Source organism: Streptomyces corynorhini, assembly GCF_003346515.1.
Classification (GTDB): domain Bacteria; phylum Actinomycetota; class Actinomycetes; order Streptomycetales; family Streptomycetaceae; genus Streptomyces; species Streptomyces corynorhini.
The window spans coordinates 1-43,206 of record NZ_QQNA01000153.1 but is presented as its reverse complement, the minus strand read 5'-3'; the positions used below and the strand labels follow the sequence as shown (position 1 = coordinate 43,206).

The window sequence follows — 43,206 nt, the reverse complement described above, 5'->3', positions numbered from 1 at the left end:
ACGAGGTGGTGGAGGACGAGGACGGGGCCGAGGACGGGGGCGAGGAAGGCGGCGACGGCTCCCCCGCGTCCGCCGCCTCCGGCTGCGCCGCCGCCTCGATCCGTACGGCCGCCACCTCCCGTACGCCCGTGACCCGCCGCACCGCCTCCTCCGCACCGGCAGGCAGCGGCGCCGCCTCGCCCGGCCTGGCGATCCGCGCGTCCGCGCCGACCGCCAGCAGCGCCACCCGGTCCCGCGCGTCCGTGATGCCCGCCAGTACGGAACCGCCGAACGCCGCCGTCGTCAGCGCGATGAGCAGCGCCAGCAGCGGCGCCACCGTCGCCGTCGACGACGAGCGGCCCGCGCGTGCCAGGGCCAGGAAGCCGACCGCCCCGCGCAGCCGGGCCACCGGACGCGCCGCGTAGCGCAGGGGCAGCGGGTACAGCCGTACGAGGACGAGCGCGGCGATCAGCGCCACGAGGACGGGTGCCGCGCTCACCAGCAGGTCGCCCGCCCCGCCTGACGAGTCCGACGTCCCCCGGCGGCGCAGCGTGACGACCGAGGCGACGGCCAGGAGCAGCAGGGTCAGTTCGGCGACGGTACGGCGGCGGCTCGGCCGTGCCGTGGCGAAGTCGTCGCGGTCCCGGGGCGCGCGTGCGCCGCGCAGCGGCAGAACGGCCCGCACCGGCAGCGCCGCACAGGCGATCACCGCGACGGCGCACGCGCCGTACACGGCGGGCATCAGGCGCACCGCGTCGCCCCGCACCACGAGCACCGCCAGCAGCAGCCCCGCCCCCGCCGCGGGCAGCGCGACAACGGCGGTCTCCGCGAGCAGCCGACCGGCGATGCCGGGCAGGGAGCCGCCGCGCGAGCGCAGCAGGGCGAGTTCGGCGGCGCGGCCCGCGGCGATCAGCCCGCCGGCCATCGCCAGGACGACGGCGGCGACGCTGCCCGTCCCGAAGGCCGCGACGACGACCACGTGCGCGATGGTGTCGCGGGTCGCGAGGTGGGATGCCACGACGGCGCCGAGGCCGGTCTCCACGACCGCGTTGCCGCCCGCGATCTCCCGTATCCGCAGCAGGTCGGGACCGCCTTCAAGGGAGGCGACGCGCTGGACGAGCCGGGGAGCCTCCGCCGAGGTGAACGTTTCGGCGTCGGGCGCGTAGTGCCAGTACATCTCCGCGTCCGTGTGGGTGCCGAGGAACGCGGGGGCGGCTCCGGGGTCCAGCAGGAGCCCCGCCTTCCAGAACAGGCGCGGCGGCTTGCCGTCGGTGACGGTCAGGCTGGGGGTGCGCAGCAGCGGTTCCGCGGACCAGTAGCTGCCGTTCGGGGCGAGGGGTTCGACGATGCCGGTGATCCGTACGGAGAGGGCGTCGGGCGTGGTGAGGTCGCTCAGCGACAGTACGGTGCCGACGCGCAGCCGTAGTTCGCGGGCGGTGGCCTGGGTGACGGCGGCCTCCACCTCCTTCGTCCGCGCGTCCGTGCGGGCGTCGGCGGACGGCAGCCGTCCGCTGCGTACGGTGGTGTGGGCGGCCAGCTCCGACCGGGTGGCGAGGGTGAATCGGGGCTGGAGCCCGTCGGGGCTCGGCAGCCGGCGATTCGTACCGGTCATCGGCTCGCCGGTCCGTACCCCGTACGAGGACTGGGCGAGGTCCACCCGCAGCGGATCCGGCAGCGCCGCCCGTAGTTGCCGTTCGCCGGTGTCGAGTACCTCGGGGCGCATCGCGGCCACCCGGGCGGGTTCCGGCAGCTCCAGGCCCGCCTGCGGAGCGGTCAGCCGCAGCACGGTGTCGGCGGGGCGGGCATCGGCGGTCTCGCGCCGCAGCCCTTCGTTCTCGTACGCGTCGACGGCCCTCGGGAACGCGGCGGCGAGGAAGGCCGTGAGCAGGACGATCGCGCCGAAGGCGACGGCCGCGCCGGGGGCCGTGCGCAGCCGGGTCCGTACCCAGGGCGCGACGGCGCGACTGGTGCGGGAGCCGGTCTCGGCACGGGAGCCGGTCTCGGTCCGGGAGCCGGTCTCGGTCCGGGAGCCGGTCTCGGTCCGGGAGTCCGCATCGGTCCGAGAGCCGGTCTCGGCACGGGAGTCCGCATCGGTACGTGCCCCGGTCTCGCTGCCGGAGTCGGCCTCGCTGCGGGAGTCCGCATCGCTGCGTGCCCCGGCCTCGCTGCCGGAGTCGGCCCGTCGGCGGCTCGATGTCATGTCAGCGCTCCCCCTGGTGGCGGAGCGCGTCCGTGAGGCGGGCGCCGCGCCGGGCCGCGAGGGCCGCCGTGATGAGCAGGGGCACCGCCGCGACGCCCGCCAGGAGCAGGGCCGCCCGGTACAGCGGAAGTTCCACGATCAGCTGAGGTACGGGCCTGGCGGCCCACGAGGTCAGCACAGTCAGCGGTACGAGCGCGCGCGTCAGCAGGACGCCGAGCCCCGTGCCGACGGTCAGGCCGATGCCGATCAGGACGCCCTGTTCGGTCACGACCAGCCGGGCAAGGCTTCGGCGGGGGGCGCCGAGGGCGCGCAGGACGGCGAGTTCGGCGGTCCGCTCGCGCAGCGAGGCGGCGGCGCCGACCGCGAACCCCACGGCCGCGAGCGCGGCCGCCGCCAGCGCGACGGCGATCAGCGCCGAGCGCGCGCCGTCGCCGAGCGGGTCACCGAGCAGTCCGGCCGCCGTCTCGTCGCGTACGAACACCTGCTCGGGCTCGGCGCCGTCCGAGCGGTCGCGCAGCGCGGCCGCGACCTTCGCGGCGGCGCCGGGGCCGGTGCTCAGCCACCACTCGTTGGGCATGAGCGTACGGTCGGCGCGGTCGGCGACGACGGCGTTGACGGCCCGCAGATCGACGAGCAGCGCGCCCGCGTCCGGTGTGTCCGCGTCCCCGGCGGCCCCGGCGTCCGCCGCCTCGGCCGCCGCCGGGCCGGCCGTGGGCAGTTCGCGCACGGTCTCCACGATGGTCACCCGCACCTGTTCTCCCGCCAGTGTCAGATCGACGCTGTCCCCGCGTCCGGCCCCGGTGGCGCGCAGGAAGCCGTCGGTGGCGACCGCCGCGATCCGTTCCGGGACGGCGGCGCCCGCGAGGTCGAGCCGCACGGCGAAGTACCCGCCGTCCCACTGCGACGCCCGTCCGGTCGGGTACGAGACGGTCAGCGGCGCCGTCGCGGACACGGCGGGCGCCAGGTCGACCGGCGCGCTCTCCTCCGCGCCCCGGGTCACCGCGACGCTGCCGCGCCACCGCGTCTCGTCCGGGACACGCACGGGTACGGGCACGGGCACGGACGCGGGTACCCCCTCCTCGGCCCGGGTCACGAGCAACCGCTCGACGCTCAGCCGGTGCCGCTCGGACTTCTGGTCGGGGGCGTCCCCGGCGAGCCTCAGCCCGGTCACGCGGAGCGGCCCGGCCGGGGCGGCGCGGCTGCCCGACGCGGTCAGGTCGAGGTCGAGGGCGAGCCGGTGGAGCCGGCCGTCGACGGGCACCTGTCCGGCGCTGAGCCGGTAGCGGAGGCCGTAGCGGTCCTCGACGACCACCAGGAAGGCGGGCGAGAGCCCGGACGGCGACGCGCCCGCTCTCCCGTCCTCGGCCCCGATCCGTACGTCGAGGAGGAGCCGACGGGTGTCGTCGGGCAGCGGAATCCCGGTGCGGTCCGCGTCCTTCGGTCCCTGTACGGGGGCGTTCGTCGGTCCCTGTGCGGGGGCGTCCGTCAGCCCGTCCATCAGCCCCTGCGCCGATGCGTCGGCCAAGTCGTCGCGCAGCAGCATCCGTTCCTCGGCGTGTGCCGTGTCCAGGGCGAGTACGGTCGCCGTCACGCCGCCGGACAGATCGGCGTCCGCGCGGTGGGCGGGGGCGGCCTGCCGCACCCCAGGCAGCGCGGCGTAGAAACCGGCCTGGCCCGGATCGGCGGGCCTGCCGTCCACGACCCGTACCGAAGCGCCCGTGGCGAAGTCCGCCTGGTCGTGCTGGGACCGGTCCCACGACGCGCTCTGGCCGAGGGCCAGCAGCCCTGTCGCCACGGCGAGCACCAGCAGCAGTACGGGCCCGGCGCCGCGCAGCGAGCGGCGGCCGAGGCGGTGGGCGGCCAGCGCGCCGGGCAGGCCGCGGCTCTTCGCGGCGCCGCGCTCGGCGAGCCGCGCCAGGGGAGGCAGCAGCCGCAGCGTCAGCACCGTACCGGCGAGCAGTGCCAGCGCGGGCGCCAGGGCGAGCAGCGGATCGATGCCCAGCCGGCCTTCGCGGTCGCGGCCGAGGACCCCGGTGCCCGCCGCGCCCGCTCCCGTACCGGTACCCGTCTGGCGGTCCAACTGCCAGTAGGCCAGGACCGCGACGAGCAGCAGCCCGATGTCCGCGCCCGCGCGTACCGGCGTGGGCAGCGCCGCGAGGCGACCGCGCGCCCCTCCCGGAGCCGCCGTCGCACCGGCCGTCCCGGCCACGGCGGGCAGGACGACCAGCGCCGCGCAGCAGAGCGCGACCCCCGCGGAGACACCCCACACCGGCCAGGCCGGAATCCCGCCGAGGCCCGTACCCACATACGCGCCCGCACCCGAGCCCGCACCCGCAGCCGACCCCGACCCCGCACCGGCACCGTCGCCGCCGAGCGCGGACCGCCGCGCCAGCAGCCCGGCGAGCGGACCGGCGAGCAGCGGGGCGCAGAGGGCCGCCGGGAGCGCCAGCAGCAGCGCCTCCGTCGCGGCGAGCGCGGCGAGCCGGCCGCCCGAGGCGCCGCGCGCCCGCAACAGGCCGGTCTCGCCCGCCCGTTCCGCGCCGAGCGACCGGGCCACCAGCAGCAGTGTGTATCCGGCCAGGAGCAGCAGTTGCAGCGCGACGATCACCAGGGTGGACCGCGACACCAGCAGCGCCCGCTCGGTCCGGTCCAGCAGGGACGGCAGCGCGGTGCTCACCGTCGCGCCGCCGCCGAGCGCGGGATCCTCGCGCAGCCGCTCGGGAACCCGGGTGGCCGCGGTGCGCAGGGCGTCGATCCGGCCGGTGGTGACGGACCGGTAGTCGGCGGTGGCCAGCCAGCCGGTGGTGGAGCCGGGGACGCGCCCGCCGACGAGGACGGACGCGTCCGCGAGGAGCGGGCCGTACGTGGTGAAGTCGAGTTCGCGGACGCCGCGTCCGCCGAGTGCGTCCAGCCGCCAGTAGGGGTCGGTGGGGTCGGTGGCCCGGTAGACACCGGTGACGCGGATGGTCAGCCGGTCGTCGGTCAGCCGGTCGGTGAGCGTGATCCGCGCGCCGGGCGCCAACTCCAGCCGTCGGGCGGCCTCCTCGGGCAGGGCGACGGGTACGGGTACGGGCGCGGAAGCGGAAGCGGAAGCGGACGTGCCGTCGGCGTCGGCGTCGGACGCGCCGTCGGTGTCGCCCGCCCGTCCCGGGACCGGTCCCGGAACCCGTCCCGGCAACTCCCCCGCCACCAGAGTGATCCGGGAGCGGTCCAGAGCGGCGAAGTGGGTCAGATCCGGCTTCCGCGTGCCCTTCGACGAAGTGCCCTGCGACGAAGTGCCCTGCGACGAAGTGCCCTGCGACGAGCCGCCTTCCGACGCGGCACCTTGGGACGAGGCACCCTGGGACGAGGCGTCGCCCGTACGCCCCGCCCGGAGCGAGCCGGGCAGTGCGTACGGTCCCGAGCGCTCCAGCTTCCGGACGGTCACGGGCAGCCCGTCGAACGTCTCCCGCGCGCCCCGGGCGACCGCCTTCTCCGCCGCGTCCCGCCGTTCCGCCGGAACGTCCGCGCTCACCACGAGGACGGCGGAGGCGGTGTCCCGGCCGCGCAGCGTCTCACGCAGCGCGGTGTCGCCCACAGAGACCGAGAACGCGGTGAGGGAGGCGATGACGCAGGTGGTCAGGGCGACCGCGAGCAGTGCGGCGGCCAGCAGCAGCCGATGCCCCGCAGCGCGCAGAAAGACGAACCCGGTCACACGCGTCCCCCGACAACCCCACTCGCCGTTCGGCCGAAACGGCTCCTGACTTCTCCCTCGTAGGCCCCGCCCAGCCAAACACAAAACGATCCTTTTGCCTACCGTCGGGCCGCTCCCGCGATGGCTTCCCACCACACCGGACCCGCGCATACTGTGGCCGGGCAGACCACCACAGGGGACGACGCACGGGGAACGCGCCCATGACGGAACACACCAGCACATACCGAGCCGGCACGGACCGAGCCGGCCCACACCGAGCCGGCCCACACCGAGCGGGCACGGACCGAGCCACCACGGACCGAGCCACTACGCGCCCGGTCACCGCGGAACCGATGGTCCGTGCCGAGGACCTGCACCGTTCGTACGGCACCGGCCCCACCGCCGTCCACGCGCTGCGCGGCACCTCCCTCGACATCGCGCGCGGTGAACTGGTCGCGCTCAAAGGACGCTCGGGCGCCGGGAAGACCACCCTGCTCAATCTGGTCGGCGGCCTGGACGCGCCGGACCGGGGCCGGATCGTGGTCGACGGCGCCGACCTGTCGGAACTCGGCGAGAACGGTCTCCTGGAGCTGCGCCGCGACCGTGTCGGGTTCGTCTTCCAGTCCTTCGGCCTGATCCCCATCCTCACCGCGGCCGAGAACGTGGGGGTGCCGCTGCGGCTGCGCGGAGCGGATCCGCGCGAGCGCGACGAGCGCGTGGCGCTGCTGCTGGCCCTCGTCGGCCTCACCGAACACGCGGCGCAGCGCCCCGGCGAACTCTCCGGCGGCCAGCAGCAGCGTGTCGCCCTCGCCCGCGCCCTCGCCAACCGACCGGCCCTGCTGATCGCCGACGAGCCGACCGCGCAACTGGACGCGCGTACGGGCCTGATGGTGATGGAGCTGCTGCGTACGGTGGTACGGAGCGAGGGCGTGACCGCCCTCGTCGCCACGCACGATCCGCAGCTGCTCGATCTGGCGGACCGGGTGGTGGAGCTGAACGACGGCCGGATCGTCGCCGAGGACTGAGCGGCCTCCCGCCGTCCTTCGGCCCGCGGCGCGTGGCGGCGAAAATCGAGCCGCGGCGCGCGGGTGCCGGAAGTCGGGCCGCGAAAACCGTCCCGCGAAAATAAACTTCGCGGCCGTTGAACGCCCCCGGCACGCCCTCCGTATTCAAGAGCAACTCCCCCATGGTGGCTGGGCGCGTGAACGGACGACAGGGTCCGCGTCACGCGCCCAGCATCTTTCGCACGGCCGACGGCCTTCCGCGCGGCCGGATCCCTCAGCCGCCCAGCGCGTGCGAGACCGTATAGATCAGCAGCCCCGCCAGCGCGCCGACCACCGTGCCGTTGATCCGGATGAACTGCAGGTCACGGCCGATGTGTGCCTCGATCTTCTTCGAGGTGTCGTCCGCGTCCCAGCCCGCCACCGTGTCCGAGATCAGCGAGGTGATCTCACCCCGGTACGTGGAGACGACATACGCCGCCGCCTCCTCGATCCAGCCGTCCAGCTTCCCCTGCAGCCGCTCGTCCGTGGCCAGTCGCGACCCGAGCGACAGCAGCGAGGCGCGGGCCCGCAGCCGCAGTTCGCTGCGGTCGTCCTCGGCCGCCGACATGATCATGGCGCGTACCGAGGACCAGGCCGAGGCGATGATGTCCTGCACCTCGGGCCGGGCCAGCAGCTCCGACTTCAGCCGCTCCACCCGGGCGCGGGTGTCCGTGTCCGACTGGAGGTCGGCGGCGAAGTCGCGCAGGAAGCGGTCGATGGCGCCGCGCGCGGGGTGGGCGGGCATGTCGCGCATCTCGGTGATGAAGCGCAGCAGCTCCTTGTAGACGCGGTCGCCGATGCGCCGGTCGACGAAGCGCGGCGTCCAGCCGGGGGCGCCGCCCTGGACCGCGTCCATGACCGAGTCGCCGTGTTCCACCAGCCAGTCGTGCGCGCGGGCGCAGATCAGGTCGACGGCGCGGTGGTGGGCGCCGTCGGAGACGACCTTGTCGAGGGTCTTGCCGAGGCCGGGGGCGATCTCCACCGCGTCGGCGCGGCGGGTGATCGCCTCGCCGACCACCGCCTGGACGTCGGAGTCGCGCAGCACGGTCAGCGCGCCGCGCAGCGCGGTGGCGAGTTCGGCGGTGACGCGGTCGGCGTGGTCGGGCGCCGCGAGCCACGTACCGAGCCTGCGGCCGATAGCGAGGCCGCGCAGCCGGTCGCGTACGACGGCGGCCGAGAGGAAGTTCTCCCCGACGAACGTGCCCAGAGAGGCGCCGAGCTGGTCCTTCTTGTTCGCGATGATCGCGGTGTGCGGAATGGGCAGGCCCAGTGGGCGGCGGAACAGCGCCGTCACCGCGAACCAGTCGGCCAGCGCGCCGACCATCCCCGCCTCGGCCGCCGCCGCGACATAGCCGGCCCAGCCGCCCGCGCCGGAGTTCTTCGCCCAGGTGGCGAGGGTGTAGACCACGGCGACCAGGACGAGGAGCCCGGTGGCGGTGGTCTTCATCCGGCGGACGCCGCGGAACTTCTCCTCGTCGGCGGCCGTGTACGAGAAGGACCCCAGGCCGCGCGCGCCGGATTTCCCGGCGGCTCCGCCGACGGCGCCCCCGGCCGCCGCGCCCCCGGCCGCCGTGTCCGCGCTCGCCGTGCCCGCGCTCGCCGTGCCCGCGCTCGCCGTGCCCGCGCTCGCCGTGCCTGCGCTCGCGCCCCCGGCCGCTCTGTCCGGATCCGTACGTTCCATCCGCTTCACCGTTCGTTCCGCCTCGTTCCGCCCGTCCGCGTGCGCCCGCGTGCGTACGCGCCACACGCCGCATCCCATCCGTACCCATTGTCCCTGCCCGGTCTGTCCGACTGTCGTACTCCCGGGGCGCTCGTCGAGTTCCCGCGCCATGCCGGATGATGTCTTCTGTACAGAGGTGAGGGGGAACCGGTGCCCATGACCAGATATCGCGGATTCGGCCTGCTCGGAGCACTCATGGGGGTGGTGGTGCTGGTCTGCGGCGCCATCTTCGCCGGATTCGGCGCGTGGGCGGGCACCGACACGAGTGCGGGTACGGGTACGGGTGCGGGTACGGATACGGGAAGCGGCCGGGCCGACGGCGGCGGCGCGCAGGCCCGTACCCCCGTGGGCACCGCCGCGCCCGCGTCCGCCGACAACTGGACCGGCACCTGGGCCGCCGCCCCCGGCGGGGCCGAGCCGGGGGCGCCGAACGGCTTCCCGGGGCGCACCATACGTAACGTCGTGCACACCAGCATCGGCGGCACCAGCGTCCGGGTCACCCTCTCGAACCTCTACAGCCCCACTCCGCTGCTCATAGGACACGCCTCGGTCGCGGTGGGCCGGGGCGGCGGCGGGAGCGGCGGGAGCGGCGCCGAGGCGGCGCCCGGGAGCATGCGGCGGGTGCTGTTCGGGCAGCGCGGTTCCGTGACCGTCCCACCGGGCGGCCGGATCGTCAGCGACCCGGTGCCGCTGGCCGTGCCGTACGCCGGTGATCTGCTGGTGACGCTCTACACCCCGGCGCCCGGCGAGCCCGTCACGTACCACCGGCACGCCGTCCAGACGTCGTACCTCGCCCTCGGCGACCGTACGGAGGACCTCGGCGGCGCCGCGTACACCGAGCCCGCCAAGGTGTGGCGCTATCTCACCGCCGTCGACGTCCGCAACGTCCGCGCGCCCGGGGCGGTGGTGGCCTTCGGGGACTCGATCACCGACGGGGTCGGTTCGCGCGACGGCGCGAACGGGCGCTGGCCCGACGTGCTGGCCGGCCGGCTGCGCGAGCGGCACATCGGCGTGCTCAACGCGGGCATCGGCGGCAACCGCGTCCTGCTGGGCTCCCCGGAGATGGGCAGGGGCGCGAGCGGGGTCTCGCGCTTCCCGCGCGACGTCCTCGACCAGACCGACGTGCGGGCCGTCGTCGTCGACCTCGGCATCAACGACATCCTGCGCGGCGAGACCGACCCGGCCAGGATCACCGCCGGGCTCAGGAACCTGACGCGGCAGGCGCACGCGCGCGGGCTGCGGGTCGTGGGATCGACGCTGACGCCGTTCGGCGGATACCCGACGTACACCCCGGTCACCGAGTCCGTGCGGGAGCGGGTCAACGCGGAGATCCGCGCGGGGCGGGTCTTCGACGACGTGGTGGACTTCGACCGCGCGATCCGTGACCCGTACGCGCCGCACCGGCTCAGGCCGGCGTACGACTCGGGCGATCACCTGCACCCGAACGACGCGGGCTACCGGGCCATGGGGCGCCACCTCGGCCCGCGGTCGCTGTCCCTGGAGGAGAAGGCACCGGCACGGCTGTGAACCACCGGCCGCCGCTCCCGTCGGATCACGCCGCCGCCGGCGTGAGATCACGCGGACGCCGGCGTCAGATCACGTCGCCGCTCGCGTCAGATCACGCGGAAGAGGTCGGCGGCGGCGTGAACGTCGGTGAGGTCCTCGATGGAGCGGAGGTTGTCGCACAGGACGTCCAGGACCGAGTCGGCCTCGGCGGCGCGCGGCGCGTCGATGGCCACGCCGAAGACGCGGAAGCCCAGCAGGTGCTTGGCGTCGTTCCAGCCGCGCATCCATTCCTCGGTGACGCCGCACTCGTCGTCGGTGATCATCACGATGTCGCCGCGCGCGCGGGCGGCGTCGTCGAATTCTTCCTTCAGCAGTTCGCCGGCCGCTGACAGCGGCGTCTGGTAGCTGGTGCCGCCGCCGAGGAAGGTCTCCGCGAAGTCGAGCACCCGGGCGATGTCCGCGGGCCGGTCGGCCGGGAAGCGGAAGACCTGGATCTTGTCGGCGGCGGAGAACAGGATGCCGACGAAGTCACGCTCGGCGTGGCGGGCCTGGTCCAGCAGCGCCAGGGCGCACGCCTTGGCCCACGCCTCCCGGGTGACTCCGCCGGGCCCCGTCACGTACATGGAGTGCGAGGTGTCCACGCACGCGATGATGGCGCCCCGGCCGGTGGATTGCTCCCCCTGGCTGTCGTAGAGCATCAGCTCCCCGGCGGCGTAGCGCGCGGCGAACACCGCGCGCAGTTCGGGCAGGCCGAGGTTGGCCAGCTCGGAGGGGATGAGGCGGGAGAGGTCGTCGCCGAGTGTGACGCCGACCAGTTCCCCGGTGGCGTTCTCCACCTTGCGGGCGCGCTCGCCGCTGGCCATCTGCCGGAAACGGCCGATCAGTTCGGCCCACTGTGCGAGACGGCTGGTGCGCAGCCGTTCGGCGAGCCGGGCGCGCCGCTCGAACGGCATCCGCTCCAGCTCACCGGGAGCGACGCCCCAGGCCCGCATCAGCGCGGCCTCCTGTCGGGCGCCCTCGGCGGCCTTCGCCGCCGCGTTCCGCGCGTCGGCGCCGATACCGGGGGCCGACGCCACCGCGAGGGCCTGCGCGGCGGCCCGGGTGGCCTGCCGCGCGGCGGCCTCGGCGGCCTCGATGGCCTTGTGTACGGCGTCGGCGGCCGGGTCGGGCACGGTGCCGTTCTCGTCGGCCTCGTCGGCGGCCTGCTGGAGCGCCTCGCCCACGGCGGTCGCCGCGCCTTCGGCGTCCCGCTGGGCCTTCTTCGCCCGCTCGGCCTCTTCCCGGGCCTCCCCGGAGCGCTCCAGCATCCGGCGCAGCGCGGCGGCCTGGGCGAGTACGGCCATGGCGGCGGCGTAGGGGTCGCCGGCCGTCTCCCGGCGCAGCTCGGCAAAGTCCGCCGACTCCATCAGCGAGGTGACGATCTGGTGGTTGAGCAGCCGGGCGGGGTCCATCTCCGCGCGCTCACGCAATCGCGGGCCGACCTTGTAGGCGGCCAGGAACGCGTCGGTGAGGAGGTCGGTGGCGCAGTCGTAGCGCTCGTTCAGCTCCTCGGCCAGCTCGCGCAGGCCGGCCGACTGCTCGTAGGTGTCGCGCCAGGTGATCCGTTCGAACCGGTCGGCGACCACGGCCGCGGTGTGCCGCTCGGGGACGGTGGCGGGCAGGCCCAGCCATGTCCCGGCCCGGCCGGCCAGTTCGTTGAGCGTGCTCGGTGTCTCGCCCATGGCCTTGGTCTCCCGATGTGGTCTCCCGGTGCGGTCCCCCGGTGTTCAGAGCTGGGCCTGCACCATACTCGCGTCCATGCCGAGGGCCTCGGTGAGGACACGGGCGCGGACGGCGCGCTGGCGGCCGGTGACCCGGTCGATGGCGGCGGTGGAGCGGCCGGCGGCCGCCGCCTCCTCGCGCAGCTTCTCCAGCCGCTTGCCCGCCATGGCGAGCTTGTTGTGGGCCTTCTTGATGACCCACTCGCTCAGCGCCTCGCGGGACTGCCCGGCCATGGCGTCGAGCTGAGCCTCCAGCTCCTCGATGGCGTCGGCCAGGTCGAGCGCCTCCTTGGCGTCGGGGTTGACCAGTTGCAGCACCTCGCGCTCGACGGCCGGGCGCTCGGCGGGGGAGTTCCACAGCACATGCGTCAGCACCGACAGGTCGGTCTCGGCGACCGCCGGGCGGCCGTCGAGGTACGCGGATGCCTGGAGCAGGCCCACCGCCTGCCGCCAGCGGCGGTCGGAGGCGACGAGTTCCTTGCGGCGCAGGGCGGCCCGCAGCGTACACACCGCGTCCACGATGGCGTCGGGGACGTCCACGGCCGGGACGGCTTCGGTCACGGCGTGCCGCAACGCGGCCAGTTCGATGGTGGTGCGGGCCGGTGGAGCCAGGCGGCTGACGGCGGAGCGGACCAGCGCGGCGAAGTTCGAGGGGTCCGCCAGGTACCCGACCTCGATCCGTACCAGCAGCCGGTCGTAGATCGCGGCCGTGTCCTCGCCGCTGGGCAGTTCGTTGCTCGCCGTGATGGCGCCGATCAGGGGGCAGCGGATAGGCTCGCCGCCGCTCTCGGGGTGGTAGATCCGCTCGTTGAGGTAGCCCAGCGTCTCGTTGAGCGCCGCCGTGGAGCACTTGAATATCTCGTCGATGAACGCGACATGCGCGGTCGTGGCGCGGCCGTCGTAGACCTGACGGTACTCACCGCGGGCCAGCGCGGCGACGTCGATGGGGCCGAACATCCTGGTCGGCGCGGTGAACTTGGACAGGAGGATCTCCCAGTAGGCCGCCCCCTCGATCCTGCCCGTGAGTTCCCGGGCCAGCTCGGACTTCGCCGTTCCGGGCGGGCCGAGCACCAGCGAGTGCTGCCCGGCCAGCAGCGTCACCAACAGGGTCCGCACCACGTCGGCCCGCTCGTAGAAACGGTCCGACACCTCGTCGCTGATCGCCCGCAGCCTCTTGGCCGTGTCCTGCGCTTCCGGCGCTTCCGGCGTGCCGTGTGCGTCCCGCGCATCCTGTGCGCTGTGGGCGTCCTGCGCGCCGTGTGCGTCCTGCTTGGCGTGTGCCTCGTGTAAGTCCTGTGCGTCCACGTCGACCATCGTCTCAGCCCAGCTCCTTGCGGCGCTTCTTCTCCAGGCGCCGCCGCTCCCGCTCCGCCTTCGTCACCTTGCGCTCGACCCCGACCCCGCCCATCAACGCGAACCCGGTGATGACCACCCGGGGTGAGCCCGGGGCGACGACCGCCTCCTCGCGGCCCTCCTCCCCGAAGCCGCCCATCAGCCCGAAGCCCCTGACCTCGACGTCCATGTCCGGCGGTACGGTCACATGGACGCCGCCCATGATCGCGAAGCAGCGGATCACCACGTCGCGCTCCGCGAAGCGCGCCTCACGCAGGTCGATCTCGCCGCCCGCCTGGAAGACGGCCGCCGTGAAACTGCGGCCCACCGTCCACCTGCCCTTGCGCCCGAAGCCGCCCCAGAACGCGAACGCGCCCTTGGACGTGGCCGGGCCCCGGCCGATGCGGTCGTCCCAGACGCCGGGTGCGGCGCCCGGCCGCGCGGCGAGCGCCACATCCGTCGCGGTGCCCGGCGCGGGCAGGTCCCGTACGAGCGGCACCAACTCGCCGTGCGTACGGGCCTTGTACGCGGTGTCGAGGCGCTCCTCGAACTCCTCCATGTCGAGCCGGCCCTCGGCGACGGCCTCCCGCAGCCGTTCCGCGATCTGTTCCCGCTCGGCGTCGGAGGCGCGCGTGTCAGGGCGGGATTCGGGCGGCTCACTCGTCATGGCATCAGCGTAGTCACCCGTGCGGTCCACGTCACACAGCTGATCGATCGGCGTACATCTTGGCGATCACGGCCTCGATGTCCGGCTCCCGCACCGACAGGTCCACGAGCGGATACTCCGCCGCGATCCGGGCCACCAGCGGCGCCGCCGACTCCGTCGCCGGAAACGCCAGCCACTGCCTCGGGCCCTGCGTCCGTACCGTACGGGCGCGGGTGCCGGGCAGTTCGATCGGCGGAACCTCCCGCTCCAGATCGACGACGAGCGTCCGTTCGCTCTCCCCCACCTCGTGCAGCCCGGTCAGAGCGCCGTCGTAGAGCAGCCGTCCGTGATCGATGACCATGACCCGTCGGCAGAGCTGTTCGATGTCGGTGAGGTCGTGGGTCGTGAGCAGCACCGTCGTACCGCGCTCGGCGTTCAGGTCCCGCAGGAAGCCCCTGACCTTCGCCTTGGAGATCACGTCGAGCCCGATCGTCGGCTCGTCGAGGTACAGCACCTCGGGATCGTGCAGCAGCGCCGCCGCGATGTCGCCGCGCATCCGCTGGCCGAGCGAGAGCTGCCGCACCGGGACGTCCAACAGCTCGCCCAGGTCGAGGAGTTCGACGCAGCGGTCCAGGTTCTCCCGGAACCGCGCGTCCGGGACGCGGTACATCCGGTGCATCAGCCGGTACGAGTCGATCAGCGGCAGGTCCCACCAGAGCGTGGTGCGCTGGCCGAAGACCACCCCGATGCGCTGCGCGAGCCGCGTACGTTCCCTGGACGGGTCGACCCCCGCGACCCGCAGTCGGCCGGCGCTCGGGGTCAGGATGCCGGTGAGCATCTTGATGGTGGTGGACTTGCCCGCGCCGTTCGGGCCGATGTAGCCGACCATCTCGCCGCGCGGCACCCGGAAGGAGATGCTGTCGACGGCGCGCACCTGATGTCTCTCGCGGCGCAGGAAGCCCACTTTGCGGCGGACGTCGAAGACCTTCTCCACGCCGTCCAGCTCGATGAAGTCCTCGACACCCGTACCGCCTTCACCGGCCGCGCCGTCCGTGCCACTCGCGCTGTCCGTAACCGCCCTCACCCGTTCCTCCCGATCCTGACCGCGATACCTGTACCGACACCCGCACCCGCACCCACATCCACGCCGACTTCGACGTCGACTTCGACGTCGACGTCGGCCCACCGAAATCGATCCACCGCCACCGGCCCGTCAACTCCCCGTACTGCGGTACGCCCGCAGCCCCGTCCGCCACACCAGCCCCGCCAGCGCACAGCACACGGCCGCCACCACCGGAGGCAGGAACGCGACCTCCTGCGGCAGCCCGAGCGGGACCTCGCGGCCCATGATGTACAGCGCCGGGATCCAGTTGGCGAAGGCCAGCGGCACCACGAACGTCACCCCGCGCACCAGCTCCCGGCCGAAGACCGACGGCGGATACTGGAGCAGGGTGTTCCCGCCGTACGTGAAGGCGTTCTGCACCTCGGAGGCGTCCTGCGCCCAGAACTGGAACGCGCCGCCCACCACGAACACCGCGCAGAAGATCGCCGCGCCGCTGACGATCATCGTCGGCAGCAGCAGCACCCGCGCGACCGTCCAGTCGAGGTCCAGCGTCGCCAGCCCGTAGCCCAGCACCAGCAGCCCCTGCAGGACCCGGCCGAGCCTGCGCAGGGCGAACTTGTCGGCCGCGACCTGCGCCAGTACGGGCACGGGCCGCACCAGCAGCGTGTCCAGCGTGCCGTCGCGCACGCGCCCGCCCAGCCGGTTCATCGATCCGAGGACCAGCTCGGCGAGGCCGAAGGCGGTGCCCGCGGTGCCGTACAGGAACGCCACCTCGGACAGCGAGAAACCGCCGAGGGACTCGATGTGGGAGAACATCATCAGAATCGCCACGAAGTCGAAGGCGGTCGCCGCGAAATTACCGAACGCCATCATCGCGAAGGACGCCCGGTACGCCATCGTGGACCGCGTCCACATCGCGACGATCAGTCCGTACGCCCGCAGCCCGTTCCACAGGACCGCCCCGCGCGACAGCTCCGGGATCCACGGCTCCGCGCCGGACCGCCCCCCGGCCCCCGGCGCCGCCTCGGCAGGCGCGGCGACCGCCACGTCCTCAGCCACCCTGGACCACCACCCTCCTCGTCGCGACGGACTGCAGCGCGCGGCCCGCCATGAGCAGCGCCAGCGCCCAGGCCGCCTGGAACCCGAAGGCACCCACCAGATCCCACCCGGTGCGCCGCCCCAGGAAGATGTCCGCGGGGACCTGGAGCAGCGCGGACCAGGGCAGCGCCCGCGCCAGCTCCCCCAGCGCTCCGGGGAAGACGTTCAGCGGCAGCAGCATCCCGGAGAAGAACATCGCCGCCAGCATCCCCATCTGCGCCATCCCCGCGCCGTCCAGCAGCCAGAACGCGGACAGCGCGATCAGGAACCGGAGGGCGAAACTGACCACCAGCCCGAGCAGCACCGCGCACAGGAACGCCAGCCAGGTCAGCGCGTCACCCGGCAGCGCCAGATCGAAGGCGAACGCGCCGACCGCCATCGGTACGATCCCGCGCCCCAGCAGCTGGAACGCCGCCCGGCCCAGATCCCCCGCCAGCCACCACAGCTGCAGATCGGCGGGCCGGTAGAGGTCGACGGCGATGTCGCCCGTACGGATCCGTTCGATCAGCTCGTCCTCGAATCCGCCGCCCATGGTCGCGCAGGCGGCCAACAGCGCCTGGCCCAGCCACACGTACGTCACGGCCTGCGGGAGGTCGTACCCGCCGAGCCGCGGTCTCGCGTCCCAGAGCGCCGTATAGGCGTACGCCACGATGAAGCCGAAGACACAGTTGGTGAACACCCCCGCGACGGTCGCCACCCGGTAGGTCGCGTACCGTCGGAATCCGCCCGCGGCCACGACCGCGTACAGCCGTCCCACTTCCGCCCCCTGCCCACTGGTCGCCGATCGCCTGTCGCCCGGATATCAGCCGGACCAGGCACAAACGCCCGACCGTAGTCCACGGGGGCCGGTCACCGCGACCCGATATCCGGCCGACCGCGTGACGTGTCCCCGGCCGTGTTTCATGGGAGTGCGCAGCGTTTCTCGCGGCCGTGCCGCGAATCACCTGATACGACACCGTTATGCCGGACAGTGAACCGCCGGTGGCGGCCGAGGAGTCTTCACACACATGAGTGACGAGCCACAGCAGCAGGGCTGGGCCCCACGGGACCCCTCGGCCCAGGGCGCCCCGGGCGACCCGGCGCCCGCAGGCGACGGTGTGAGCGCCAGGAAGGCCAAGCGGCTGGCCCGCAAGCGCAGGCGCACCGGCTGGCGCAGGCTCTTCCCGACCTGGCGGATGCTGCTCGGCGCCTTCGTGCTCGGCGCGCTCGTCCTCGTCGGCGGCTTCGTCCTCGGGTACAAGATGGTGCCCATCCCGGCCGCCAACGCCGCCGCCACCGCCCAGTCCAACGTCTACCTGTACGCGGACGGCACCCAGATCGCCCGCGACGGCGAGGTCAACCGCGAGAACGTCTCGCTGTCCCAGGTGCCCGAGACCGTGCAGCGGGCCGTGCTCGCCGCCGAGGACCGCGGCTTCTACAGCGAGCCCGCCGTCGACCCGCAGGGCATGGCCCGCGCCGCCTGGAACACCGTCAGCGGCAAGGGCACCCAGGGCGGCTCGACGATCACCCAGCAGTACGTCAAGAACTACTACCTCGGCCAGGAGCAGACCGTCGTCCGCAAGGCCAAGGAGTTCTTCATCGCGATCAAGCTCAACCGCGAGGCGTCCAAGGAGCAGATCCTCCAGGGCTATCTGAACACCAGCTACTTCGGGCGCAACGCGTACGGCATCCAGGCGGCGGCCCAGGCGTACTACGGCAAGGACATCGAGGACATCAACACGGCGCAGGGCGCCTATCTGGCCTCCCTGCTCAACGCGCCCAGCGAATTCGACGTCGTCGTCCACCCCGAGAACAAGCCGGCCGCCCTCGCCCGCTGGAACTACGTGCTCGACGGCATGGTGAAGGAGAACTGGCTCAGCGCCTCCACCCGCGCCGCCACCACCTTCCCCCGGCCCGGCGAGGTGAGGACCTCCTCCACCGGACTGTCCGGCCAGCGCGGATACCTCGTCCAGGCCGTCAAGGACTACCTCACCAGCCACCGGATCATCGACGAGAACACCCTGGCCACGGGCGGCTACCGCATCACCACCACCCTCGAACGCAAGAAGCAGGACGCGTTCGTCAAGGCTGTCAAGGACAAGGTCACCTCCCAGCTCAGCGAGGAGCGCGCGGCCGACCGGAACGTACGGGTCGGCGGCGCCTCCATCGACCCCGAGTCGGGGAAGGTCGTCGCGATGTACGGCGGGATCGACTACACGAAGCAGTACGTCAACAACGCCACCCGCCGCGACTACCAGGTCGGCTCCACCTTCAAGCCGTTCGTCTTCGCCTCCGCCGTCCAGAACGGCTCCGAGACCCAGGACGGCCGGACGATCACCCCCAACACCCTCTACGACGGCGACAACCAGCACATGGTCGACGGCCCCGACGGACCCACCGGCTACGCCCCCTCCAACGAGGACGACGTCGACTACGGCCCCATCACCGTCAGGACCGCCACCGACAAGTCCGTCAACGCCGTCTACGCGCAGATGGCCGAGGACGTCGGCCCCTCCGCCGTCCGGAAGACCGCCGTCGCCCTGGGCCTGCCGCCCCACACCCCCGACCTCACCGCCTCCCCCTCCATCGCGCTCGGTCCGGCCACCGCGAGCGTCCTGGACATGGCGGAGGCGTACGCCACCCTCGCCAACCACGGCGCGCACGGCACCTACACCCTGGTCGGCAAGGTCACCAAGAACGGTACGAAGGTGGCGCTGCCCGCGCGCTCCGGCAAGCAGGTCATCAGCCGCGAGGCCGCCGACACCACCACCTCCATGCTGCGCAGCGTGGTGGACGGCGGCACCGGCACCGCCGCGCAGGCCGCGGGCCGCCCCGCCGCGGGCAAGACCGGCACGGCGGAGGACGACAAGGCGGCCTGGTTCGCCGGTTACACCCCCGACCTGGCCACGGTCGTCGCCGTGATGGGCGCCGATCCCAAGACCGCCGCGCAGAAGCCGCTGTACGGAGCCCTCGGCCAGCAGCGCGTGAACGGCGGCGGCGCCCCCGCGCAGATCTGGGGCGCGTACACGGCCGCCGCGCTGCGGGGCAGCGAGGCCCAGGACTTCGACCTCCAGTTGCAGGAGGGCGCGGACGTGGTGGCGTCCCCGGACACGGGAGAGTCCGGCAGGCCCGACCGGCCCGGCACGTCCACGAGCCCGTCGACCCCTCAGGGCCAGACGCAGGGCCAGAGCGACGGCCCCACCCAGGGCACGACCGGCACGGCCACCGGCGGCGGCCAGAGCGCCGACACGACTCAGGGCCAGACGGGCGGCACCGCCGCCGACGGCGGCCGGACGCAGGGCCAGACCGACGGCGGCACGGGCACGGACGGCGGCGCGGGCGCCGACGGCGGTACGGGAACGGCGACGGCGGGCGCCGACACGGCGGGCTCGGCCGCGGACGGCGGAGGCGGCGGTGGCGCGGCGTCCGGCGGCGCGGACACCGGCGCGACGGCCGGAGCCGGCGCCCCGCCGGACCTGGTGCTGCCCTAGGCCGGCGGGCTCGGTGACCGGCGGGCTCAGTGACCGGCGGGCTCAGTGACCGGCGGGCTCAGCAACCGATCGGCCCGACGACCGAACCGAACACAACGGCCGACCGGCCAGCCGGCCGCCCGGTTCAGTGGCCCGAGGTGATCTTCAGCCCCACCACCGCCACCAGCAGCAGCGAGACGAAGAAGATCCGGGCGGCGGTCGCCGGCTCCCCCAGCGCCACCATGCCGACCACCGCGGCACCGGCCGCGCCGATGCCGACCCACACGCCGTAGGCCGTACCGATCGGCAGGGTCTTCGCCGCCTGCGCCAGCAGCAGCATGCTCACCACGATCCCGGCGCCCGTGAACACGCTCGGCCACAGCCGGGTGAACCCCTCGGTGAACTTCATCCCGATCGACCAGCCGACCTCCAGCAGACCGGCGACAATCAGCAGAACCCATGCCATGACGGCACCTCCCGGCGAGAAAAACGCGGAAACAACAGGTGCGTCGTCTTTCCGTTGACCCGGTACGGCGCGTCTCGTCGGGGTCCCGCCACCGTAGCAAAAAGGACGCCCCGCACACGCGAGAGGGCCTGGTGAGCGTGGTCACCAGGCCCTCATGGAAGAAACGCGCTACGTCGCAGATTCAGAGATACAGCCCGGTCGAGTCCTCGGAGCCCTCGAACCGGTCCGCCGCCACGGCGTGCAGATCCCGCTCCCGCATCAGCACGTACGCCACCCCGCGCACCTCGACCTCGGCGCGGTCCTCCGGGTCGTACAGCACCCGGTCCCCGGGCGTGACCGTCCGTACGTTCTGCCCCACGGCCACCACCTCGGCCCAGGCCAGCCGCCTGCCGACCTCGGCCGTCGCCGGAATCAGAATGCCGCCGGAGGAACGCCGCTCGCCCTCCGGGATGTCCGTCCTGACCAGCACCCGGTCATGGAGCATCCGGATGGGCAGCTTGTCGTGCTGACTGTGGGGTTTCTCGCTCACGCCCCAGAACCTACCTGGCCGTCGTGGCGCGGTACGCCATAGGGGTCACGCCGGGCCCGGCCGACCCGGGCGGGACGCGGCGCGGCGGGCTCAGGCGCGGCGCCGACGGGTCGACACCACCAGCAGTCCGACGACGCCGACGGTGACCAGCGCCACCGGGACCAGCCGCTCCAGCCGGGGCCCGCCGTCGGCGCCGACGAACGAGGCGCGCACGCCCGCGATCGTCCTGTTCACCTTGACGAAGGCCCGCCCCGCCGTCTGGTCCACCGTGGAGACCACCTTGGCCTTCGCGTCGCCGACGATCGTCTTGGGGTGCACCCGCACGCCGATCTCGTCGAGCGTCTCGGCAAGCTGTCCGCGCCGGCGGACGATGTCCGCCTCGATCTGCGCCGGGGTCCTGGATTCCGACACCGCGCTGCCTCCGTGGTCTTGTCCGGTAGTCCTTCTTGAGTCTTCTTCGACAGTCTGTCAGCTCCACCGCCGCCGCACCCGGCGGCACCCCCGATTACGCTCGGCGGCGTACAGGCGGCTACCCCCGGGGAAGCCCGTCACGCACAGCGATCGCGCCCCGCCGGGACCAGTCCCCGCGCCGGGGCGCCGCCCCGACCGAGGAGAACCATGAGCGAGCGCCTCCAGCCCGGCGACACCGCCCCCGCCTTCACCCTGCCCGACGCGGACGGCAAGGACGTCTCGCTCGCGGACCACAAGGGCCGCAAGGTGATCGTGTACTTCTACCCCGCCGCCCTCACCCCCGGCTGCACCAAGCAGGCGTGCGACTTCACCGACAACCTGGAGCTGCTGGCCGGCGCGGGCTACGACGTCATCGGCGTGTCGCCGGACAAGCCGGAGAAGCTGGCGAAGTTCCGCGAGCAGGAGAACCTGGAGGTCACGCTGGTCGGTGACCCGTCCAAGGCCGTGCTGGAGGCGTACGGCGCCTTCGGCGAGAAGAAAATGTACGGCAAGATCGTGACCGGCGTCATCCGCTCCACGTTCGTCGTGGACGAGCAGGGCCGCATCGAGCAGGCCCTCTACAACGTGCGCGCGACCGGACACGTAGCGAAGATCATCAAGGATCTGGGTATCTGACGGGCCCGGGACACCCCGCGCTGTGACCGAGGTCCCACTTCCGTGGGGCCTCGGTTTGCATCCGCCACGATTGTGCAGAAGGTCTCCTTGGAGTTTCTCACCCCGAGGAAAGGACCGACCCATGGCCGGCCAGGAGCACGAAGAGGTGGCCGACCCCGCCGCGGTCAAGCGTCACCCCGCCCTCTTCCGGGCGATCAGGCAGCGGAAGAACCCCAAGCTACGGCGGTCGGACATCACCGTCACCGACGACGCGGCGGTCAAGCGCGCCGTCAAGGCGGCCTCTCTGGGTAACGCCATGGAGTGGTTCGACTTCGGGATCTACAGCTATCTGGCCGTCACCATCGGGCGGGTGTTCTTTCCGTCAGGGAACCCGACCTTCGAGCTGCTCAGCTCCTTCGCGACCTTCGCCGTGGCCTTCCTCGTACGGCCGCTCGGGGGAATGTTCTTCGGCCCGATGGGTGACAGGCTGGGCCGCAAGAAGGTCCTCGCGCTGACGATGATCCTGATGGCGATCGGCACCTTCGCGATCGGCCTGATCCCCTCGCACGCGACGATCGGCCTGTGGGCCCCGGTCCTGCTGGTCTTCTTCCGGCTGGTCCAGGGCTTCTCCACGGGCGGGGAGTACGGCGGCGCGTCGACGTTCATCGCCGAGTACGCCCCCGACAAGCGCCGGGGCTTCTTCGGCAGCTTCCTGGAGTTCGGCACCCTGGCGGGGTACGTGGGCGCGGCCGGTCTGGTCACCGCGCTGACGGCGCTGCTGGGCAGCGACACCATGGAGTCCTGGGGCTGGCGGATCCCCTTCCTGGTCGCGGGACCGCTCGGTCTGGTCGGCCTCTACCTGCGGCTGCGTCTCGACGAGACACCGGCCTTCCAGAAGCTGGAGGCGGGCAACGTACACGCCTCCGACGCGGCGGACGCGGTGGAGACCACCACGGCGGGCGACCTGGGCAAGATCTTCCGGCAGTACTGGCCGTCGCTGATCCTGTGCGTGGCGCTGGTCGGCGCGTACAACATCACCGACTACATGCTGCTGTCCTACATGCCGACGTACCTCACCAACGAGCTGCACTACGGCGAGACCCACGGCCTGCTGATCCTGCTGGGGGTGATGGCGGCGCTGATGCTGGTCATCAGCCAGGTGGGCAAGCTCAGCGACCGCTTCGGCCGGAAGCCGCTGCTGATGGCGGGGATGCTGGGCTTCTTCTTCCTCTCGCTGCCCGCGTTCCTGCTGATCAAGCAGGGCAGCGTGCCCGCGATCGTCATCGGCATGGCGATGCTGGGCCTGTCCCTGGTCTGCCTCCTCGGCACCATGTCGGCGGCCCTTCCCGCCCTCTTCCCGACCGAGGTGCGCTACGGCTCGCTGTCCGTCGGGTACAACTTCTCGGCCTCCCTCTTCGGCGGCACGACCCCGTTCGTCATCACCGGCCTCATCAGCCTCACGGGCAACAACCTGATGCCCGCGTACTACGCGATGGCGGCGGCGCTGGTGGGGGTGATCGCGGTGGCGTGCATGAAGGAGACGGCGCGAAAGCCGCTGGCGGGCTCGCCGCCGTCGGTGGAGACGGACGCGGAGGCGGCGGAACTGGTCCACGCCCAGACCCCGGACCCGAAGTTCTGACCCGCCCCCGCCCCGGAACGCCCCGCACCACTGACCGCCCCGCGCCAAGTCCCCAACCGGTGCGGGGCGTTCCGCTTTTCGGACGTGACGGTCCGGAATCCGGCTCGTTATCCAGTGCGACGCCACGAACGCGTGGCCGGGCCGAGGGGGAGAGCATGTCCGAGCCGTACGACGGGGACCGGCTGGCCGACGCGGTCGCGGCGGCGGAGAGCTGGGCCGATCTGATGCGGCGGCTCGGGCTGCGCGCGAGCGGTGGCCGCAGACGCGCGCTCCAGCGGAGAGCGGCCGAACTCGGCCTCGACACCTCCCATTTCAAGCGACCCGGCCCGTGGCGGAAGTATCCGGACGAGATCATCGCCGCCGCTGTCGCGACCTCCACGACCCTGCGCGAGGTCGCCGTGAGGCTGGGCGCCGCGCCCGCCACCGGCACGCTGTCGCACATCGCCCGCCGAATCGAGGCGGCCGCGATCGACGTCAGCCACTTTCCGGGGATGAACCGCGTACGGACCGGGCTGCCGTTCAGCACCGCCGAGCTGGCCGCGGCCGCCGCCCGCGCGCACAGCGTGCGCGGGGTGGCCCGGGTGCTCGGCGTACCCGACGACGGGCGCTCGCGCGCGGCGCTCGGTCGGATGCTCAGGGAGCGGGGTGTCGACACCGCCCATTTCCGCAACGCACGCGTGGCGATCCCGGAGACCGCCCTGCGCGGGGCGATACCCGCCGCCTCCGGTTACGCGGACGTCATACGGACCCTCGGACTCACCGTGAACGACACCAATCACCGCCGGGTGCGCCGCAAGGTGGCCGAACTCGGCCTCGACACCGGCCACTTCAAGCGGCGGACCTGGGGTTCCGTGCGGCCACGCACCCCGAAGCCGGTCGCCGGGGACACGCTCGTCGTCCTGCCTGAGGGCTCCCCGCGCACCAACCGGTCCCGGCTCCACCGTGCCCTCCAGGAGATCGGCGTCCCGTACCGCTGCGCGTCGTGCGGGAACACCGGCGAATGGCTGGGCCGGCCGATCACACTCCAGATCGACCACATCAGCGGCGACCGGCTCGACAACCGGGCCGAGAACCTGCGCTATCTCTGTCCGAACTGTCACGCCCTCACGGACACCTGGTGCCGCAACCGCGGGGAGAGGTCCAGGACCGGGGACAGTCCCGCTCCCCCGGGGGACGGCCCTCCCCGATAGCATGGGAGCAGCAGGCGGCCGTGGCGGAATGGCAGACGCGCGCCGGTTTAGGTCCGGGTGAGCTTCGCTCGTGTGGGTTCGAATCCCACCGGCCGCACCGCGAGTCGATGGCCCCGTCCGGGATCGGACGGGGCCATCGGCGTCTGCTCGGCCCGGCGTGTCAGCCCAGCAGTTCCGCCACCACCGGGGCCAGGGCCCGGAACGCCTTGCCGCGGTGGCTGATCGCGTTCTTCTCCGCCGCCGACAGCTCCGCGCAGGTGCGGGTCTCGCCGTCCGGCTGGAGGATCGGGTCGTAGCCGAAGCCGCCCGTGCCGGCGGGGGTGGTGCGCAGGGTGCCTTCGAGGCGGCCTTCGACGACGCGGTGGGTGCCGTCGGGGAGGGCCAGGGCCGCCGCGCAGGCGAAGTGGGCGGCGCGGTGGGGCGGGGCGATGTCGGCGAGCTGGGCCAACAGGAGGTCCAGGTTGGCGCGGTCGTCGCCGTGCGTGCCCGACCAGCGGGCGGAGAAGATGCCGGGGGCGCCGCCGAGGACGTCCACGCAGAGGCCGGAGTCGTCGGCGACGGCGGGCAGGCCGGTCGCCTCGGCCAGGGCGTGCGCCTTGAGCAGGGCGTTCTCGGCGAAGGTGACGCCCGTTTCCTTGACGTCGGGGATGTCGGGGTAGGAGTCCGCCCCGACGAGTTCGTGGGGCAGGCCGGCGTCCGCGAGGATGGCCTTGAGTTCGATGAGCTTCCCGGCGTTGCGGGTGGCGAGGATCAGGCGGGTCATGCCGTTCAGTATCGGACGCGCGCCCCGGCCGGTCCGACCCGGCCCGACCCGGCCCGCGTACGGGCGTACGGGCGTACGACCACGCCGTACGCCCGTACCCGGCTCAGAGGGTCTGTTCCAGCGCCGTGCGCTGGAGGGTCGCCAGGTCGACACAGCCCGCCGTGGCGAGGTCGAGCAGCGCGTTCAGTTCCTTGCGGTCGAAGGGCTCGGCCTCCGCCGTGCCCTGGACCTCGACGAAGCGGCCGTCACCGGTACAGACGACGTTCATGTCGGTGTCGGCGCGGACGTCCTCCTCGTAACAGAGGTCGAGGAGCGGCGCGCCGTCCACGATGCCGACGCTCACCGCGGCGACCGTGCCGGTCAGCGGGCGGCGGCCGGCCTTGACGATCTTTTTGCCCTGGGCCCAGGCGACGGCGTCGGCGAGGGCGACGTACGCGCCGGTGATGGCCGCCGTACGGGTGCCGCCGTCGGCCTGGAGGACGTCGCAGTCGAGGACGACGGTGTTCTCGCCGAGCGCCTTGTAGTCGATGACCGCGCGCAGGGAGCGGCCGATGAGGCGGCTGATCTCGTGGGTGCGGCCGCCGATCTTGCCGCGGACCGACTCACGGTCGCCGCGGGTGTTGGTCGAGCGGGGCAGCATCGAGTATTCGGCGGTGACCCAGCCTTCGCCGCTGCCCTTGCGCCAGCGCGGGACGCCCTCGGTGACCGAGGCGGTGCAGAAGACTCTGGTGTCACCGAAGGAGATGAGGACGGAGCCCTCGGCGTGCTTGCTCCATCCGCGTTCGATGGTGACGGGACGGAGCTGTTCGGGGGTGCGGCCGTCGATTCGTGACATGACCGTGAGCCTATCGGGACCTTGGAGAGGGGCCTGTTCCGGTAGGCGGGATCAGGCCCTTCCCCCGGCGGCCGGTCGCCCGGCCCCCGCTGTCGGCGCTATCGGCGGCCGGTCACATCATGTCTTCGATGTCGGCGGCGATCGGGTCCGCGTCGGTGCCGATGACGACCTGGATCGCGGTGCCCATCCTGACGACGCCATGGGCCCCTGCGGCCTTCAGCGCGGCCTCGTCGACGAGATCGGGGTTGACGACCTCGGTGCGGAGGCGGGTGATGCAGCCCTCGATCTCTTCGATGTTGTCGATCCCGCCGAGTCCGGCGACGATCTTCTCAGCCTTGCTGGCCATGTCTTTCTCCCTGGCTCTCTGACGCTCTGCGCTCTGCTCCGGCTGCCCGGCGCGACTCCGGTGCGACTCTGGCGCGACTCCGATGCGACTCCAGTCCGCTTCGTCACGGTAACGCACGGTTGGAGCATCTTCGCGGGCGGCCCGTCACCCCGTACCGAAGGATGGAGCGTATCGCAACTGGTCTACACCAGCGGGAGATCCACGATGAGCGCCGACAGCGCGGCAACTCCGCAGCCAGAACCGGCGGGACGCACGGGGCGGACGGGGCGGACCGGCCGGGCCGGACCCGGCAGGCGCTGGTGGAACGGGCTGTTCCAGGGGCTCCAGAAGATCGGCCGCAGCCTCCAGCTGCCGGTGGCGGTCCTGCCCGCCGCCGGGCTGCTGGTCAGCCTGGGGAACCTGTTCTCCGCCTATCTGCACGGCGCCTTCTGGGACAAGACGGCGAAGGTGTTCAGCCTGGGCGGTACGGCCGTCCTCGACGGCGCGTTCGGGCTGCCGCTGCTGTTCTGCATCGGGGTGGCGATCGGCTTCGCGAAGAAGGCGGACGGCTCCACCGCGCTCGCCGCGGTCGTTGGCTTCCTCGTCTACCACGGCGTGCTGGCCGCCTTCCCGATCGGCGGCTCGGTGACGAAGGAGCTGCCGGAGGGCACCCCGCAGAACCCGGGGGTGCTGGGCGGCATCCTGATCGGGCTGCTGACGGCGGTGGTCTGGCAGCGGTTCCACCGTACGAGGCTGGTCGACTGGCTGGGCTTCTTCAACGGCCGTCGGCTGGTGCCGATCCTGATGGCCTTCATCTGCGTGATCCTCGGGGTGCTGTTCGGGCTGCTGTGGCAGCCGGTGGGCGATGCGCTGACGGCGTTCGCGAAGCAGCTGATCGGTCTGGGCGCCTGGGGTGCGGGGATCTTCGGTGTCGCCAACCGGCTGCTGATCCCGATCGGGATGCACCAGTTCCTGAACACCTTCTTCTGGTTCCAGGCGGGTTCGTTCACCAAGCCGGACGGCACGGTCGTCCAGGGCGACCTGACCCGGTTCTTCGCCGGGGATCCGTCGGCGGGCCAGTTCATGTCCGGGTTCTTTCCGATCATGATGTTCGGACTGCCGGCCGCCGCGCTCGCCATCGCGCACTGCGCGCGCCCCGAGCACCGCAAGCGGGTGGCGGGACTGATGCTGTCGGTGGCGCTGACCTCGTTCGTCACCGGGGTGACCGAGCCGCTGGAGTTCTCCTTCATGTTCGCGGCGCCGCTGCTGTACGGGGCGCACGCGCTGCTGACCGGGGCGTCGATGGCGATCACCTGGGCGCTGGGGGTGCACGCGGGCTTCAGCTTCTCGGCGGGACTGATCGACTACGTGGTGAACTGGCACCTCGACACCAAGCCCTGGCTGATCATTCCGATCGGGCTCTGCTTCGCGGTGGTGTACTACGCGGTCTTCCGCTTCGCGATCACCGCGTTCGACATCCCGACCCCCGGGCGCGAGCCGGAGGAGCTGGAGGAGCAGGTCGAACAGCAGAACACCAAGGCGTAGCGGGGCAGTTGGCCGGTACGAGACGTTCCGCTCGTCTGCCTGGCACCGCCGGGACGATCGGTCGAGGGTCCTCGGAGTGTTGATCCGGGGGCCTTTCGACTGTTCCTTATCTCTTCCTCACCGTGCTACAACTGGTCTACACCACTGATGGTGTAGACCACACGGCCGCGCGCCCACAGCGTCGCATGCCGCGTTCCACTGGAGGAAGTTGATGTCCACCGCCGGCGCCGCCCCCGCGGCTGACAAGAAGCCCGCAGCGGAGCAGAAAAGCCTGGGCAGCCGCGCGATGGCCGTGCTGCAGCGTATCGGCCGCAGCCTGATGCTGCCCGTCGCGGTCCTGCCCGCGGGCGCGCTGCTGGTGCGGCTGGGCAACCCCGACATGCTGGGCCGTGACTCGTTCCCGGCGTTCATCACGAAGATCGCCGGCTTCATGGCCGCGGGTGGCAACGCCATCCTCGACAACATGCCGCTGCTGTTCGCCGTCGGCATCGCGATCGGTTTCGCCAAGAAGGCGGACGGCTCCACCGCGCTCGCCGCCGTCACCGGGTACCTGGTCTTCAAGAACGTGCTGGGCACCTTCACCGACTCCAACCTGCCGCAGGTCGCGCAGGTGGTGGACGGCAAGATAGTCATGGTCGACGCGGCCGTCGACGCGAAGGTCCTCGGCGGCGTCGTCATGGGCATCGTCGTCGCCCTGCTCTACCAGCGCTTCTACCGCACCAAGCTGCCCGACTGGGCGGGCTTCTTCGGTGGCCGCAGGCTCGTCCCGATCCTCGCCGCCTTCGCCGGCCTGGTCATCGGCGTCGTCTTCGGCTACATCTGGCCCGTACTCGGCTCGGGTCTGCACAACCTCGGCGAGTGGCTGGTCGGGTCGGGCGCCGTCGGCGCGGGCATCTTCGGCGTGGTCAACCGCGCGCTGATCCCCATCGGCATGCACCACCTGGTCAACTCGTTCCCCTGGTTCCAGGCCGGTACGTACGAGGGCAAGAGCGGCGACATCAACCGCTTCCTCGCGGGCGACCCGACGGCCGGACAGTTCATGACCGGTTTCTTCCCGATCATGATGTTCGCCCTGCCCGCGGCCTGCCTGGCGATTTACCACTGCGCCCGCCCGGAGCGCCGCAAGGTCGTCGGCGGCATGATGCTCTCGCTGGCCCTCACCGCGTTCGTCACCGGCGTGACCGAGCCGATCGAGTTCACCTTCATGTTCATCGCCCCGGTCCTGTACGCGATCCACGCCGTACTCACCGGTGTCTCCATGGCCCTGACCTGGGCACTCGGCATGAAGGACGGCTTCGGCTTCTCCGCGGGCGCCGTCGACTTCTTCCTCAACCTGGGGATCGCGACGAACCCCTGGGGCCTGGCGCTCGTCGGGCTGTGCTTCGCGGCGGTCTACTACGTGGTCTTCCGCTTCGCGATCGTCAGGTTCAATCTGCCGACGCCGGGCCGCGAGTCCGACGAGGAGCTGGCGGAGCTGCTCAAGGCGGAGGCGAAGTAGGGGTACGGGTGCGGGAGCCCGAGCGCTCCCGCGCCCCGCACGCTCCGTGGGCCCGGCCGTTGTCAGGAACGGTCGGGCCCACGGTCATGCGGCGGCGGTCGCGTCAGATCTCGTAGACCAGGCCGGGAGCGGCCAGCTCCGAGGGCCCGGCGTAGACCTCACGCGCGTCGGAGAGGTTCAGCTCGCCGTCCGTCCACGGCGGTACGTGCGTCAGCACCAGTCGGCGCGCCCGCGCCCGAGCGGCGTGCGCGCCGGCCTCCCGGCCGTTGAGGTGCAGGCCCTCGACGTTCTCCTTGCCGAAGGTGAAGGCCGCCTCGCAGAGAAAGAGGTCGGTGTCCTCGGCCAGCTCGACCAGTGCCTCGCTGGCCCCGGTGTCGCCGGAGTAGACGAGCGAGCGCCCGCCGTACTCGACCCGGATCCCGAACGTCTCGACCGGGTGTGCGACCTTCTCCGTGCGGACCGAGAAGGGGCCGATGTCGAAGGAGCCCGGCTTGAGCGTGTGGAAGTCGAAGACCTCGCTCATGGACTTCTCCGTGGGAGTGTCCGCGTAGGCCGTGGTGAGGCGCTGTTCGGTGCCCTCGGGCCCGTAGACGGGGATGGGGTCGCAGCGGCCGCCGTCGAAGCGGTAGTAGCGCGCCACGAAGTAGGCGCACATGTCGATGCAGTGGTCCGCGTGGAGATGGCTGAGGAAAATGGCGTCGAGGTCGTAGAGACCACAGTGGCGCTGCAGCTCGCCAAGGGCGCCATTACCCATGTCGAGGAGCAGCCGGAAGCCGTCGGCCTCTACGAGGTAGCTGGAGCAGGCGGAACCCACGGAGGGGAACGAGCCCGAACAGCCGACGACGGTGAGCTTCATGGAGCGTGAACCTCCGTGGCATGGAAGGGGGGCGACGGGGGTCGTGCGGTTTGACGAGCGTAAAGCGCGAAAGGGCTGGTCGCTCCTCCACGGTGGCCCTGTGTGGGGGAACTCACCCACGGTGTCACCGGTTCGGATGGCGCGAGGGCGTGGCACGCGCCGTACATCATGCCGCCCCGGATCCGCCCCCCCTGAGGCCCCCGGCGACCGCCACGCACGCCGCGGACCGGGCCGCGTCCGCGGCATCCCCGGAACGCGGCCCCCGGCCGGGATCCGGCACGGTCCGGACGAGAGGCTCTTACGCCCAGAGCTGGCCGTGCAGCGTCTCGATCGCCTCTTCCGTCGTCTCCGCCGTGTACACGCCGGTCGACAGGTACTTCCAGCCCCCGTCCGCGACGACGAACACGATGTCGGCGCTCTCCCCCGCCTTGACCGCCTTGCGGCCCACGCCGATCGCCGCGTGCAGCGCCGCGCCGGTCGAGACGCCGGCGAAGATGCCTTCCTGCCGCAGGAGTTCGCGGGTGCGGGTCACCGCGTCGGCCGAGCCGACGGAGAAGCGGGTGGTGAGGACGGAGGCGTCGTACAGCTCGGGGACGAAGCCCTCGTCGAGGTTGCGCAGCCCGTAGACCAGGTCGTCGTAGCGCGGCTCCGCGGCGACGATCTGGATGCCTTCGACGTGCTCGCGCAGATAGCGGCCGACGCCCATGAGGGTGCCCGTCGTGCCGAGGCCCGCCACGAAGTGGGTCACGGAGGGGAGGTCGGCGAGGATCTCGGGGCCGGTGGTGGCGTAGTGGGCGCCCGCGTTGTCGGGGTTGCCGTACTGGTAGAGCATCACCCAGGACGGGTTCTGCGCGGCCAGCTCCTTGGCGACCCGTACGGCGGTGTTGGAGCCGCCCGCCGCCGGGGACGGGACGATCTCGGCGCCCCACATGGCGAGCAGGTCGCGGCGTTCCTGGGAGGTGTTCTCCGGCATGACGCAGACGATGCGGTAGCCCTTGAGCTTGGCCGCCATGGCGAGCGAGATGCCGGTGTTCCCGCTGGTGGGCTCCAGGATGGTGCAGCCCGGGGTGAGGCGTCCGTCCTTCTCGGCCTGTTCCACCATGTGGAGCGCGGGCCGGTCCTTGATCGAGCCCGTCGGGTTGCGGTCCTCCAGCTTGGCCCAGATCCGTACGGTGTCCGAGGGGGACAGCCTGGGGAGCCGGACCAGGGGCGTGTTGCCGACCGCCGCCAGCGGGGAGTCGTACCGCATCAGGCCGTGTGCGCTTCGAGCGCGCCGCCGGCCACGGCCGGGAGGATGGTGACGGTGTCGCCGTCGGCGAGCTTGGTGGAGATGCCGTCGAGGAAGCGTACGTCCTCGTCGTTGAGGTAGACGTTGACGAAGCGGCGGAGCTGGTTGTCCTTGGCCGGGTCGACGAGGCGCTCCCGGATGCCCGCGTGCCGGGTTTCGAGGTCGGCGAAAAGCGCGGAGAGCGTGTCGCCGGTGCCGTTGACCGCCTTGGCGCCGTCGGTGTAGGTGCGGAGGATGGTCGGGATGCGGACCTCGATGGACATGGCGTGGGCTCCTGTCGGGAGGTGACGTGTCGGGCGCGCGGCTCGGCCCCCCGCGCGAGGGGTGTGGAGTGGTGCGGATCGCTGGTCGCGTGCGGCGGAGCGCGCCCGGGGCCGTGGCTCAGCCGGTGGCGCTGCCGGGACAGATGGCACTGGCGAGGCGGCACAGGTCGACGTGCAGCCGCGCGACGAGCAGCGGAGTGCTCGGCGTCTTGTCGCTCACGTCGTGGGGAACCATGCGGTCATCGTATCGATTCCCGGTCGGCGTCCGGGCAGGGGTGCTCGGATGGTGGACGGTGGACGTTCGGCTGGTGGACGCCGTCAGACGATCTCCACGTCCTCCTCGGAGACCTCGCCCTCGACGATGCGGTACGAGCGGAACTGGAAGGGGCCCGCGCCGTCGGTGTCGGCCGTGGAGACCAGGACGTAGTGGGCGCCGGGCTCGTTGGCGTAGGTGATGTCGGTGCGGGACGGGTACGCCTCGGTCGCGGTGTGCGAGTGGTAGATGATCACCGGTTCCTCGTCGCGGTCGTCCATGTCGCGGTAGAGCTTGAACAGATCCGCGGAGTCGAACTCGTAGAAGGTGGGCGAGCGCGCGGCGTTGAACATGGGGATGAACCGCTCGGCCCGTCCGCTCCCGGCGGGGCCCGCGACCACGCCGCACGCCTCGTCGGGGTGGTCGGCGCGGGCGTGCGCGACGATCTGGTCGTGCAGGGCCTGGGTGATGGTCAGCATGGGGAAAATATTAGACCGGGCGGTGCGAGGGGCCCGAGCGCGGCGACGGCCCGGGACCGGAGTCCTGGGCCGTCGCGGGTGCTGCGTGAACGGGTCGTACGTGGGCGGGTGCTGCGTGAACGGGTGGTGCGTGGGCGGGGGTGCTGCGTGGGCGGGGCTTGCGGGTCTACCGCTGCTCGGCCGTGGCCGCGTACTCCGTTTCGGGGCCGCCCGCGGTCGGGGACCCGGCGCGCTTGAGGTACTGCCAGCCCGCGCCCAGGACGACGGCCCAGACCGCGCCGACGTAGAGGGAGACCCGCGCGTCCTCGTCCAGGGCGATCAGGACGGTGACGAAGCCGAGGAAGCAGACCGCGACCCAGCTGAAGAGCGCGCCGCCGGGCGCCGGGAACGACGAGGGCGGCAGGACACCGGCCTCGGCCCCGCGGCGGTAGCGGATGTGGCTGATGAGGATCATCATCCAGGTCCAGATGCCCGCGGCGGTGGCCACGGAGGTCACATAGCCGAAAGCTTTCTCCGGAACGATGTAGTTGAGGATCACCCCGATGCCCATGAGGGCGACGGAGACGCTGATCCCGACCGCCGGGGTCCTGCGGGAGTTCAGCCTGCTGAAAGCTTTCGGCGCCTCGTTGTTGGCGGCGAGATTGCGCAGCATCCGGCCGGTGGAGTACATCCCGGAGTTGCAGGAGGAGAGCGCGGCCGTCAGGACGACGAAGTTGACGATGCCCGCCGCGAGCGGGATGCCCATCTTCTCGAAGGCGTGCACGAAGGGGCTCTCACCGGCCGAGAACTCGGTCCACTTGACGACCGCGAGGATCACGCTGAGCGCGCCGACGTAGAAGACGATGATGCGCCAGGGCAGCGTGTTGATGGCCTTGGGGAGGGTCTTCTCCGGGTTCTCCGACTCGCCCGCGGTGACGCCGACCAGTTCGACGGCGAGGTAGGCGAACATCACGCCCTGGAGCGTCATCAGGCTGGAGCCGATGCCGTTCGGGAAGACACCCTCGTGGGCCCAGAGGTTGGAGGCGGACGCGGTGTCACCGGCCTCCGAGAAGCCGAGCGTGAGGACGCCGAGGCCGATGACGATCATGCCGATGATGGCGGTGACCTTGATCATCGAGAACCAGAACTCGACCTCGCCGAAGATCTTCACCGAGATCAGGTTGACCCCGAAGAGCACCACGAGGAAGACCAGCGCGCTCACCCACTGCGGGATGCTCGGGAACCAGAAGTGGATGTAGATGGCGGCGGCGGTCAGCTCGGCCATGCCGGTGACCACCCACATCAGCCAGTACGTCCAGCCGGTGGCGAAGCCGAAGAAGGGCCCGAGGAACTCGCGGGCGTACTCCGCGAAGGAGCCCGAGACCGGCCGGTAGAGGAGCAGCTCGCCGAGCGCGCGCATGATGAAGAAGATCACGACGCCCGCGAGGGCGTACATGAGGATGATGCTGGGGCCGGCCTTGGCGATGTTCGCTCCGGCGCCCATGAAGAGACCGACGCCGATGGCGCCGCCGATGGCGATCATCTGGACCTGGCGGCTGCCGAGTCCGCGCTCGTACTCCTCTTCCGGCGCGTTCGCGCCGGTGGGGCCGCCTGCGGCGCCGTCGTCGGGATGGTCCCTGTCGACCTGCGCTGAGGTCATGGTCGTGTTGCCTTTCTCCACACCGCTCCGCGCCGCTCTCGTCGGCCGCGGACCAGTTCCTGATCCCCCCGGATATGGATGGAGTGCCACCGGCGGTCGGCCGGCGAAGGCACCCCCGGGGACAGGGGTGGCGTCCCCGGGGGGTCGTGAAGATTTATCACGGCGGCAACAGTCACCCGCGGAGACGACTGTGGCGCAGCCCACAGGAAAATACGGACAAATCAATCACGCCACCACAAGGGTCGATCATGTGGTGATGTGATCGTTATGTTGAATTGAGCCTTATCTGAGGATATGAATAGATTCTCTTGGGGTCGCGTTACGACGCGCTGCCTACGCCATCAGCGTTTCGACGAGCGTCTCCTGGAGCGCGCCGAGCCACAGGTACGCCATCACCATCGGCTTGCGCGGGTCGGAGTCGGGCAGCCGGTACAGCTCGCCGCCCTCGTCCTCGTCGGTGACCTCCAGCCGCGTGCCGATCGTCAGCCGCAGGTCGTTGAGCGCGCCGAGCCAGTGCCGGCAGTCCTCGGCGGTGAGCTTGAGCACCGCGCCGCCCTCGCCCGTCGGGGTGAGCGCGTCGAGCGTACGGACGAGGGCCATGCCGTCCTCGCGCTTGCGGTCGCGCAGGTCGTTCTCCGTGAAGCGCCTGAACTCGGAGGAGTACTCGCGCAGTTCGTCGTCGTCATCCCCGTACGCGTCCGGGAAGAGCCGGGCGAGCGCCGGGTCGGCGGGCGGCTCGCTGGGGCCCGGGGTGAAGAGGGAGGCCAGCGGGTCCTCGCCCCTGGCGGGCTCGTCACCGGGCCCGATCAGCTCCAGCAGCTGCACGGCCAGGGAGCGCAGAATCGAGATCTCGACCTCGTCGAGCGCGACGGCGGCGCCGCCGCCCGGGATCGCCTCGAAGGTCCCGGCCATCAGACGCGGTCCTGCGAGAGGGTCGCCCAGAGCCCGAATCCGTGCATCGCCTGCACATCGCGCTCCATCTCCTCGCGACTGCCGCTGGAGACGATCGCACGGCCCTTGTGGTGGACGTCGAGCATCAGCTTGTGCGCCTTGTCCTTCGAATAGCCGAAATAGGTCTGGAAGACATAGGACACGTAACTCATGAGGTTGACCGGATCGTTGTGGACGATCGTCACCCACGGCACATCGGGCTCGGGGACCGCGAAGGTCTCCTCGGCCGATTCGGGGCGTTCGATCTCAGTCGGAGCAACACTCACGGTTCGGGACGACCTTCTTCTCTGCCGGGACCTGCCGGGACCTACGGGGGCCGTGCCCCACGAGACCCATGCTGCCACTCTGAGTGGCCCCTCGCACAAACACCGGTCTCAGGACCGGACTCGAAATCGTCACTCTGACGAGTATTCGGGGGTAGCATCTTCGTATGAACACTGGGGATCTTGAGCTGCGCCGGGTGGGCGTGCCGTCCACCGCGCTCTTCACCGACCAGTACGAGCTGACGATGCTCCAGGCGGCCCTGCGTGCCGGGACGGCCGACCGCCGCTCGGTCTTCGAGGTCTTCACCCGGCGCCTGCCCGAGGGGCGCAGGTACGGGGTGGTGGCGGGCACCGGGCGGGTGCTGGAGGCCGTGCGGAACTTCCGCTTCGACGCCGATCTGCTGGCCTTCCTGCGGGACAAGGACATCGTCGACGGCCCGACGCTCGACTGGCTCGATTCGTACCGCTTCAGCGGCGACATCTGGGGCTACCCGGAGGGGGAGGTGTACTTCCCCGGCTCGCCGATCCTGCGGGTCGAGGGCACCTTCGCCGAGTGCGTGCTGCTGGAGACCATGATCCTGTCGATCCTCAACCACGACTCGGCGATCGCCGCCGCCGCCTCGCGGATGGCGTCGGCGGCCGGTGGGCGCCCGCTGATCGAGATGGGCGCGCGCCGTACGCACGAGCTGGCGGCCGTCGCGGCGTCCCGCGCGGCGTACGTGGGCGGCTTCGACACCACCTCCGACCTGGCGGCCGGTTTCCGCTACGACATCCCGACGGTGGGCACCAGCGCGCACGCCTTCACCCTGCTGCACGACAGCGAGCGCGACGCGTTCCGGGCGCAGGTCGACTCGCTCGGCCGGGGGACGACGCTGCTGGTCGACACGTACGACGTGGCCGAGGCCGTACGGACCGCCGTGGAGATCGCGGGGCCCGAGCTGGGCGCCGTCCGTATCGACTCGGGTGATCTGCTGCTGGTCGCGCACCGGGTACGGCAGCAGCTCGACGAGCTGGGCGCGGTGAACACCAGGATCGTGGTCACCTCGGACCTGGACGAGTACGCCATCGCCTCGCTGGCGGCGGCGCCGGTGGACGCGTACGGCGTCGGTACCCAGCTGGTCACCGGCAGCGGGCACCCCACCTGCTCCATGGTCTACAAGATCGTCGCCCGCGCGACGTCCTCGGACCCGAAGGCTCCGCTGCACCCGGTGGCGAAGAAGTCGCTGGGCGGCAAGACCTCGATCGGCGGCCGCAAGTGGGCGGCGCGCCGACTGGACGCGGAGGGGCGTGCCGAGGCCGAGGTGATCGGCACCGGTCCCGTACCCCCTGAGCTGCTGGACCAGCAGCTGCTGGTGGAGCTGGTCAAGGGCGGCGAGATAGCGGCGCCCGAGCCGCTGGACACGGTGCGTGAGCGCCATATCGCGGCACGTGCGGGGCTGCCGATGTCGGCGGTGCAGCTGTCGCGCGGCGAGCCCGTTATCCCGACGGAGTACATGTGAGCGACCACGTGTGAGCCGCGTGAGGCGGTGGTAGCAGTTGTTCAACCCCCTCCGCAAGGGGGCCCGGCCGGGCCCGGCACCGGCTCCGCACCCTCGTCCCGCTCCGGCTCACCCGTCGCTCCGCACCCTCGTCCCGCTCCGGCTCACCCGTCGCTCCGTCCCGCTCCTCCGTCCTCTCCCGTCCCCACCCCCGACCCCCACTAGCCGAAGGATCACCGTCATGCACCGCGCATTGATCGTCGTGGACGTCCAGAACGACTTCTGTGAGGGCGGCAGTGTCGCGGTGACGGGGGGTGCCGAGGTCGCCGCCGCCATCACCGATCTGGTCGGCCGGGCGACCCCCGCCTACCGGCACGTGGTCGCCACCCGTGATCACCACATCGACCCGGGCGCGCACTTCGCCACTCCCCCGGACGTCCCCGACTTCGTGAACAGCTGGCCGGTGCACTGCGTCGCCGGTACGGAGGGGGGCGGCTTCCACCCGAACTTCGCCCCGGTCGTCGCCTCCGGCGCCATCGAGGCGGTCTTCGACAAGGGTGCCTACGAGGCGGCGTACAGCGGCTTCGAGGGCGCCGACGAGAACTCCGTGGGGCTGGCGCGGTGGCTGCGCGAGCGGGAGGTCACCGAGGTCGACGTGGTCGGCATCGCGACGGACCACTGCGTGCGCGCCACCGCGCTGGACGCCGCCCGCGAGGGCTTCGCCACGCGCGTGCTGCTGGATCTGACGGCGGCGGTGGCCAAGGAGACCACGGAGCGCGCGCTGAAGGAGCTGCGCGCGGCCGGCGTGGAGCTGACCGGCACGCCGGTGCTCGGTCCGTAGGACGGGCACCGGCGCCGCGCGAGCGGGCCGGGATCAGCCGCCCATGACCTGCTTGCGGAACTCGTCCATGGGCATCGTCTCGGACGGCACGGTGATCGTGTTCCGCTGCCCGAACTTCCCGTACGTGGTGGTGCTGGTCAGGCCGTCCCGGACGGAGTCCATCCGCAGGAGGTACGGGGTGCCCTCGGCGGCCACGTGGTACGTGTCGGACGTGCCGCTGACCGAGATGGTGAGGGCCACCGTCTTCTCGCCGTCGACCTCGGCGTTCTTGTCCTTGGCGAAGGTCGCGCTCTCGTCGATGCGGTAGTAGGCGTCGCAGCCCTGGCCGGTCTCGTTGGTCACGTACACGTCGGCGAGCCGGTCGGGCACGGTGATCTTCTGGCCGGACTGCTCCACGCTCGTCGCCAGCAGGGGCGCGCTGATGAAGTTCTTGCCGCCCTTGCAGTAGATCTCGCCGGATCCGGCCTTGCCGCTCGACTTCATGCGCAGCCCCTGCTCGGGGTCGGACCAGGTCTCCTGGGTGCCGCCGCCGAGCGCGGTGGAGGTGCCGGAGCCGTGGAAGGCCGTCTCCCGCATGGCCTTGTTGACCTCCTTGACGAGGTCACCGGCCTTCTCGTACGAGGCGGCGTTCTTGTCGGAGCCGCTGCCGGAGCCGCTCCCGGAGCCATCGCCCGAGCCGCCGCCGCAGCCGGTCACGGCGGTCGCGGCGGTGAGCAGTGCGGCCGTGACGATCAGCGGGCGGAGGAGGGCGGCCGGTCGGCGGGTGTTACGCACAGGTGATCCCCGGAATCCTGTCAGTGACGGTTTGCTGGTCAGCGGGTCAACCTAGCAAGTCCGTACCGGCTCCGTCACTCCGCGTACGAGGGGACGGGCGGGCCAGGGGCGGGTCAGTGGGCGGGCGCGTGCGGCCTGAGCAGGGCACGTATCGGCTGCCAGAGCTGCTCGCCGCACTGCGGGGTGGTGCGCCAGAGCAGGCCGTCCGGGTGATGCAGTACGGCGGTGATCTCGTCCGGCGTCGGCGGCTCCGCGTTGCCGCGCAGATAGACCGCCCGCAGTCCGAGGTTGCGCAGCCTGGTCAGGGCGCGCGCCCGGTTCACCGCGTGCACGAGGACGCGCACCGTACCGCCTTCGGCCGTGGGTCTGGGCAGCGTCACCGCCACCACCACCTTGCCGTTCGGGAGCCTGCTGAAGCCTCCGCCTGCCATCCGTTTCATCTCCCCCGCGAGCTGTCCTGAGACATGCCGTGAGACATCGTGTCAATAAGAGATCCGTAGGAGGCACCTAAACACGATCGGCCGCCGCCCGCTAGGGGGCGACGGCCGATCACGGCTTTGAGCTGCGATTACCTTGGGTTACTTGCCGGACTTACCTACCTTGACCGTCATCGTCTGCCCATCCAGCGGCTGGCTGACGATGCTGATCTTGGTGTTGGTGTCAGGAACCTTGACGCTCGCGCGCGGGTTCTCGGCGTACCAGTAGGTGCCCTTGCGGTCGTCGAAGACCGGCGCCCCCAGCCGCGGCGCGATCCTGGTCGCCACGTCCGCCTTGTGCAGCGTCAGACCGGCGGTCGGCCACCAGCTGAACGTCGAGTCGTACGACTGGATCCGGCTGCGCATCAGCGTGCCGTCGGACCACTTCAGCGGCTTGGCGTGGGCGTCGATCGGCAGGACCAGGCCCTCGCCCTCGTGCTGGCTGGTGTTGTTGTCCTTCTGCGAGGTGTCCCACAGCCAGATCAACAGGCCGTTCTGGTAGGCGAAGTGCTCGACCTTGCCGTCGTTCGGCGCCGTGAAGCCGAAGTTGTACGGGCCGGTCTTGAGGGTCTTGTCGTACGAGACGTACTGCCGGTTCTCGGCGATGTAGTACTGGTCGTAGTCCTCGGTGAACGACTCGCCGATCCGCGAGAAGCCCTTCGGGGTCCAGCCCGCGTCGTCCGTCTCGGCGTTGTCGGTGAAGACCGGCGCGCCGTCGGCCGTCAGCGTGATGGCGTCCGCGGTGAAGCCGTGGCCGCTCACGCCGCCGTCGGTCTGGTAGCGGAAGCGCAGGTCGATCTGCTGTCCCGCGTAGGCGTCCAGCGGGAAGACGAGCTTCTTGTACGCGCCCGAGACACCGGTGAGCACCGGCTTGTCGGCCGCGTCGCGCGGGAGCGCCACGCCGTCGGCCGTGCCGTCGACCGGGGTGTAGCTGGCACCGCCGTCCGTGGAGACCTCCGTGTAGAGGAAGTCGTAGTCGGCCTCGATGTCCCACCAGCCCTGGAGTTCCAGCGCCGCGCCCGACTTGCCGGTCAGGTCGACCGGCCGGGTGAGGGTGTTCTTGAGGTCGTCACCCATCCCGCTCCACCACTGCTTGGAACCCTCGGCGGGCTTCACGACGGTGGTGGTCTTCGTCTTCTTCGGCAGCTCCACCAGGAGCGCCTGCGGGTTCTTGGTGTTGTACGCCGAGACGCCCAGCTTGTGGGTGGAGGCGGTGGCCGCCTTGGCCTCGGCGTAGTCGAGCCAGCCGAGCTGGAGCTTGTCCCAGGCGGTCATGTCGCCGGGCATGTCACCGATGGCGTCCTTGCCGGTGCCGAGCCAGGAGCCGGAGGACATCAGCGTCCAGAACGCGGTGGAGTTCTCGCCGCCCGCCGTGTCGTACAGGTCGGGCAGGCCGAGGTCGTGGCCGTACTCGTGAGCGAAGACGCCGAGTCCGCCGTTCTCCGGCTGCATCGTGTAGTCGCCGACCCAGATGCCGGTGTCCCCGAACTGCGCGCCGCCGGCCTTGTTGTCCGAGGGGCCGGTGGAGCCCGCGTCGGTGCCGTACGCGTACCAGCGGTGCGCCCACAGGGCGTCGGTGCCCTGGGCGCCGCCGCCCGCGGACTCGTCCTCACCGGCGTGGACGATCTGGAAGTGGTCGATGTAGCCGTCGGGCTCGTTGAAGTCGCCGTCGTTGTCGTAGTCGTACCGGTCCCACTGGTCGTACTCCGAGAGGATTTCCTTGATCTCGGCGTTCGACTTGCCCTGCGCCTTCTGGTCCTCCGTCCAGGCGTTGACGCCGTCGCGGACCAGGTCCCAGACGTTGGCGCAGTTGCTGGAGCCGCAGTAGTTGGAACCGTAGCGCGCTTCGTTCCAGGGGACCTTGACCCAGTCGGAGACCTGGCCGTCGACCGAGTAGCGCCCGGAGGACGTCTTCTCGTAGTAGGTCTTCAGGGACTCCTTCTGCCGGCCCTTGGCGTCCTTGCCCTGGCCGAAGTAGAGGTCCTGGAAGTGCCCCTGGCTGTAGTCGACCTGCCAGGCGGTGGAGTTGTCGACCTTGCGGTCGGGCTCCGCTATCTCGTTGTGCAGGGGGCCGGGCGTGCCGCCGTACTTCACGACGGGCGGCAGCGGGCCGTTGGGGCCCTGCGGGGTGTACATCGTGGTGTCGTCGACCTGGTCGCCGAACTCCACGAGGATGGTGAAGATCTTGTCGGTCTTCTCGCGGCCCAGCTCGACGTACTTCTTGTCGTCGAGCTTGACGACCTGGGAGCCGCCGCGCTTCTGGACCGCGGCGTCGCCGGAGATGACCTGCTGGAGCGCGGCCTCGCGCTGCTTCGACTGCTGCTTGCTGAACGGGCCGTCCAGGTCGTGTTCGACCTCGCCCTTCTGCGGCGCCGGATCGCGGCGCTCGATTGCCGTGGGGGCGGCGGAGCCGGCCGGGCCGTCCTGAGCCTGGGCCGTCGTGACGCCCGAAGCCGTGGCGGCGGTCGCGGCCAGCGCCACGATCACCGCGGACACTCGTCTTGCCCGTCGATTGCTGATCACTTGAAGGTTGTCCTCCCCGGCGCACGCGGAACACGGACCGGAAGTGGGGGATCCGCGCGCGTAGACGCGTCATAAGTGACGACATTGGACCGGAGTTGAGGGAGAAAAGACAGTCCTTGACTTGCACCGGTCAACTGCACTATGCGCCTGTCGAGTTCCGCTATGCGGACATGGCGTCAAGCCCGGATGAATCAGGACAACGGGAAGACATTTTCGGCCAGTTGCCCAAGCGGAATGACTCGGTGCGCCCCCCGTGCACCGGCACCATGGGTGAGGCGGCGCTTACTTCTCGTTCCTCTCGGGCATCCACCGTCGTAGAGTCGCCTGACAGTGCGAACGCCCGGCCCCACGCCGCGCGGACGTCCTGCGGGCAACGCGTGATCCATGTGCGCGACAAGCGAGAGACCGATACGCGAGACACTCCGAAGATCCCCACAACAGACCCCCAAAACGATGTTCCGAGGGACGGATTCCGCCATGCCGCGTCCGACTGCCGCACAGCTCGCCTACGGTTCCGCCACCATCGTCTGTTCCGCGATCGTCATGCTCCTGCTCTCCGGCACCACCACGGGCGTCGGTGCGGCGCTGGTCGGAGTCGCGGCGCTCGCCCTGGGGCTCATCGTGGCCGTGATCCTCCCGCTGCCCGGCCGCGGCAAGACGCGGCCCCCGCGCAGCCAGGGCGCCTCCCGCGCCCAGGGCACCTCGCAGGGTGCCTCCCCCACGGGACGGAACGGAACGGCCGAGGCGACGGCCCACCTGCCGGGCCGGGGCCCCTCCCCCGCCGGGAGCGAGACCCGGATCGGCCGGCCGCACTCAGTGCGCCGCTGAGCCCGCCGGGACATCCGTCACGACGACCGTCCTCGCCGCCTTGTCGTGCAGGCCCTGCCGGTAGGGCCTGCTCGCCAGGATCGTCGCGATGATGATGATCCACCAGAGCAGGAAGCAGCAGATCAGCGCGGGCAGCCAGAGCACGGCCGCGCGCAGCAGCGAGGCGTTGGTGTCCGGTACGGCGCCGTTGTTCAGCATCGCGACGCGGATCTTCATCCAGCGCTTGCCGAGGGTCTGCCCGTACTTCTTCGTCATATAGGTGTCGTAGCCGACGTACGCGACGATGGAGATCAGCGACCAGATCCAGTGGCGGCCGGTGTTCACCTGGTTGGTGACGTTGTCCCACTGGCCATTGCCGTTGGTCGACCCCCAGGCGCCCCCGGTGAACCCGGAGATGATCGCCAGCGGGATGAAAATGATCAGTACGTCGATGATCCGCGCGATCAGCCGCTTCCCGAACGGTGCGAGCGGCGGCATCCCGGCGAGCGGATCCGTACCGCCGTACGGGGAGCCCCCATAGGGGGAACCGCCGTACGGAGCGCCTCCGTACGGCGAGCCCCGGTCGGCGTTCGGGTCATGGCCCGCCCCCGGGGGCGGGCCCCCCTGGCCCCCGTAGGGGGAACCGGGCGGCGGAGGGCCGTGCGGGGGCACGTACGGGGGCTCGTGCGGGGTGCTTCCCGGTCCCTCGGACGGTGGCGGCTTCTTGAGGAACGGGTCGTCCTCGGGCGGCTGGCCGGGCGGCGGCTGATCGTTGCTCATGGGGGCAGTGCACCCCGACGGCCACAGGCCCGCAACGGCATGACGGCCGTTCGGAGGAACGTGGGGTGGGGGGTAGAGAAACGTGGACGTGGGTGTGGGGTGCGCGGTAGTGGTGTGGGGTGGCCCGGCTCCGGCTCAGCGGCTGACGGTGTGGTGCTGGTGGGGATTCATGCCCCGCTGGTCACCACTCGTGTCAGTCTGCGGGTCAGTA

General features: G+C 71.6%; 38 protein-coding genes, 1 tRNA gene and 1 riboswitch. Of the genes, 12 read left to right on the top strand and 27 right to left on the bottom strand.

Annotation, left to right across the window (positions count from 1 at the left end; all coding sequences use genetic code 11):
* On the bottom strand, window positions 1–2,179 hold a 2,179-nt coding region (locus tag DVH02_RS19595; protein WP_158575911.1), incomplete at its 3' end, for an ABC transporter permease family protein.
* A 1-nt stretch (window position 2,180) separates the two neighbouring features.
* On the bottom strand, window positions 2,181–5,873 hold the full coding sequence (locus tag DVH02_RS19585) for an FtsX-like permease family protein (RefSeq protein WP_114625121.1): 3,693 nt from the start codon (window positions 5,871–5,873) through the stop codon (window positions 2,181–2,183).
* Window positions 5,874–6,205: 332 nt separating this feature from the next.
* Between DVH02_RS19585 and DVH02_RS19580 the strand changes: the two genes are divergently transcribed.
* Complete coding sequence (locus tag DVH02_RS19580; protein ID WP_114625120.1) at window positions 6,206–6,877, top strand: ABC transporter ATP-binding protein; 672 nt, start codon at window positions 6,206–6,208, stop codon at window positions 6,875–6,877.
* 253 nt (window positions 6,878–7,130) lie between these two features.
* Here the strand turns inward: DVH02_RS19580 and DVH02_RS19575 are convergent, their stop codons facing one another.
* On the bottom strand, window positions 7,131–8,576 hold the full coding sequence (locus tag DVH02_RS19575) for a DUF445 domain-containing protein (RefSeq protein WP_114625129.1): 1,446 nt from the start codon (window positions 8,574–8,576) through the stop codon (window positions 7,131–7,133).
* 195 nt (window positions 8,577–8,771) lie between these two features.
* Between DVH02_RS19575 and DVH02_RS19570 the strand changes: the two genes are divergently transcribed.
* A complete protein-coding gene (locus DVH02_RS19570) occupies window positions 8,772–10,142 on the top strand; it encodes an SGNH/GDSL hydrolase family protein (protein ID WP_114625119.1) in 1,371 nt (456 codons plus the stop codon).
* 86 nt (window positions 10,143–10,228) lie between these two features.
* Here DVH02_RS19570 and DVH02_RS19565 read toward each other — a convergent pair whose 3' ends face one another.
* The 6 genes from DVH02_RS19565 to DVH02_RS19540 form a co-directional block, all read right to left on the bottom strand.
* Window positions 10,229–11,842 (bottom strand): VWA domain-containing protein, encoded by a 1,614-nt coding sequence (locus tag DVH02_RS19565; RefSeq protein ID WP_114625118.1) that lies wholly within the window; start codon window positions 11,840–11,842, stop codon window positions 10,229–10,231.
* Between the two features lie 45 nt (window positions 11,843–11,887).
* On the bottom strand, window positions 11,888–13,195 hold the full coding sequence (locus DVH02_RS19560) for an AAA family ATPase (RefSeq protein WP_233518329.1): 1,308 nt from the start codon (window positions 13,193–13,195) through the stop codon (window positions 11,888–11,890).
* Between the two features lie 4 nt (window positions 13,196–13,199).
* Window positions 13,200–13,880, bottom strand: a complete 681-nt coding sequence (locus DVH02_RS19555; protein ID WP_114625117.1) for a DUF1707 SHOCT-like domain-containing protein — start codon at window positions 13,878–13,880, stop codon at window positions 13,200–13,202.
* A gap of 31 nt (window positions 13,881–13,911) precedes the next feature.
* Window positions 13,912–14,868 carry an ABC transporter ATP-binding protein gene (locus DVH02_RS19550; RefSeq protein ID WP_114625127.1) on the bottom strand — a complete coding sequence of 319 codons (957 nt, stop codon included), beginning with the start codon at window positions 14,866–14,868 and terminating at the stop codon, window positions 13,912–13,914.
* Between the two features lie 204 nt (window positions 14,869–15,072).
* Entirely contained in the window at window positions 15,073–15,903 is an 831-nt protein-coding gene (locus tag DVH02_RS19545; protein ID WP_233518330.1) for an ABC transporter permease, read from the bottom strand.
* A gap of 70 nt (window positions 15,904–15,973) precedes the next feature.
* On the bottom strand, window positions 15,974–16,777 hold the full coding sequence (locus tag DVH02_RS19540) for an ABC transporter permease (protein WP_114625116.1): 804 nt from the start codon (window positions 16,775–16,777) through the stop codon (window positions 15,974–15,976).
* Window positions 16,778–17,027: 250 nt separating this feature from the next.
* Between DVH02_RS19540 and DVH02_RS19535 the strand changes: the two genes are divergently transcribed.
* Window positions 17,028–19,490 carry a transglycosylase domain-containing protein gene (locus DVH02_RS19535; RefSeq protein ID WP_114625115.1) on the top strand — a complete coding sequence of 821 codons (2,463 nt, stop codon included), beginning with the start codon at window positions 17,028–17,030 and terminating at the stop codon, window positions 19,488–19,490.
* Window positions 19,491–19,614: 124 nt separating this feature from the next.
* On the opposite strand, the gene DVH02_RS19530 is transcribed toward DVH02_RS19535, so the two are convergent.
* The 3 genes from DVH02_RS19530 to DVH02_RS19520 all read right to left on the bottom strand — a co-directional run bounded on the left by DVH02_RS19530 (window position 19,615) and on the right by DVH02_RS19520 (window position 20,875).
* Window positions 19,615–19,935 carry a DMT family transporter gene (locus DVH02_RS19530; protein ID WP_114625114.1) on the bottom strand — a complete coding sequence of 107 codons (321 nt, stop codon included), beginning with the start codon at window positions 19,933–19,935 and terminating at the stop codon, window positions 19,615–19,617.
* Between the two features lie 37 nt (window positions 19,936–19,972).
* A riboswitch (guanidine-III (ykkC-III) riboswitch) is annotated at window positions 19,973–20,040 on the bottom strand.
* A 76-nt stretch (window positions 20,041–20,116) separates the two neighbouring features.
* Window positions 20,117–20,419, bottom strand: coding sequence for a GroES family chaperonin (locus DVH02_RS19525; RefSeq protein ID WP_051746386.1), 303 nt, complete (start codon window positions 20,417–20,419; stop codon window positions 20,117–20,119).
* A 135-nt stretch (window positions 20,420–20,554) separates the two neighbouring features.
* Window positions 20,555–20,875 carry a DUF3618 domain-containing protein gene (locus tag DVH02_RS19520; RefSeq protein ID WP_114625113.1) on the bottom strand — a complete coding sequence of 107 codons (321 nt, stop codon included), beginning with the start codon at window positions 20,873–20,875 and terminating at the stop codon, window positions 20,555–20,557.
* Window positions 20,876–21,082: 207 nt separating this feature from the next.
* Between DVH02_RS19520 and bcp the strand changes: the two genes are divergently transcribed.
* From bcp to DVH02_RS19500, 4 genes are all read left to right on the top strand, one after another.
* Complete coding sequence (gene bcp, locus DVH02_RS19515) at window positions 21,083–21,550, top strand: thioredoxin-dependent thiol peroxidase (RefSeq protein ID WP_114625112.1); 468 nt, start codon at window positions 21,083–21,085, stop codon at window positions 21,548–21,550.
* 121 nt (window positions 21,551–21,671) lie between these two features.
* Window positions 21,672–23,168: a glycine betaine/L-proline transporter ProP gene (proP, locus tag DVH02_RS19510; RefSeq protein ID WP_114625111.1), complete on the top strand. Its 1,497-nt coding sequence runs from the start codon at window positions 21,672–21,674 to the stop codon at window positions 23,166–23,168.
* A 155-nt stretch (window positions 23,169–23,323) separates the two neighbouring features.
* On the top strand, window positions 23,324–24,358 hold the full coding sequence (locus DVH02_RS19505; RefSeq protein WP_114625110.1) for an HNH endonuclease signature motif containing protein: 1,035 nt from the start codon (window positions 23,324–23,326) through the stop codon (window positions 24,356–24,358).
* Between the two features lie 14 nt (window positions 24,359–24,372).
* A tRNA-Leu gene (locus tag DVH02_RS19500) sits at window positions 24,373–24,455 on the top strand.
* Between the two features lie 63 nt (window positions 24,456–24,518).
* Here DVH02_RS19500 and rdgB read toward each other — a convergent pair.
* The 3 genes from rdgB to DVH02_RS19485 form a co-directional block, all read right to left on the bottom strand.
* On the bottom strand, window positions 24,519–25,121 hold the full coding sequence (gene rdgB / locus DVH02_RS19495; protein ID WP_114625109.1) for an RdgB/HAM1 family non-canonical purine NTP pyrophosphatase: 603 nt from the start codon (window positions 25,119–25,121) through the stop codon (window positions 24,519–24,521).
* Between the two features lie 103 nt (window positions 25,122–25,224).
* Window positions 25,225–25,956 carry a ribonuclease PH gene (gene rph, locus DVH02_RS19490; protein WP_114625108.1) on the bottom strand — a complete coding sequence of 244 codons (732 nt, stop codon included), beginning with the start codon at window positions 25,954–25,956 and terminating at the stop codon, window positions 25,225–25,227.
* Window positions 25,957–26,068: 112 nt separating this feature from the next.
* A complete protein-coding gene (locus DVH02_RS19485; RefSeq protein WP_325051384.1) occupies window positions 26,069–26,419 on the bottom strand; it encodes a PTS glucose/sucrose transporter subunit IIB in 351 nt (116 codons plus the stop codon).
* A 237-nt stretch (window positions 26,420–26,656) separates the two neighbouring features.
* Here DVH02_RS19485 and DVH02_RS19480 point away from each other — a divergent pair, with 237 nt between their 5' ends.
* Together DVH02_RS19480 and DVH02_RS19475 are read left to right on the top strand one after the other, a co-directional pair.
* Complete coding sequence (locus DVH02_RS19480) at window positions 26,657–27,826, top strand: PTS transporter subunit EIIC (protein ID WP_407697649.1); 1,170 nt, start codon at window positions 26,657–26,659, stop codon at window positions 27,824–27,826.
* Window positions 27,827–28,037: 211 nt separating this feature from the next.
* The gene (locus DVH02_RS19475) at window positions 28,038–29,324 is read left to right on the top strand and encodes a PTS transporter subunit EIIC (protein WP_114625106.1); all 1,287 of its coding nucleotides are present in this window, start codon (window positions 28,038–28,040) and stop codon (window positions 29,322–29,324) included.
* 103 nt (window positions 29,325–29,427) lie between these two features.
* On the opposite strand, the gene DVH02_RS19470 is transcribed toward DVH02_RS19475, so the two are convergent.
* The 8 genes from DVH02_RS19470 to clpS all read right to left on the bottom strand — a co-directional run bounded on the left by DVH02_RS19470 (window position 29,428) and on the right by clpS (window position 35,319).
* A complete protein-coding gene (locus DVH02_RS19470; RefSeq protein WP_114625105.1) occupies window positions 29,428–30,180 on the bottom strand; it encodes an MBL fold metallo-hydrolase in 753 nt (250 codons plus the stop codon).
* A 298-nt stretch (window positions 30,181–30,478) separates the two neighbouring features.
* Window positions 30,479–31,429: a PLP-dependent cysteine synthase family protein gene (locus DVH02_RS19465; RefSeq protein WP_114625104.1), complete on the bottom strand. Its 951-nt coding sequence runs from the start codon at window positions 31,427–31,429 to the stop codon at window positions 30,479–30,481.
* Window positions 31,429–31,731 carry a MoaD/ThiS family protein gene (locus DVH02_RS19460; RefSeq protein WP_114625103.1) on the bottom strand — a complete coding sequence of 101 codons (303 nt, stop codon included), beginning with the start codon at window positions 31,729–31,731 and terminating at the stop codon, window positions 31,429–31,431. Before DVH02_RS19460 ends, DVH02_RS19465 begins: the two co-directional genes overlap by 1 nt.
* 118 nt (window positions 31,732–31,849) lie before the next feature.
* Window positions 31,850–31,966 (bottom strand): putative leader peptide, encoded by a 117-nt coding sequence (locus DVH02_RS36975; RefSeq protein WP_325051383.1) that lies wholly within the window; start codon window positions 31,964–31,966, stop codon window positions 31,850–31,852.
* 83 nt (window positions 31,967–32,049) lie between these two features.
* Entirely contained in the window at window positions 32,050–32,463 is a 414-nt protein-coding gene (locus DVH02_RS19455) for a Mov34/MPN/PAD-1 family protein (RefSeq protein ID WP_114625102.1), read from the bottom strand.
* Between the two features lie 166 nt (window positions 32,464–32,629).
* The gene (locus DVH02_RS19450; protein ID WP_114625124.1) at window positions 32,630–34,102 is read right to left on the bottom strand and encodes an amino acid permease; all 1,473 of its coding nucleotides are present in this window, start codon (window positions 34,100–34,102) and stop codon (window positions 32,630–32,632) included.
* Window positions 34,103–34,435: 333 nt separating this feature from the next.
* Window positions 34,436–35,014, bottom strand: a complete 579-nt coding sequence (locus DVH02_RS19445; RefSeq protein WP_114625101.1) for a DUF2017 domain-containing protein — start codon at window positions 35,012–35,014, stop codon at window positions 34,436–34,438.
* A complete protein-coding gene (gene clpS, locus DVH02_RS19440) occupies window positions 35,014–35,319 on the bottom strand; it encodes an ATP-dependent Clp protease adapter ClpS (RefSeq protein ID WP_114625100.1) in 306 nt (101 codons plus the stop codon). Before clpS ends, DVH02_RS19445 begins: the two co-directional genes overlap by 1 nt.
* A gap of 164 nt (window positions 35,320–35,483) precedes the next feature.
* Between clpS and DVH02_RS19435 the strand changes: the two genes are divergently transcribed.
* Window positions 35,484–36,815, top strand: coding sequence for a nicotinate phosphoribosyltransferase (locus DVH02_RS19435; RefSeq protein ID WP_114625099.1), 1,332 nt, complete (start codon window positions 35,484–35,486; stop codon window positions 36,813–36,815).
* Between the two features lie 220 nt (window positions 36,816–37,035).
* A complete protein-coding gene (locus DVH02_RS19430; protein WP_114625098.1) occupies window positions 37,036–37,635 on the top strand; it encodes a nicotinamidase in 600 nt (199 codons plus the stop codon).
* Window positions 37,636–37,668: 33 nt separating this feature from the next.
* Here the strand turns inward: DVH02_RS19430 and DVH02_RS19425 are convergent, their stop codons facing one another.
* The 3 genes from DVH02_RS19425 to DVH02_RS19415 all read right to left on the bottom strand — a co-directional run bounded on the left by DVH02_RS19425 (window position 37,669) and on the right by DVH02_RS19415 (window position 41,408).
* On the bottom strand, window positions 37,669–38,409 hold the full coding sequence (locus DVH02_RS19425) for a hypothetical protein (protein WP_114625097.1): 741 nt from the start codon (window positions 38,407–38,409) through the stop codon (window positions 37,669–37,671).
* A gap of 113 nt (window positions 38,410–38,522) precedes the next feature.
* Entirely contained in the window at window positions 38,523–38,840 is a 318-nt protein-coding gene (locus DVH02_RS19420) for a hypothetical protein (RefSeq protein WP_114625123.1), read from the bottom strand.
* 147 nt (window positions 38,841–38,987) lie between these two features.
* On the bottom strand, window positions 38,988–41,408 hold the full coding sequence (locus DVH02_RS19415) for an immune inhibitor A domain-containing protein (protein ID WP_114625096.1): 2,421 nt from the start codon (window positions 41,406–41,408) through the stop codon (window positions 38,988–38,990).
* A 477-nt stretch (window positions 41,409–41,885) separates the two neighbouring features.
* On the opposite strand from DVH02_RS19415, the gene DVH02_RS19410 reads away from it, so the two are divergent.
* Window positions 41,886–42,236, top strand: coding sequence for a hypothetical protein (locus tag DVH02_RS19410; RefSeq protein WP_114625095.1), 351 nt, complete (start codon window positions 41,886–41,888; stop codon window positions 42,234–42,236).
* Here the strand turns inward: DVH02_RS19410 and DVH02_RS19405 are convergent.
* Complete coding sequence (locus DVH02_RS19405) at window positions 42,222–42,995, bottom strand: RDD family protein (protein WP_114625094.1); 774 nt, start codon at window positions 42,993–42,995, stop codon at window positions 42,222–42,224. The genes DVH02_RS19410 and DVH02_RS19405 overlap by 15 nt on opposite strands.
* Window positions 42,996–43,206 lie beyond the last annotated feature (211 nt).

Bases quoted from the DNA above. Each gene is read 5' to 3' on its own strand.
- DVH02_RS19530 (WP_114625114.1), bottom strand. From the start codon at position 19,935: ATGGCATGGGTTCTGCTGATTGTCGCCGGTCTGCTGGAGGTCGGCTGG.
- DVH02_RS19555 (WP_114625117.1), bottom strand. From the start codon at position 13,880: ATGACGAGTGAGCCGCCCGAATCCCGCCCTGACACGCGCGCCTCCGAC.
- DVH02_RS19580 (WP_114625120.1), top strand. From the start codon at position 6,206: ATGGTCCGTGCCGAGGACCTGCACCGTTCGTACGGCACCGGCCCCACC.
- proP (WP_114625111.1), top strand. From the start codon at position 21,672: ATGGCCGGCCAGGAGCACGAAGAGGTGGCCGACCCCGCCGCGGTCAAG.
- DVH02_RS19430 (WP_114625098.1), top strand. From the start codon at position 37,036: ATGCACCGCGCATTGATCGTCGTGGACGTCCAGAACGACTTCTGTGAG.
- DVH02_RS19575 (WP_114625129.1), bottom strand. From the start codon at position 8,576: ATGGAACGTACGGATCCGGACAGAGCGGCCGGGGGCGCGAGCGCAGGC.
- bcp (WP_114625112.1), top strand. From the start codon at position 21,083: ATGAGCGAGCGCCTCCAGCCCGGCGACACCGCCCCCGCCTTCACCCTG.
- DVH02_RS19465 (WP_114625104.1), bottom strand. From the start codon at position 31,429: ATGCGGTACGACTCCCCGCTGGCGGCGGTCGGCAACACGCCCCTGGTC.
- DVH02_RS19450 (WP_114625124.1), bottom strand. From the start codon at position 34,102: ATGACCTCAGCGCAGGTCGACAGGGACCATCCCGACGACGGCGCCGCA.
- rdgB (WP_114625109.1), bottom strand. From the start codon at position 25,121: ATGACCCGCCTGATCCTCGCCACCCGCAACGCCGGGAAGCTCATCGAA.
- DVH02_RS19445 (WP_114625101.1), bottom strand. From the start codon at position 35,014: ATGGCCGGGACCTTCGAGGCGATCCCGGGCGGCGGCGCCGCCGTCGCG.
- DVH02_RS19475 (WP_114625106.1), top strand. From the start codon at position 28,038: ATGTCCACCGCCGGCGCCGCCCCCGCGGCTGACAAGAAGCCCGCAGCG.
- DVH02_RS19435 (WP_114625099.1), top strand. From the start codon at position 35,484: ATGAACACTGGGGATCTTGAGCTGCGCCGGGTGGGCGTGCCGTCCACC.
- DVH02_RS19470 (WP_114625105.1), bottom strand. From the start codon at position 30,180: ATGAAGCTCACCGTCGTCGGCTGTTCGGGCTCGTTCCCCTCCGTGGGT.
- DVH02_RS19535 (WP_114625115.1), top strand. From the start codon at position 17,028: ATGAGTGACGAGCCACAGCAGCAGGGCTGGGCCCCACGGGACCCCTCG.
- DVH02_RS19420 (WP_114625123.1), bottom strand. From the start codon at position 38,840: ATGGCAGGCGGAGGCTTCAGCAGGCTCCCGAACGGCAAGGTGGTGGTG.
- DVH02_RS19560 (WP_233518329.1), bottom strand. From the start codon at position 13,195: ATGGTCGACGTGGACGCACAGGACTTACACGAGGCACACGCCAAGCAG.
- rph (WP_114625108.1), bottom strand. From the start codon at position 25,956: ATGTCACGAATCGACGGCCGCACCCCCGAACAGCTCCGTCCCGTCACC.
- DVH02_RS19565 (WP_114625118.1), bottom strand. From the start codon at position 11,842: ATGGGCGAGACACCGAGCACGCTCAACGAACTGGCCGGCCGGGCCGGG.
- DVH02_RS19405 (WP_114625094.1), bottom strand. From the start codon at position 42,995: ATGAGCAACGATCAGCCGCCGCCCGGCCAGCCGCCCGAGGACGACCCG.
- DVH02_RS19505 (WP_114625110.1), top strand. From the start codon at position 23,324: ATGTCCGAGCCGTACGACGGGGACCGGCTGGCCGACGCGGTCGCGGCG.
- DVH02_RS36975 (WP_325051383.1), bottom strand. From the start codon at position 31,966: ATGGTTCCCCACGACGTGAGCGACAAGACGCCGAGCACTCCGCTGCTC.
- DVH02_RS19525 (WP_051746386.1), bottom strand. From the start codon at position 20,419: ATGCTCCATGACCGGGTGCTGGTCAGGACGGACATCCCGGAGGGCGAG.
- DVH02_RS19455 (WP_114625102.1), bottom strand. From the start codon at position 32,463: ATGCTGACCATCACCCAGGCCCTGCACGACCAGATCGTCGCGCACGCC.
- DVH02_RS19460 (WP_114625103.1), bottom strand. From the start codon at position 31,731: ATGTCCATCGAGGTCCGCATCCCGACCATCCTCCGCACCTACACCGAC.
- DVH02_RS19570 (WP_114625119.1), top strand. From the start codon at position 8,772: ATGACCAGATATCGCGGATTCGGCCTGCTCGGAGCACTCATGGGGGTG.
- DVH02_RS19410 (WP_114625095.1), top strand. From the start codon at position 41,886: ATGCCGCGTCCGACTGCCGCACAGCTCGCCTACGGTTCCGCCACCATC.